Genomic DNA, 46896 nt, shown 5'->3' on the forward strand with positions numbered 1-46896 from the left:
GAGTAATAAAGTGAATGGTTTTTGAAAAATGATATATACTTTTATTAATTTAAATAAATAACCAACATGTGTAATCATTTTAAATAAACATGATATAATTCAGAAATTATACATCTTTATTTTCACTGCACCTAAATCAAATTGAATAATATACAACGTAATTATCTGTAAAACATTCAAACAGCAAAAATCGATATGCTTTATACATTTCATGAATTAAATATAAGTTAATATTAATTATACAACCATGAGTTTTTACTTGTTTATTTTATAAATCATCTATACTTGACTCAGATAATAAACATTAAAGGTATATACTCATGGTAACAAAAAAAGCACTTATAATAACTCTGGCAATGCCCTTCTTTATATATGGTTCATTAGCCAAGGCTGATACTCAGACTTTCGGCATAGGATATTCAAATAGTCAAATATCAACGCCCGCTAATACCTATCTTGATGGGGTGAATATTCATTATCGTTATGAATGGGACTCGCCAGTCAGTATTATAGGTACTTTCACTCACATGAGGGGTAACACAAACCAAGTCGTAAAATATACAAACCCTACATCTGAAGCTCATCAAAACACACTATTTGAGCAACCCGTAGCGTTTAAGTCAAAATACTTTTCCCTAATGGTAGGCCCTGCCTATCGCATCAATGATTATCTGAGTATTTATAGCCTAATTGGTATTGCTCATGTAACAAATAGCGCACATAAAATCTCCGTAGATACTAATGATGGGTCTGTGGGTACTGGTGGAGCTAATCCAGCTGCTTCTGGTGGTTTTGATATTTTACCGACCTCTGATGAAACGCTGAAGACTAATGAGCTTGCTTATGGTGCAGGGATTGAAATTAATCCAGTGAAAAACTTTAGTGTTTATCTTGCCTATGAAGTTACTAGGTCAAAACATGCTCCCAGAGGATCGCGTAACGAGGGAGTAAACAACTTTATCAATGGATTTAATGTCGGTGTAGGGTATCGGTTTTAAGAAAAAATGAGTGCTAGTGCTTTAGCCTTTATTCACTTTTGTAGAAACAAAGCGCTATTCAGAGCTAAATATCATTTAATCCTGAATAGCGCCTTATTACTTTATGACTTAATAAGTACTTTCGTTCTGCTGGTCTCTATCTTGTTGAGTCAGATAATTTTTTAAAGACCGTTATCCCTTAAAGGTATTGGCTTATATTATAATGAAGGAAGCTCAGATAAAGGCCAGCGCGCTTTCACAGTAACGCCTAAATTGTTCTTTGTTCCACTTGCCAAACGGATCATTCCAGCAAATGCGATCATTGCCCCGTTATCAGTACAAAATTCAGGACGGGCGTAAAAAACTTCACCGTGCAATTTTTCCGCTATATTTTGCATTCTGATACGCAATGTCCGGTTTGCACTCACTCCTCCCGCCATAACCAGCCGTTTGAAGCCAGTCTGTTCCAATGCCCGTTTACATTTTATTACCAGAGTATCAACAACAGCCTCTTCAAATGCGTGAGCAATATCTGCTCTGGTCTGTTCATCCTGTTCAACATCACAGCCCGCGATATGATTGCGAATCGTATTCGCTGCAAATGTTTTCAAACCAGAAAAGCTGAAATCTAACCCCGGACGATCAGTCATTGGACGAGGGAAAACAAAACGCCCTGCTTTACCTTGCTGTGCTATACGAGAAAGAACAGGGCCTCCAGGGTAATCCAGACCCAGTAATTTTGCTGTCTTATCGAAAGCTTCACCAGCCGCATCATCAATCGACTCACCAAGCAGAGTATACTTGCCAATACCTGTCACGCTAATAAGCTGAGTATGACCACCGGAAACCAGTAAAGCGACAAAAGGAAATTCAGGTTTATTCTCTTCCAGCATGGGCGCTAATAAATGCCCTTCCATATGGTGAACAGGAATAGCGGGGACATCCCATGCAAAAGCCAGTGAACGACCAATAGTCGCTCCAACCATCAACGCTCCCACTAAACCGGGGCCTGCGGTGTAAGCAACAGCATCAATATCTTTACTTGTCAGACCCGCTTCTTTCAACGCCGCCTGAATAAGAGGAACTGTTTTACGGATATGATCACGGGATGCCAGCTCAGGCACAACTCCACCATAATCGGCATGTAGTTTTACCTGACTGTACAATTGATTGGCTAGCAGGCCGGATTTGTCATCATAAATTGCGATTCCAGTTTCATCGCAGGACGTTTCTATACCTAAAACTCGCATTGTACTTGTTATCTCGTCACGGTAGTTAAAGCAAAGGCCAGTGTATCACTATCTATTTATTACCACATCTGTTTACAACCAATATTCAGAAGACCCTATAGTTTTCGGCTATACATGTTTAACTCAATGACAGACAATAGATTCCATTTACATGCTGACTCTTTGCTCTGTTTAGTCTATAATCAGTCCCCTACTTGAATATCCAGTGTGGTTAAGTTAATAACGTCGGCTCAGATTGCTTGTTTTGCGTACAAAAAGGCAACCTATAACCCGCGACGTTGTGTGTTTCAATTTTCCACGGCCCTTTACAAAGCCGTGTTCATTGAAGTAAAATTCCGCACCATTTTAAAGACGGCTGGCACTATCACGCCAGCGACAAACCCGATTTCTATTGAGGTGAGAGGCACATGCCAGTAATTAAAGTACGTGAAAACGAGCCATTTGACGTAGCTCTGCGTCGCTTCAAGCGTTCTTGCGAAAAAGCAGGCGTATTAGCAGAAGTTCGTCGTCGTGAGTTCTATGAAAAACCAACGACTGAACGCAAACGCGCTAAAGCATCTGCGGTTAAGCGCCATGCTAAAAAGCTGGCTCGTGAAAACGCACGTCGCACTCGTTTGTACTAATCTTTGCGGCCTGCCCGCAAAGTGTTTGTTTTAACAAACTACTGCAGTTAAAGGCCGTGCTTTCTCTGAGAAAGCGCGGCTTATTCTCGTTCATCAACAGGCGTAAAAGGGCTTATGGCTGGACGAATTCCACGCGCATTTATCAATGACTTGTTAGCAAGAACCGATATCATTGATCTAATTGATGTCAGAGTGCCTCTCAAAAAGAAAGGTAAAAACCATCAGGCGTGTTGTCCTTTTCATAATGAGAAAACCCCTTCATTTACTGTTAATGGCGACAAACAGTTTTATCATTGCTTCGGTTGTGGAGCCCACGGTAACGCCATCGATTTCTTAATGAATTATGACAGGTTAGATTTTGTCGAATCCATTGAAGAACTGGCTACAATGCACGGGCTGGAAGTCCCTTACGAAGCAGGCTCAGGCGGCGGGCACATCGAACGTCACCAACGGCAAAATCTTTATCAGTTGATGGATAAGCTAAACAGTTTCTATCAACGTTCACTGACGACACCAAACGGACAGGCAGCCCGGCAATATCTGAACAGACGTGGGCTCAGTGAAGAAGTTATTCAGCGTTTTGCGATCGGCTTCGCCCCTGCGGGGTGGGATAATGTCCTGAAGCAGTTTGCCCATAATAGCGAAGACCGCAATCAGTTAAGCGACGCGGGGATGCTGGTCACGAATGATAACGGCCGCACTTATGACCGTTTCCGTGAACGTATTATGTTCCCTATTCGTGATCGCAGGAGCCGTGTCATTGCATTTGGTGGCAGAGTATTGGGGGATGCACTTCCCAAGTATCTGAACTCACCGGAAACGGAAATTTTCCATAAAGGCCGCCAGTTGTATGGTCTTTATGAGGCACAGCAAAGCCACAATACCCTTTCTCGGTTATTGGTGGTTGAAGGTTATATGGATGTCGTCGCACTGGCTCAGTTTGGCATTGATTATGCTGTAGCCTCGTTAGGGACATCTACGACAGCCGAACACGTTCAGCTACTTTTCCGGACAACCGATAGTGTAATCTGTTGTTACGATGGAGACCGTGCAGGCCGTACTGCCGCATGGAGGACGCTGGAAACAGCATTGCCTTATCTGAATGATGGCCGGCAATTACGTTTTATGTTCTTGCCTGATGGCGAAGATCCAGATTCACTAGTACGCAAAGAAGGGCGAGAAGTATTTGAACAGAGAATGGAAAAGGCACTGACTCTGTCTGAATTTCTGTTTGATTCACTATTGTTACAGGTTGATTTAAGTACTCCGGAAGGGGCAACTAAGCTTAATTCACTTGCGATGCCACTGATTAGCCAGATTCCGGGCGAAGCATTGCGGCTTTACCTGCTAAAGGAGCTTGGAAAACTGCTGGGCATACCTGATACTACACAATTGGAACGATCTCTGGCAAAACTTGTCAAAAAAGATACCAATACATATCAGGCGCTAAAACTGAAACCAACGACAATGCGCATACTCATCGCATTACTGGTGCAGAACCCGCATTTAGCGACATTAGTCCCTTCATTACAGGGAATGTTTTCTGCTCAGGTAGCGGGATTACCGCTATTTATGGAGCTTGTCGACACATGCCTTGCTCAGCCGGGGTTAACAACCGGTCAACTTTTGGAGCAATATCGCGATAATAAGTACGCAAAACAGCTTGAAAAACTCGCCGCATGGAACGATATACAAGTAGAAGAAATTGCTGAAAAAACGTTTAGTGATGCATTAAATCATCTTTTTGCATCAGCGTTGGAAGAACGTTTTAACTTTTTGGTAGCTAAAGAAAGAACTGAAGGTCTGACACCGGAAGAACGTAAAGAAGTCTGGCTGATTTCTGAATCCAGCGCTAAAAAATGAATCCAGAATTTACGGCTTAAGTGCCGAATGAGGTAGGGAGATAGCCCTACAATTGCCGCTATTGAGGGCAGTGGCAATACAACGAAATGCCCCCTGAATGTTATTGTTGGCATATTTGTTTCGCCGACTGACACCAACCAATACTCTGAAGTGTGGATACTGTCTTATGGAGCAAAACCCGCAGTCACAGCTGAAGCTACTTGTCACCCGAGGTAAGGAGCAAGGCTATCTGACCTATGCTGAGGTCAATGACCATCTGCCGGAAGATATCGTCGATTCTGATCAGATAGAAGATATCATCCAAATGATCAATGACATGGGCATCCAGGTAATGGAAGAGGCACCTGATGCCGATGACCTCATGTTGGCAGAAAACACGAACGACACCGATGAAGATGCGGCAGAAGCAGCTGCGCAAGTGTTATCCAGTGTCGAGTCAGAAATCGGTCGTACTACCGACCCGGTTCGCATGTACATGCGTGAAATGGGTACAGTTGAACTACTGACTCGTGAAGGTGAAATTGACATTGCGAAACGCATTGAAGATGGCATCAACCAAGTACAGTGCTCCGTTGCCGAATATCCTGAAGCTATTACCTATCTGCTAGAACAGTATGACCATGTTGAAGCAGGTGAAAGCCGCCTGTCTGATCTGATTACAGGATTTGTTGATCCTAACGCAGAAGAAGATCTTGCACCGACAGCTACTCACATTGGCTCTGAACTTCCTCAGGAAGAGCTTGACGATGACGATGATGAAGATGAAGACGGTGAAGATGATACTGACAGTGACGATGATAACAGCATCGATCCGGAGCTGGCTCGCCAAAAATTCATGGAATTGCGTGAGCAATATGAAGTTACCCGTCAGTCAATAAAAAGCCACGGTCGCAGCCATCCAAGCACTGCCGCTGAAATTTTGATGCTGTCCGAGGTATTCAAACAGTTCCGTCTGGTGCCAAAGCAGTTTGATTATCTGGTCAACAACATGCGTTCCATGATGGATCGTGTACGTCTTCAAGAGCGTCAAATCATGAAGATGTGTGTTGAGCAGTGCAAAATGCCGAAGAAAAACTTCATCACTCTGTTTTCCGGTAACGAAACAACTGAGACATGGTTCACGGCTGCAAAAGCAATGAACAAGCCTTGGTCTGATAAACTGCCGGAAGTTGAAGAAGAAATCATGCGCAGTCTGCAAAAACTGCGTCAGATTGAAGAAGAAACTGGCCTGACAATTGATCAAGTTAAAGATATCAACCGTCGCATGTCAATTGGTGAAGCAAAAGCCCGCCGTGCGAAGAAGGAAATGGTTGAAGCTAACTTACGTCTGGTTATTTCAATTGCCAAGAAATATACCAACCGTGGTCTGCAATTCCTTGATTTAATTCAGGAAGGTAATATCGGCCTGATGAAAGCGGTTGATAAATTCGAATATCGCCGTGGTTATAAGTTCTCAACTTATGCAACTTGGTGGATCCGTCAGGCGATTACCCGTTCTATCGCCGATCAGGCGCGCACTATCCGTATTCCTGTACATATGATTGAAACGATTAACAAACTTAATCGTATTTCTCGTCAGATGCTACAGGAAATGGGGCGTGAGCCATCACCGGAAGAGCTGGCAGAACGCATGCTGATGCCGGAAGACAAAATCCGCAAGGTGCTGAAAATCGCCAAAGAGCCAATTTCCATGGAAACGCCAGTTGGTGATGATGAAGATTCGCATCTGGGTGATTTCATTGAAGATACTACGCTGGAACTGCCGCTGGATTCTGCAACTTCAGAAAGCCTGCGTTCAGCAACCCACGATGTGCTGGCAGGATTAACGGCGCGTGAAGCGAAAGTCCTGCGTATGCGTTTTGGTATCGATATGAACACCGACCACACACTGGAAGAAGTTGGTAAACAGTTTGACGTAACCCGCGAGCGTATCCGTCAGATCGAGGCGAAAGCTCTGCGCAAACTGCGTCATCCAAGCCGTTCGGAAGTATTACGTAGCTTCCTTGATGACTAATCAAAATATTTACTGTTAAGTCTGAAAAGCGCCTGTTTCGACAGGCGCTTTTTTATTGCTCACGAGCTTTTTAGCTTTCACGAACAAAGGCCTGACATTCAAATAGCGACTTAAAACCAATGCGACGATACACACTATTTCCCTTACGGGAAGCTTCCAGATAGCAAGCTGTTGCGTTTTTTTTCCTAGCTTCACTCAGTACATAGTTAATCAATGCTGAAGCATATCCTCGCCCCATTTTTTCCCTTACTGTACTGATATCATCAAGACGGACAATATTATCAAGCCTTGATAGGGTTAAAGCACAAACTGGCTGTTCATCGACATAGAGGGCGTAATGTTGCAAGCATTTCCCGGCAATTAACGCAGCCTGATGGCATTTCATATACTGCCCGGAGATAGCATCACCAGTCTCAAATGCACTTTTAACCGGAAGAATCCAATCAGACAAACGATGATCAACACACCTGATTTCATACTCAGTGCAATACTCATTCTTCATCTGCCAGTTGATTAAATCAAGCTTCATAACCGTTGTGATACTATCAGGATCAAACACAAACCCGGCCTGTTCAATAACCGCTAAAACCTGATGACTGGGCTGTACAGCAACAATCAGAAAAGGTACATCAGATTGCTCGTTCATTAACTGAATCCCTGCTTTCAGCTCCTCTGCTATCTGATCATTTTCATCAACCACCTGTAAAAAATTTAATGAATCAGTTGCAACACCAGTTACATAGATACTGATACCAGGTCCAATATGCCGATATATTTGGCTGATTGATGAAAAAAAGTAATCTTCCAGTTTACGATGGGACAAAACCGAATTTGATAAGTTATATAGGCTCATATTGTTGAGTCACAAAAATATTTTTATAGGGAAATACCGATATGTTCTGAAATTACAGAAAACACAGAACATGACCGATAAAATTTCATGTTCAAACAATAATCAAAAGTCAGTAAATGACCAGAGAAATTAATCAAAAAGACTGTCGATATCACTAAAAAATAGTTGATGGCGCTTAAAAATAGTTTAAATCAGTTAAAAGATACTTATTTCTGTATATAAAACGCGCATATGAATTTTCGGGGCTAGACCTAATGCCACACAGTACCGTATAATCTCCCCACTTCACTGGCCCCTTAGCTCAGTGGTTAGAGCAGGCGACTCATAATCGCTTGGTCGCTGGTTCAAGTCCAGCAGGGGCCACCAAATTTAAGCTGTGAAATAAGCAAGATAGACCACTCAAACACGAGTGGTTTTTTTATGCGTATCAGTCGATGTCCCTTTTTTGTCCCCTGAGAAAAATTTAGTGTCCCTGCGCCACGTTCGCTGACATATAAAGCAAGATTATTTTTCAACCAAGCAAACCAAACCGGAAAAAATTTCTACCACGGAAAATATCTTTACCGATTCAATTGATTTCAGTTTCCTTATCAGCACAAAACCGCATGGCTACTCTATTCTAAAATGTTCGCTAGCTTGCCACCGTGATCTAACCTCCCACGTAAAATACAATTTTCTCTTTAATATCATTGTATTGAATTCTTCTCCGCGATCCATCTTTGATCCAAAAACTGAAATTTCCTGAAAATCTTTTCAATTCTTTCAGTTTGGGATTTCTTCCACACCGCCAGTTATGGTGCGCTCTGGCGATTCCCTTTGTAGGATTTTAAAACTGAAATAATTTTTTGATCCAAAACGTGCAGGCGGGTGCGGTGTAGTGCGTTTTACGTCAGGTTGACGTTTATTTCGTGGGAATTATGCGACATGGGAGCAGCATAGGAACGCAGATCCAAATGAACCCTAGCGAGGAGTAAATTGAGAAGTGAACGGCGCTGTATGCATCTGGTGGTGTTTTATTGAGAGTGCGCTAGAAATGTTAAAGGCCACCGGGTGGTTAACCCGATGGCCTTATCTACGTTTCCGTTATTCTATTTTAGAAATGTACGGATCAGCTCTAAAAGCGCAATTATCGCTTTGAGAACGATGATAGTGGTGTTAATAACCTCTTTCATCCGTTCGCTCCTATGAGCAGGAGCACGACTAAACCAGCCATTGCCTTTACGCTGCCTGTCCGGTTGGTTTCCGTCACGTCAGTTGTGGAATGCCGCGCTCTGACCGAGGCACTGAAGCAGTACCACCTGTTTCAGCCAGGGCTTTGATACATTCCGTAAAACCTACGAAACGCTGAATTCCTTTTCCATATCAGATGCTTTTTAGCGGCGGTCATTGCGCAAACTCAACTAACAATTATGAATTATAAATTCATTTTCAAATGATTCAATCAATTCAAGTGATAAGTAGATAAAACAAAAAAGCCAACTGGTGAGGTTGGCTTTTTTGTTTTATCCATACATGATGGAGTATGTTTGTGCTATTACTGAAGTTGGTAGCCTCAGTCACAGCGCGGCATTCCACAACTGACGTAACCAGTCTAATACCTATAGCATAAAATATCAACCTATGGTATGGCGTAGAGGATCTCACACAAATAAACGCTATTCACCCAATCACGGGCGAATACTTCTGTTTCAGTCCATCCGATTTATGAGCGGTGCCCCTGATGGCGCTGGCGTTCTGCGGGGTGCCTGTATTGTGATGGGTATGCGCAGCGGTCAGTTCCGCCAGTTCTTTCACCACATCCAGTGTCTCTAACATCAACGTCATGACGTTAATTTGTGGGCTACCTACCCAGACCACCGGTGCGACGATTTCCTGTTTAACGCCTGCGATGCTCTGTTTCAACAAGCCGATTTTCTCTATCAGTGTTTGGCCCACGTCGATACTGGCATTTTTTCCCACACTGGCAAGATAGTGACTGGATGTGGCCAGACTGTAATCCCCCTCAGCCACCTGCTGCACTGCACCCGCCAATAAGGTGGATGTGCCTAACACCAGCGTTTTATCTGTGGCCTGAATGGTGGTATCACGGGCCACCACGGTGCGGGTTTCGGTGTCGGCCTTAATTTCACGGTGCATGGACGATTCGTTAATGGTCTGGTCAGTCTGGCGTATCCAGCTCCCTTCCTGTGTCACGCGCTGCGAGACTTCCGCCCGCTGCTGCTGCAACTGCTCACCGGGCTTGATATCCGGCAGGGTATTGCCCTGACTTAAGGTCTGGCGGATAAAGGGCTTATCGGGTCGCCCGCCTTCAAACGCGATTTCAACCACGGTGCCAATAGGTGGATACTGAAACATCCCCGATTCACTGCCCGCCATCGGCAACGGCAGTGGAACGGCACGATAAACCGGGGCAGCCGCATCTTTGCCGTCAGCATCCAGTAATTGCACATCGACGGCATAACGCGGGCGGAACGGGTCAGATATATCACCGCTGATGGTGTTTTCGGTGTGGGCTTCAATCCGGGCCAGTTTGGGTAAGTGTAATCCGGCGGAGAGTTCAGGGTAAGCCGCATCAATCTGGCGCTGGGCGGGGGTTTTATTCTCCGTCTGGCCTTTCGGCTGCCATGTGATGCTCATGTTCTCATTCAACAGATTGACCTTGGTCAGCCGCTGCTGATTGACCACAAAACCGGGGCGCAGGGATTGGATCATCGGAATGGTCATGGCATTGCCTGCCGACTGGCTCTGGCTGAATTCATTCGGAATGTCGACAGGCTTTTGGGCAAACATCGAATGCGCCCAACTGCCCAGATACACCGAACCATCCGGCAGCTGGTGCCAGAGATAATCGTCAATAGCAAAAAGCTGCCCCAGACTGCCCAGTAGCTGGTAGCCGGTGCCGTTATGGGTATAGTGCGGGATGGGTTCATCCGTATAAGGGGCATCCGGTAGGGTGAACGTTAGGCCACTGTGTTCTTGCAACCAGTCGACTATCTGGCGTAACGTCGGGTGCTGAAACGAACATGGCCACGCTTTATCAAACACGCCGACCAGTTCACGCACAAACAGGCGCTGATAGCCGTTCTGGGCAGGCTGTGAGCGTTCCACATAGCCCGTAAACCAGCGCAGCACCAAATCTGGATAACCCACATCAAGGCGCACCAGTTTCCCGGTGTAATCGGTGGTGGTTTCGGCCGTGATAAAGCCCCGGCCACAGGATGACAGTTCCAGCATCAGATTGGCATCCACCACATGCACCTCATCGCCGGATAAGTAGAGTCGCTGGATGGGTTTCATTCGCTTGCGCCTCCGATGCCGTCATTAATCGGTTTTAAGACCTCGCGTTCAAACCAGCTTAATTTGTCGGGGTCTTCCCCGGCTTTCGCGCCGCCCTGTCCGGTCTGTTTTTTCGCCTGAATGGAACCGGTGGCACGGGAATCGCGTTTCTCCGCGACCGATAAATGCTCGCGCAAGGTAAACGTGACCTGCCAGGCCTGTTTACCGTCCACTTTGCTGGCATCAATCGTACCCGTAAACGTACCAATACGAAAATTAATAGCCTGTGCCGTCAAATTGGCAACCCGGTAGCGTTTCAGGTTGCCATTATCTTTGGCTTCCGCCAGCGCAAACAGGCGTGACAGGGTTTTCTGCTCGGTAAAGGGAATAATACCCGTAATACGCAGCTCTTTCGGCTTGATGCCCTGTTCAGCCACGGCGGTACTGGAAGACTGGCCGCTCTGGTCTTGATCCTGAAACATCACCGAGGGCGTGACGGTCAGGCTTTTTAACGGTATGGCCTCGCCATCAAGGGCGAAGGTGATAATTTGGCTCATGGTGTAGCATCCTTTCTAATGAGCGAAGATCGTTTCCGGCAAACAACACGGCCAGTGTGTACACGGCGTCCGGTTCGGGGATATTTTTACGTAATTTTTCTGCCACATGTGCACCGTTCCCTTTCCCGGCGAACGCCCAGACCGTGGCGGATTTTCCCGCCAGTCCGCTCATGGCCTCGGTGACGTGCTGCAGTGCAGATTGCCGGGCGGCGGTCAACGCCGTTAGCTGGGATTTCAATCCGGCAATACTGCTGCCCGTGCTGGCCTGTGCTTTGGCTTGAGCTATCAATTGTGCATTGACTGCCTGACGGCTGGTTGCGGTGGATAGCGGTTGCGGCAGCGGTAACCCGCCACCCAGCTTGCCCGGCAATTGCATTTTGGTTGTTGCCAGACTTTCCGCCGTCTTTGCCATCCGTGTGACCTGCGCAAAGGCAGGCAGCGGCAACACGGCTGAAAACTGCGTGAGGTGCTGCATAAATTCCGCGTGGGTTTTGGCGCAGACCATCAGTATCAGGCTGTTGATATGGCCTGCGCCCGTGAGTTTAGTCGCCAGTGTGTCAATGGCATTGGTCGGGCTTAAGTAACTGCCACTGTCGGTCTGTTGCCCGATACCGTAAATAAACGGATGAACGGGCACAATGGCAGCCGACAGCCCCGATAAGTCCGGGGACAGTTGCAGGGATTTACGCTGCCAGTGCATTATTCGGGTTGCTCCGGCCAGTGAATATCGGGGGCCGCTGAACAATCAATCCGATTGAGTAATACCCTGTAAAATCGCCACTGCGTCAGTGCGGCTTGCTCTTTCTCTGTCGCAATCCCCAAATCAAACGCGTCTTGACAGATACCAATACGCTCAGCCGCTTTCTTTAACAATCGCCGCTTTTCAAACTCGGCTTGTTTTTGTAATTCATCCGAGGTTGGAGACGGAATATCTTTCAATGTGGGTAATCCATCAACACCCGCCACAATTAATTTTCCGTTCTTCTGCCCAGTAAACATTTTCTGATATAACGCATCACTGATGGGTTTAAAATCATCAGGATAATTATCGAATTCATCGTAAGATTTGTAGACAAATCCATTTTTAGAGGCACTATAAAACCAGCCATTATCTGATTTTTTATTTTTTTTCATAACGCTATCATCAATCATAATTATCTCCCAATAGCCAGCCAGCTGATCGGAAAGCCGTTAATCACGCCATCTTCCCGTTTTGTGGCCGCGAAGAACTGCGAATTATTGATGGGATGACCAAACGCATTATCTATACGTTCCCCCTGTGAAGTTGAATTAGTGACTAATACAACAAAGCAGGCTTCAGAAAACATATGAGGGAAATTGAAGTTCCTGTTACTTTCTGGTTCAGTTCCCCACTGTATAATCAGTCCCGTAGACTCATCTTTAAACCAACCGTTTCCATTGAATACCCCAGAATTCTTTCGGGCAAACGTGGCGTTCAACCAATGACTGAGCCAGCCATTACCCCACGTAGAACCATAAATATCGCCCCACGGGGTCAGGGATGTCGTTCCGGCAGCAAATCCATCATCAGCACGTATCACTCCCTTTGCTGAGATGTTTTTTTGAACAGAAAGATTTCCCTGAGATGTAATATCGCCCTGACTCGAAATACTCCCTTGAGTAGCAATATCGCCATTGCGGGTATTGAAATAAATTGAGGTGACATCGTTTTTGTTATCACATGTCGTTTTAAAACCCACGCCAAACCATGAACGAATCTCAATATTATTCCCCTCGAAGCTGGCGGCATCTCGCGAGCCGGCTACTAGGCTACCGCTTCCTAACGCTACTGATGATGCAGTCAATTGCTTCACAGTTACATTGCCATTAATGCCGCCCCCCGTCCGCGTATCCAGTGAATGATGCGCCCTGTCCACCGTATCCCGCAGCCCAAGATTGTCAATAAACGCATTTTTATCAAAAATATCGGCCCCGTTCAGGTGCATCGCTAAACGGCGATTAGCATTATCATTCACGGCATTGAGTGCAGGATTAGTCGCATAATCGCCTTTTGGCTGCTTCTCGTTTAAACCGTCTTTTAATGCTTGTTTAGTAGCATAATCCTGCTTAACTCTGCTCAGCTCACCATTTAAGGACGCAATATGACGGTCATTCAATGACCCTTTATTCCGCAAATCAGTGACATTCCCATCACCATCAACCCACGCCACCGCAAACACATAGTGCGGATAGCCCGCCCCATCCAGATAGTTTTTCAGCTCATTTTCAGCAGTCATTTTCACTACCGTTTGCCATTGACTCACCAGATTGCCCTGATAGCTAAAATCCGCATACACACGGGTATTGCGCAGGCTATTAAGTGTCTGGTCAAATTCCAGCACGCCACGCAACCCACCAACATAGGCCAGCCCTTTTTTCACCAAATATTGTTCGCCCTGACGCACCACCGCAAAGCCATCATCGAAGAATGCGGCTTCACCGTAACTGTCGGTATTAATCAGGCGTTGCATTTCATCCATACCCGTCAAACGGGCAGTAAAATCAATCTGCCATGTTTCCGCTGTGGTGGTGATCGCGGTTTCTGTCGCAGCACCTTCAAACTCCAGCAAGAAAGAGCGGGTTAACACATTGCCCTGCAAGCCATTGGCGGTTTTGATTTTCTTCTGCGTAGGAGCATGGGTGATCATCCCAATGACACCGGAAGCCTTATTTATCAGGCCAATCCAGTTAAAATCAAAATTGCCCACTTCCGTACCCAGTGTGACGCTGTAAGCCACGGCGTTCTGACTGGCGAGTCCCGTTTTATTGACGGCCTGACGGTGGACGATTTGACTTTCCGCAGGCAATTTCTCATCGCGGCTGATAGCTTGAGCCGGATCTAACCCCGGCACATAGGCGAAGATAAATTCATCCAAAACAACCGGCTGGCTTGCGGCCACTTGCTGAGCCTTCCATTTTTCAAAGTCTGTCGTTATCACTGAAGACATACAATTTCCTTATAATGATGCACCGTAGGTCACGTTCGGTGCACTGCTTTCCTTGAGGCGGGCACTGTCACAGACGGCAACGCCTGCGATATGCCCTACTTTTATTAATAATGGCTGAGTCGGAATAGCCGCGGCATACGTGCAATAATCTGCCCCGATATTGCCCACCCGCATCAGCAACGGGTTTTTCGCGATCACTTCAAAGCGATAACGGCGGCAGGTGCGACCATACTGACGGATAATATTCATCAGCAAATCGGGATTGGCCGCTATCTGCCCGTCACTGAGGCGCAGAATAATCACATCCCAGTCAATGTCCGGCTGGCGCTCCAGCAATTCCACATAACCCACGCCGAGGCGTTCAAAGATGGCAATAAACCCGGCGATGCTGCCCGCATCTTTTGCATTGATAAACGCATACTTCACGCGCTTTCGGAACAGCGGCAACGGTTCACCGTTAAAACGCTGGATATCCCGCTGATAGGCCAGCACCGATAACAGCGACTCAGTACAGGTTTCCGCGTCCAGTTGGGCCAGTGGCCATGTCAGCCAGCCGTAAACCTGTGACCAGAATACCCGCGCTGCGCCCAGTAATTTGGCAGGTTCGCCCTTATCCATCCATGAGGGCAGGGCCAGCCGCTTAAGGCGTTCCGTAAACTCAGACATTTTTCACCTCCACGGAGAGTGTTTTCAGCCGGGGCACACTTAACTCACTGAGAATATCCCCCAGTGAAAACGTCAGGGATTCAATCTCACTGAATTCACGGTGGATTTCCCGCCCTAAGTTGGAAAAAGAAAAACGCGAGTAGGGCCATGTTTTTTTCACCGGATACTGGCTGTTTTCCCGAAAGGCACAGCGGATCAGGTTCTCGACATCCCGTTTCAGGGTGGCTATCTGTTCGTTGCTGTAGTTCGCCAGACTGACCACAAACAGCGTGACCGCTAAATCATGCTGGGTTTCCGGCATGGGCAGGCACTGCATATCATCACCATGCCCGTGATGGCCCTGATTGGTGATGTAATCGTTCACCGCCTCAATAAACGGCTGACTGGTGACGCCCGAATCCAGCAACAGATACGCATTGGCGGTGCCTGCCCCACGGGGCGCATCATGCAGAAAGAAGATGCGATCAATACTTAACCCCGCTACCGCGGCAATCATGCCTCGGTAAACGGCATCGGTATGATAGTTACCGACGAGGTTATATTGGTTGCGGCAACGGTCGCGCAAATCGTCATCGGATTCGGCATCCGCGCCGGGGGTTAACAGCCAGCCCTCTTCATTTTGTACCCGTGCAATGCCGGACACGGTCACAGGCAGAATGCGAAAATAACCGGGGGCCAGATTGAATGCCCCGCCTGCTACTTCGGCTGTGACAGGCAGTAAAGCACTGCTGACCCCTTCAGCAATCGCCACACTTTCCGTGGTGCTGACCCGGTAAATTTCACCGTTAAGGCGCTCAGTCTGGATAACCGTTCCGGCGGGCACGGTCACGGCAGAGGCCCCTGCTGCTTTATAAAAACGAATAACACCTTGTGCAGCCGAAGCAGGTTTGCGTTTCAGGTTCACGCCCCAGGCGAACATATCCAGCCATGAACCGGATGCGCTCGCCAGATACATATTTTTCAGCGTGACATTGATTAAGGCGTCTTTCAGCCACAGCACCGGGCGCGTGACAATCGTGTTAATCAGCCGCCAGAACGGGGACATACGCGAGGTGTTAGTGACCAGCCCGGCTTCATCCACCACACTGGCAAAGGTTTTGCTGATGTCGGCTTCCGTGGTCGGCATCCCGCTGTCACGCAGCACCTTTTCATAATCAATGGTTGGTTTAGTTTCCATGTCCCACACTCACATTAATACGGCCAAAATCGTAGGTTTCTGCTGTTATCCATAATTTGGTCGGTGATTCTTCATTAATGCTGACGGTGCCCGGAATAATCCGTTCATCATTCTCAATCAGAATAACTATCTGAGTATGAATATCCGCTCGCAATGTCGGGCTGCGTTCAGCAATTAATTGGGTTGCCAAGCCACTTTCAATAATTGCGTGAATACAGTCCTGCCCAATGGAAACTCGGTTATTACAAAAATACGGTTCGTTTCCTGAATTAAGTGTAAAATCTCGCTCATTAATTAATAAATCGATATATTTAGGCTCATCCATATACCACTTGTTCCCATTCCGTAAATTGATCTGGTGTCATGCTGTTGGCGACATTAAATGTCACACTCTCAATACGGCGGCTATTATCATTAACAGTCTGTGAATTATTCGCGACTTCACTCATCAGGCCATTTCTATTGATGCCTAGTTTTTTCCCGCCTGTTAATACAGTTTGCGAATCATTACCTATATTAGGCATTACTGTTGTTGACTCAGTTACACTCTTTTCAATAGGAATAGTTTCAATATTCACGAAAGGAATATGGTTAAGCGTATTGATAACCGAGTTTATCTCCTCACCAAAAGTTTCACTTAACCAATCAAAAAACCCGCTAAAAATATTTTTTATACCATCGATCATATCTAAGAAGGCTTTTACAAAGGTAAACTCTTTAAAAAGATCTCCCAGACTATTCCAATCACCAGTAATTAACTTACACACGAAACTAAATAATTCAGCTAAACCACCAATGGCATAACTTATTAAATTAATAGGCAACATGATCAAACCAATAGCACCGGCAACAACTCGACCAAAAGCACTTCCTGCCTCTGTTACATTTTTAAGCTCTTCATCGGTATATTGAATCGGTGCTAATAATTTAGCAAACCAGCCAAATAGCCCTTTAATTCCATTCCAGAGCAAACTAATCAATCCACCAAAAACACTAAATAAAACCTTCACCGCATTCCAGACAGAACCAATTGCCCTACCAATTGCACCAAATAAAAATGATAAAGGTGAGAGTGAATCACTGGCTTCGCTAAATCCCTGTATAAAACCACTAATAAATGCCTTGATCGGCTGCCAAAACTTAATAACAGCAAACACCAATCCAGCGATAACCGCAATAAGCAATAGTATCGGCCAGCTCATAAAGCTAAATGCCAGTCCGGTCAAAATAGCTGCGCCACGAATAACCAGTAATGTGCCCTGTAATACTCTCAGCGCGATATTCCATGCAAAGATAGATGCTCTATAAAGCCATACTGCCACTGTTCCCAGTTGCATTAGCAAAGTAAAACCCGCCATGACACCTCGCAGGCCAATCAGAATAAGCTTGGATACTCCCATTACTATGTTGGCCATCGCCCCAATAGCAGCAAAGTTCATAATGGCAAGCGTTATATAGCCAACCCAGCGTGCAATATTGGGAAACAGTTGCATCCAACGAACCAGTACCTGACTGGTATCAGCGAGCCAATTAACTAGCGGTTTGATAACAGGTAACAATGCAGAACCAATCAGGATATGCAGATTCTGCCAGATTTGCTGTAACCGCTCCCACGGGTCAGCCATCTGTGCTGCCATTTCGCGGGTACGATCCATACCATCATTTGCACCCAGTGCCGCCATATTTTTGTTTAGCGCATCGACATCATTGAAAAGTGCTTTGACTACCACCGCAGAGTCACCAAATGCGGCTTCAATTTCGGCTTGCGCTTTCAGATTACCTTCAATACTGCTGCCATATTTAGCCTGTAACTGTGCCAGTATCTCCGGCATGGAAAGCATCTGACCGGATGCGTTAACAAAACTTAATCCCAGACTTTTTCCACCATCCGTGGCAACCGATAAAAATGCCTCATAAGCACGGCTGGCATCGCCTCCCAATGTTTCCTGTAATTGTCCCAACACAGCCAATTGCTCATCAATCCCTACGCCGAAGTTTGTTCCGGCTTTGCGGGCATCTTCCAACAATTTCGTCATTTCCGGCATACTGGTGCCGAAAGTTTGCGCCATAAAAACCGCTTTACCCGACAGCTCTTCAGCAAACTGAAGATTGCCTACCGATTGAGCATGGTCAGAAAAAAGCGCAAACATTTTCCCCATATAATTCGCTGCATCGGTTGAACTGGCTTTCAGGGCAACAGCAGTGGTGTTAGCAATTTTGGTCATCTGGGGCAATTCCGTTTGCTCCAGCCCCTGCACTGCCTTGTTAATTTCTGCCGCCGAATTCACAAAATCGATGGCTGATTTACCATACTGAGAACTAAAGGTGACAGAATCGTTGGCAATTTTCGCCATAACGCTGCTATCGATTCCCTGTAATGAAGCTGTTTTTAGCGCCTCATCCATTTGTATAGCAGGTTCAAGGAAGCTATGAGTTGACCAAAAAGAGTCAGCTATTGTCTGCCCACCTGCGGAAATCTTCCCAAATGCTTTTTGTGATTCTTCAGCAACGCCAGAGATAGTATTTTTTAAATTATCAAGTGGCTCTGTAATCCTATTGATGAGACTTAATATAAAATCGAGCTGACTCATGGCTCACCTTTTAGTGCCAATGCAATTCCATTTGCAGTTGCAATTCGTGTATATTCCCAATATCGATTATCTAACCAAATTGCACGGGCTAAACTTTCCGTATTATCATTTTCATTTGGTAAGTAATGACGACGCAAAGTTAAGGCCTGTTCAAATAAGCTATTATCAATAGCCTTAACTCGCGCATTTAGTTTTTTATTTCGATTTCCAGTTTTGGTGCATATTCAGAGTTTACTTTTTCCACCAGCTGCATTGCTGCGCCCGGAATTTGCAAAAATTCATCAAGTACAGATTTAAAAGCAGGCTGAACAATACGACGCAAATAAGTGACAATAGGTACAATTTTATTGTCCATTGTCATATCATTAATCATGTGATTATAAGCCACAATATTTGGCTCAAATTTAATTTCACTTCCACCAACCATCAAAGTAATGATTTTATTTTCCTTACTCATTTTTTAATTCCTTATTTATTTTATCGATTCATAAAATTATTAAAAAAACATCGTCGCTGATGTAATGAGTCTTCTTATTACATTAATGTAATAAAAATTCCCCATGTCCTTCCGTGAATTTTTTTAACCGATCAGATTACGGGTTAGCTCTGCTTCCAGATATGGAATACCATTAATACGTACAAAGTCCGGTGAAGTGACAACAAATTTAATTTTATGTGTCATTACGCTGCCGCCTTTGGGGTCAACGTCCAGAATATCGCTCACAATCAGTTTGCAACCGTAAGCTTCAACCTTCATTTCCTCATGGCCCGCTTTGGCATACCACATCAGGTCAACAGGCTGAATTCCCCGCCATGAACCGGCAGCACGCGCTTTGGCAGTCACGATATCCAAATACTTAGTACTGAGTTCAATCTCACCCTCAGCCGTGACATCACCCGAAATATAACCATCCGGTACGCCCTGAGTCTGAGCTGCTGCAGTATTGTCAGTGATAGACAGGTTGACCTTTTCCGCATGAACCAGATCACCATCCATATTAAAATCGACCGACTGGCCGGAAATACGCTGGCTCATTTAGTTTCCTCCCAAATCCAGCAACAAACTCGCCGAGATCCCTTTCGGACATTCATAAGTGCGAATAGTGATATAAATTTCAACCGTGTTTCTATTGCGCCATGTGATAACAATGTCACCATCCTGAGGTGATTTAACTTCACCCGGGAATGTCACACCGTTAATTTCCGTACTACGGGACATTTCACGTAAAGTACGGGCGAAATACGCCTGATGTGTCGCGATGCTGCCCGGTGTACTGTTCAGGCTGCGATCAGCAATTTTAGCGATAGCCTGCAAACGTACACGACGCGCAACTTTATCCACAACCCGCAGATTTTCGATGCTCTGATAGTCACCGCCTTCCACATCCAATGTGCGGCCATCTGACCAATACATGCCATCGTAATCGGGATACCACATCGGCACACTGAAACGCAGCTTTTCCAATGCTTGTAGTGTTGCCAAATCAATCGGTTTTCCTGTTCCATCAAGCGGAAAATCGGTTGTTCCCAAATCCATCAATGGCCCTGTCTGAACTCGTGCCGGGCTGTCTGCCACAGTAACAGCGCGGTTACACAAACGGCCAGCCAATACTCCCGCTTCATTTCCCCACAAAGACGGTACTAATTGGATTGATGATACAGCTTCCCCCTTTTGCAGTTCCGCCAGACGCGCAACATAATCCGGCCAGACTTCTTTCGACTGTGTTCCCTCAACAGCCAGAATAGCCCACTGCCAGCGACCAAACTTAGCGATGGTGTTTGCACGCAACGTTTGAGCCGCCTTGATAATGGCTTTGTTCGCCCCGATTGTCAGTACATATCCTTCTATACTGGCAACACGTTGTGATGCTGTCACGGCTTCAACAAAAGCCAGCTCATCTGCCGATTCCGGCAAAATATGAACGTATCCGGACCAGTTTTGCCCTGCGTTTGCCATCGCTGCCAGTACATTACGTTTCAGGGCAGAATCTGCCATACCCAATACGGAATCAAAATCCGTTTGAGTGTTTACTGCGATAGTTTTGCCTGTGTTAGTTTTTCCCGTACCAACAAAGAGCAATACTCGTTCGATTTCCTTGGTTTCGCCCTGCAATTGGTTAACCTGGTTAACCTGCACATGTGGCCACATAATTTATTCCTTTATTTATGTTTTAGTCGCTTAATGTCGGTGTATGAACAACACCGTTTTCAGCAAACCAGATTTCAGGGGTTGTCAGCAGCCAGCGTTTGCCATCAAAGGGGACAATACCGTTTTTATCCTCACGTATAATCACAGGCTCTGACAGTGATAACGACACAACAATAATCGCTGTTTCGCCGTTCACTTTGACAGTCATGGTCGGATATTCCTGTTCCTGATTGTTCTCCCTGAATTCACCATGTTGCTCTGTCAGCCAGATATTGATTAGCAGTGATATGTAACCGGGGTCATATTCCCTGTGAGGAAAGCTTTCCCACTTAATCACTGCCTTATACTTTTGGATAAACATCTGGTATTGCCCCAACCCCAAATCCCGTTGAGCCTGAATAAAGCGGATTTCTCCCATTTCACTGGTAAATTCCGTTTTACCTGTGAGTTCTGGCAAATTTTCCCGTAAAAATGTCGTTAATTGCTGTAATTTATTCATTTCATGCATACCGCTATCAGTTTCAATCCTTTCATTCTTTACGGGTAAAAAAACAATGGGCAGTAAAGCCGCTTCTATTCGTAAACGGGTGGCAATCCCTTGCCGATGTGTTTGTACACATACTCTCTTCCGTTTGAGCACAGGCATTATTACGAATTTATTGAAGTGCTGCGAATGGTTTAGTTCGGCTACATTCGGCTATCACTGAGTAACCGAATAAAATAGAAATATAATTTAAATCAAATAATTAAAAACCCCATAAAAACAAAAAGCCATCTGTCAGATAATCTAACAGATGGCTCTTATTGGCTTATTGATTTGTAAATTATGAGATAAGAATAACCAATCTCGGTAAAAAAGCTCTCAGCAACTTTCTTTCAAAAATGCCAGCGCAGCTAAGCGTTGCTGTGGATTGAGGTTGTTAATAATTGTTTGCAATAGCTTATCACCGGTTTTGGCACTAGGGCTTAAGGTATGCGAAAAGGTCAGGTTCATGACGAACCGGTGACCGCATTCAATATCAGAACACGCACAGTAAAGATCGGCAATTTCAGGGTGCTTCCGATTGGTTTTGCTGATGGCGGCTTTAGCACCACATTCAGGGCAGATAATCTTTAATACGCGCATTTGTTTATTCCCAACGAATTTATTTTCATAGCTTTTAACTTGCGGCGTATTTTACCCTCAGACGAGGGTATTATTATTTATTACGGCTATGTGATATCACTGATACATCAGCTATCTCCCGCTCCCAGCCACAACAACGCATCTCCGGGGCTAATGGCACTTCCCGGCTGACAGCTAATCTTTGTAACCCGGCCCGCCTGTGGCGCATGAATCGCCAGCTCCATCTTCATGGCTTCTACAATAATCAGCGACTGGCCTTCTTCCACGTCATCGCCTGATTTGACCAGTACTTTCCAGATATTCCCGCTCATATCCGCACTAATCTGCAAACCATGCTCATTAAGATCCGCTTCTTCTTGTGGCTGTTCCTCCCCATCCTGAACAGAACGCTCTTCTTCCGGCTGTTCCTGTTGCCAGCGCATGACCTCGGTTTCAAAAGCCACTGCCTGTCTTAGTTTGAAATAGGCAATATCTTCGGCATTTTCTTTCAGAAAGTGCAGGTGTTCGGCAAAATCAAATTGCGTATTTTCAATATGGATAGCAGTACGCCCCTCCTGAAAATCCTCCCGTAACTGTTCTAACTCTGCTTCAGTAACAGGATAAAAACGGATTTGATCAAAAAATCGCAACAGCCACGGCTTATCTTCCTCGAACTGTTCATTTTTCAGAAATTTGTTCCAAATCGGCAGGGTTCGTCCCACCAGCTGATAACCTCCGGGGGAATCCATGCCATAGATACACATATACGTACCGCCAATACCGACAGTCCCTTCTGCGGTAAAAGTACGTGCCGGGTTGTATTTTGAGCTTAAAAGGCGATGGCGAGGGTCAATTGGAACAGCGCACGGAGCACCCAGATACACATCTCCCAGACCGAGGATCAGGTAACTGGCATCAAATAGGATACGGCGCACGGCTTCACGATCAGCCAGCCCGTTAATACGCTGAATAAAATCGACGTTATTCGGCAACCACGGAGCGCTGGATCTTACCGTGCTCTGATAACGGTTCACGGCTCCCAGCGTTGCACTGTCTTCAAATGCCATCGGCAGATGGATAATGCGTGATGGCACTTTCATGGTGCTGACATTGCCAAGCTGTTTCTCCAAAGAGAGCAGCAAAGAGATGAGTTTCTGTTGTTCGATTTGCCGGTTGTCATAGCGGATTTGCAAAGAACGTACACCCGGAGCAATTTCTTTAATTCCCGGTTCAGCTAAAGCATGTAGTTTTTCCATCAACAGATGTACCCGCAGGCGCAGCGCCAAATCCAGAATATTTTCACCATATTCGATCAGAATATAGTTATCTCCCGCCTGACGATAAACAACCGCCGGAGCAGAATGCGTGGCGGAAACCGCTGCCAGCACGGCACCAGAATGTTCTTCTTCTGCTATCTGTAATGTTCGCTCTAGTTTTAATGGTGCTTCCGACGTTGATCTCAATGTGGCAATAAGACGATTTTGCTGCTCTTCCAGAGTAATCGCTTCTTCCATACTGACGGGATGAAAACGAATACGATCTCCCGGCTTGACCTGACCGACTTTCCACAGTTCAGCTTTGGCAATGGTAACAGGGCAAACAAAGCCACCAAGGCTAGGCCCGTCACGGGTGAGGATGACAGGAAAGTCGCCTGTAAAATTGATAGAACCAATGGCGTACTCACAGTCATGAATATTTGAAGGATGTAAACCTGCTTCACCGCCATCAGGGCGCGCCCAGACAGGTTTTGGACCTATCAACCGTACACCCAGACGGTTTGAATTGTAATGCACCTGCCATTCGGCAGAGAAAAATTCATCTATATAATCCTGAGCGAAAAAATCAGGCGCACCATGCGGCCCATAAAGTACGCCAATCTCCCATATATCACCATAAACAGGGATCGCGGCAGGTTCAGGTGCCTTTGGTAGGCTGATTGGTGCGGGAGTTGTACAGGCGGGTAAGGCTGGTTGTGAGATGGGAAGCATATCGGCAATTTTTAAGATACGGCCAGCATGTCCGCCAAATTGTCCGAGAGCAAAGGTAGAACGGCTTCCAAGGTAACAGGGAACATCAATGCCATTTCTGACTGCAAGGTATGTACGGCAACCGGATTGTGCCCGTCCTATCTCAAGTATTTGCCCCGCTTTGATATTCAGTGGTTGCCAATAAGGTACGCTTGTTCCGTCTAGTAATGCGCTACTCTCTGCGCCGGTCAGCGCAATCAATGCGTCACAATGAAACTGTAAGGTTGGCCCCTCCAGCGTAAACTCCAGTCCGGCGGACGATTCATGATTACCGACAATCCGGTTCGCTATCCGAAAAGCCAGATCATCCATCGGGCCGGATGGCGGAACACCGATATCCCAATACCCCGATCGACCGGGATAATCCTGAACACTGCTCCATGTTCCCGCTTTCAGAACCTCAATAGCATTTGCCTGAGGTTCAAAACTATCAAGCATTCGGGTCCAGACTTGTCCTTTTTGGAATGGCTCACTGGCTGTGATTTGGCGCAGGTATTCCAGATTAGTTGTAATGCCGTGTAATTGGCAGGAATCCAGCGCTTCACGCAGTTTGATCAGCGCTTTTTCTCGATTTTCTGCATGAACAATCATTTTAGCGATCATCGGATCATAAAATGCAGAAACCTCACTGCCCGTGCGCACACCACTATCGACACGTATACCTTCAGGGAATTTAACTTCTGTCAGGACTCCGGGAGCAGGCTGAAAGTTTTTCAGTGGGTTTTCTGCATACAGGCGCACTTCAATCGCGGCTCCGACCGGTGTCCGCTTTAAATCCGCCCAGTCAATGGGTAGCCCAGCCGCAACCCGCAGCATATATTCCACTAAATCAAGCCCGGTCACGCATTCCGTCACGGGATGTTCGACTTGCAGACGGGTATTAACCTCAAGAAAGTAAAACTCATCCTGTTCGACATCGTAAATGTACTCCACCGTACCTGCGCTGCGATAATTCACCAGCCGGCCCAATTGTACTGCGGAATCCAGCAATGCCGTTCGGGTCTGTTCCGGTAAATTAGGCGCCGGAGCTTCTTCTACAACTTTTTGATTCCGGCGCTGCAAAGAGCAATCACGCTCTCCCAGCGCCACAACATGACCCTTACCGTCGCCGAAAATCTGTACTTCAAGATGGCGGGCCTGCCTGATACACCGCTCCAGAAAAACACCGGTATCACTGAAAAACTGTTCACCAAGATGGCGCACACTCTCCCATGCCTCACTCAGTGCATTTGCGTCATAACAACAACTGAGGCCAATTCCACCACCACCGGCAGTGCTTTTCAGCATAACGGGATAACCGATAGTCTCAGCGGCACTAAGTGCTTCATCCAGTGAATTGAGCAACCCTGTTCCCGGTGTCATCGGTACACCTGCTTCTGCGGCCAGTTCCCGGGCCCGGTGCTTCAGGCCAAATTCACCAATCTGGTGTGATGTGGGGCCAACAAAGACAATACCCGCTTTTTCACACGCTTGTGCAAACGGTAGGCATTCAGACAAAAATCCATATCCCGGCCAGATGGCCTCTGCATGGCTCTGTTGTGCTGCGCTTATAATTTTATCGATACACAGGTAACTCTCACTGGCTTTTTCCCCGTTTATCGGTAATGCAATATCAGCATCTTTAACATGTTGTGAATTTTTATCTGCGTCTGAATACACAGCCACACTGACAATTCCGAGCCGTTTCAGTGTACGGATAGCACGGCAGGCAATTTCTCCGCGGTTAGCAATCAATACCGTTTTAAACATTGTCTTTCTCCTGATTGATAACCCAATTACGCCAGCCACCGAACTCGGTAATATCCGTTGCACCGTTCAGTGCAACCGGTTCGCAGATAAAACCTTTTATCCAGCGACCATCGGCTAATTCCAGTGAACCAATGCCTAGCGGAGGCGGAATTTCAGCAACGAATGCACCAAAATAGGCCAGTGGAATATCCCAAAGCTCAATACTGATGGATGCACCTGTATCATCCCTCACTAATCCGGGCTTAGGAGGCTGAGTGTTGGCTAGTTCGTAGAGTCGATAACAGCGCGCGGTCTGTGTGGCCTCAACAAATACGGCGTTACGTTCGGTTAATTGGTCGTTCAGAGGCATGCCCCGAAGATGGGCTCCGACAACCGCCAAACGAATATGCTGCCCGGATGGTGGTAACACCATCGCTTCCCCATCAAGTAATTGGCCTGTAGCACCAAGTGGTAATGCGAGGTGCTGCTGCCAGCGTAGACCAAATGATGCGAGTGCCCGGTCGTGCCAGGCTGGTGCAAGTAAGGTAATACCTGCGGGTAATCCGTCAGTTCGGAACGGTGCAGGCAAAGCAAGTGCGGAAAGATTGGCAAGGTTGGTGAAATTGGTATAAATGCCAAGTTCAGAATTATAGTGAATCGGCGTCCTTTTAATTTCTTCAATCGTTCTGATTGTCGGTGTCGTGGGAACAATAAGAGCATCAAAGCCGGCTAATATGTGCTGGATCTTCCTCGCCAGTTCTGCCCGAAGGTATTCGGCATTAAACGCATCGACGGCACTGTAATTTTTACCACCGTCAATAATCTGGCGCACTTCTGGATCCATCATTGCAGGAAAACTGAGCATGCCATTCACAACAGTGGTGCGCTCAGCAACCCATGCTCCCTGATAAAGTTGCTCACCCAGTTGGTTGAATACCAAGAAATCAATTGGCTGAAGAGTTGCCCCCATATTTTGCAACTCGAGCAGAGCCTCCTGCCATGCGGATTCGGCAATCGTGTCATGACAAAATACAGGATTTGCAGGAATAGCAAATAGAGGGTGATCCGGCAATATTGCGAGTGTAGATGCCGGATTTATGCAAGAATAAGCATCATTTTCGTCGAATCCTCCGGCAATCTCCGCAACACTGAAAGCATCTTCAACCGTCAGGGCAAAAACAGATAGAGTATCGTTGAGTCGACAGGCAGGAACAACACCTTTGGCGGAAAGCCAGCCTTTTGTTGGTTTCAAACCCACAATATTATTGAAGCCAGCAGGCACCCGTCCGGAACCTGCGGTATCCGTCCCAAGTGCGAATGGCGCTAATCCTCGGGCAACGACAGAAGCAGAGCCAGAGCTGGAGCCGCCGCTAATATAACGATCATTGAAACTGTTTTTAACGACGCCATAAGGTGAACGAGTGCCGACTAATCCGGTAGCAAACTGATCCATATTCGTTTTTCCAACGACTATGGCTCCCGCCGCTTTTAGTCTGGCAACCGCTGTCGCATCTTCATCTGCGATATATTCAAACGCCGGGCAAGCCGCGGTTGTCGGCCAGTCAGCAACATCAATATTATCCTTAACTGCAAAAGGAATACCGAACAAAGGAAATGCGTCGGGATTACGCTGATAAGCCGGTAAAAGTAAACCAATCTGAGCCTGTAACTGCTCCGGTGTTGCAAGATAAATCCAGGCATTATCATCAGGTAAAAAGGAATCTAGATGCTGTTGCAGTAAAGCAAAAACGGACTCCACATCGTGTTGTATCCGCTCATGCCAGTATTTTAAGGTATAGCCAGTCATTGTTGTCATGCTGTGATACTCCAGTGGATATAGTTGGATTTACACAGCAATACGCATGCCAAAATAATAATATGCTTTTTTTCAACTGATTAAGGTTGGGGAAAATATCAGAGATAATGGTTTGCACTATTATGGTTCATTAGCTGAACAATAATGGTGCTTGTTTTTAACTTAGTCGATTAGCGATAAGAAAATGGGCGGCAATAATAAGAATAAATATGGTGATTATTATTCACCTGATGAATGAATCATAAATTACTTGAGTAAAAACAGAGAATAAATATGAGTGATCATTATTAGAAATAGAATAAGTCACGTCCAAATTTTTTATTAAAATATCAGTATATTTTTTATATTTTACTTAACCTGTCAAACTACAAAATTATAGGTAAATATAAACAATTTCATTTCACAAACAAACTTTTATAACGAACTATCTATAAATGATAGCAATAACAACGAGTCAATTAATGTTCAATAAGTCACTGTTCCGTTAAGGATGGGTAGTAAGTGTAGCGATATCATCATTATTTATTTAATATATCATCGGAAATAGACATATTGCTTGTGATCCATCCCGACCCCAAAAGAGAAAAATGATGAAAACAACATCCAAGATATTAGTTAGTCTGGCCTGTGTCGTTATGCTCGCCGGCTGTGCCCGCACAACCCCAATAAATACTCAACAAACAACAATCGTGACAAAAAATTCACTACCTACAGTGAAAAAAGCGATCCTTGAGGCAGGGCAAAAACGTAAATGGATAATGAATGAAATTTCTCCGGGTGTTATCGACGGATTACTGAATACTCGTGGGCACGAAGTTAAGATACGTATTACCTACACGAATAAAAATTATTCTATTCACTATATCAGCAGCAAAGGACTAAAGGCTAAAAACGGAAAGATCCACCGTAAATATAATATGTGGACTAATACATTGAATAATGACATTCAAGTACGTTTAGCTACTATGGCCAACCAATAATTTCTTCATGTTACTGGCGTATTTCACGCGAACGTAGCCCTATTATTACATTAACCCTAATTTCATTAGGGTTTAACTATTCCATTGGATATACGGATATATGACCACTCCCCATAATTACGACCAAGATGATTTAAGTGCGTTTGAAGCAATTACTGAAGCTCAGCGCATTGCTTTTGCACCAATGCTATTTCAGACGGCAATTTGCCTGCGTGATTTTGGTATCTTATCTTTTCTGGATAAACACCATAAAGAGGGAGCAACAAAAGATGAAATCTGTAGTGGTTCAAAATCAGACAGCTATGGAGTAGGTGTTTTATTGGATATGGGGTTAAGTGGCAGAATTATTCTTAAGCGAGATGATCGTTATTTCCTCAGTAAAATTGGTCATTATTTGTTGCATGATAAAATGACTCGCGTCAATATGGATTTTACTCAGGACGTATGTTACCAGGGCTTATTTCATCTGAAAGAATCGCTGCAAGAAAATAAGCCTGCCGGTTTAAAAGTATTTGGTGAATGGTCAACAATTTACCCGGCTCTCAGCCAACTACCAGAACCAGCCAAAACAAGCTGGTTTTCATTTGACCATTTTTACTCTGATTCTGCTTTCAATGCAGCATTAAAAGCCATTTTTTCTCTTAACCCCAAATTGATTTATGACGTTGGTGGAAATACAGGAAAATGGGCATTGCGCTGCTGCCAATATGACAGTAAAGTCAGCGTCACTATTCTGGATTTACCCCAGCAAATTGAACTGGCTGAAAAAAATATCCTCAGTCAGGGAATGGCTGAACGTATTTCAGGCCACCCTGTTGATATGTTGTCGGATTGTGAATTACCTAAAGATGCCGATATTTGGTGGATGAGTCAGTTCCTCGACTGTTTTTCCGAAACACAGATTGTTGATATTTTACGTAAGATCGCTGCATCAATGAAACCAGATGCCAGAGTATGCATCATGGAATTATTCTGGGACTGTCAACCATTTGAAGCGGCTGCGTATAGCCTCAATGCAACTTCGCTTTATTTTACCTGCATGGCAAATGGCAATAGCCGTTTTTATAGTATGGACAACTTTAATCAATTCCTCGATAAAGCCGGATTTGAAGTAGAAAACAAAATTGATCAGTTAGGGCTTGGGCATACGCTACTGGTTTGCAAGAAAAAATAATTGACGGTATTTCATGAAATTGACATTGGATATTACAGATTGGCAAGCCGTAGCTCCGGGCCTTTCTGTTCCTGAAGAATGGGTAAAATGGTCTGCCATTTCACCAGCTGCCATAGATGGCTCACACTCTCTAGCAAAATGCTCTCAGCTCCCGATGATGACAGCTCGCCGTCTCAATTCAGGCAGCCGCCTAGCTGTAGATTGCGGTTTAAGCATTTTACGCCGAAATAAAGTGGATGCCATTGTCTATACCAGCCGTCATGGTGAACTGGAGCGCAATTATCAGATACTGATGAATCTGGCACAAACCGAACCTATTTCCCCAACTAACTTCGCCATGTCAGTTCATAATTCGTCTGTGGGGAATCTCACTATTGTAGCCAAGGCACCGCTGGTTTCTTCTTCAGTTTCTGCCGGAATTGACAGTTTTCAGCAGGGATTATTTGAAGTTGCGACCCTGCATCATGCTGGTTACAGCAAAGTGTTACTTGTCGATTTTGACGGCAAGATCCCCGATTTCTACCACAATGAAATAGATGAAAATACACCCATCTTTCCATTCGCAGTTGCGTTTCTTTTTGAGCAAGGAAAGAGTTTACATTGTGAAAAGCACCCGTCACCGGAGACAGACCCTGCCCTTCCCCAGAGCCTTCAGTTTCTACACGGCTGGTTAAACGGAAAACAGCGCTTTACCGTAGCTGGCGATCATTGTGCATGGCACTGGAGCAAATAGCATGGAAGAAAAGATAATAAACCGCATCACTGAACAGGCTAACTGGCTCTGGCGTCTACTGATGACAGGGTTCTGTTTTGCTCTGTTTGGTATTGGTGGGTTATTACTTTCTCTGATCTGGTTTAATTTACTATTGGTTTTTCAGCGAAACGCTGAGAAACGGCTCCGTATCGCACGGCGTAGTATCTCAACCTGTTTTCGCCTGTTCCTATTTTTGACCAGAAAACTGGGAGTATTGAATTATCACTTTAATGGTGCAGATAAACTGCGTACAGATAAAGGCTGTCTAATCGTCGCCAATCACCCTACTTTGTTGGATTACGTCATCTTTGCATCGAATCTGCCGGATGTGGATTGTATCGTCAAATCTGCACTGCTACGTAACCCTTTTCTCAGTGGTGTGGTTCGCTCTGCTCGCTATCTCATCAACAGTGATGCCGAGACCTTGCTGCCTGCCTGCCGCGAAAGACTGGCTACCGGTGGCAATATCTTGATTTTTCCGGAAGGAACGCGTACAACGCCCGGTCATCCTATTTCACTCCAGCGCGGTGCTGCCAATATTGCGGTCCGCTGTGAATGTGATATCCGGGTTGTACACATTACATGCAGCCAAAAGATGCTGGATAAAAAAAGTAAGTGGTATCAAATCCCGCCCAGAAAACCGATTTATACCATTACCGTTGGTGAGCAACTCGCCAATGAGGATTTTTCTGCCGATACAGAGAACGGATACGCTATTGCTGCCCGCCAGCTCAATCGCCAACTTACACAGTTATTAACACCATCAAATTACTAGATGTTGGATACAATAATGCAAGAATCAAACATGCAAGAACTAAACCAAAACTTACAGATCGAAATAAAACAACTAATTATAGATACCCTGAATCTGGAAGATATCACACCTGCTGATATTGAAACTGAAGCGCCTCTGTTCGGTGACGGGCTGGGATTAGACTCCATTGATGCGCTGGAATTAGGTCTGGCGATTAAAACCCGCTATGGCATTGTGCTATCCGCCGAAAGCGAAGATATGCGTCAGCACTTTTCTTCTGTTGCTACATTGTCATCTTATATCCAGTCACAACAAGGATAACAGCAGAGGAACTCATGGAAAAACAACAAATTTATCAGGAAGTTTCACAACTTTTAGTCAAACTGTTTGAGCTTTCCCCCGAAGATATCACGCCTGATTCACGCCTCTATGAAGATCTGGAACTCGACAGCATTGATGCAGTTGATATGGTTGTTCATTTGCAGAAAAAGACAGGGCGTAAAATTAAACCCGAAGCATTCAAATCTGTCCGCACCGTTCAGGATGTGGTGGATGCAGTCGAACAGCTGTTGCAGGAAGAATAATTTCTCCCACCCATAACATTTTGAAATATAGGAACACGCTGGGTAGCTAATTGAACTCGTTGATTTTATTGTTTCGTATTGCCAATACCGTGATGTTAATCGCTTGGCCATTTTTGGTATGGGCGATGGTCAGCTATGGGCAATTTAATATCGTATTGCCCATTATCATCCTGTTTTTCGTTTTGCGCTTATTACTAAGCCGTACAAAAATAAGTCGTAAAAACATAGGCAGAAAAAAAACGGATAAACAGCAAAACATAAATTGGAATACGGGCTGGATACTGTCAATTGCCGGAATTTTACTGGGTTTGGCAAGTTTTATCCTGCGTGATCACCAACTTTTGATGTACTACCCAGTCGTCGTTAATATCGTTTTACTGACCCTTTTTGGCGGTTCACTGTACTACGGGCCTCCTGTTGTGGAAAGGCTGGCCCGGCTCAAAGAGCCGGATTTGCCGCCTGAGGGTATCACCTATACGCGCAGAGTGACTTACATCTGGTGCCTATTTTTTATTTTAAACGGCACAGCCGCTCTCGGTACTTGCCTGTATAACGATATGACACTTTGGACACTATGGAATGGAATGATCAGTTACCTGTTAATCGGGCTACTTATCGTTATTGAATGGCTGGTACGCCAACGTGTGAAAAAGAGATGAAAACCTTCCCTGTATCCCAATGGTTATCAGCAGGTAATGCCTCTGACAGGGTCATTACCTGGGGCAATCACTGTATCCGACTGAGTACGCTCCGGCAGGATGTCGCGATACTCTGTCACCGCCTGAAAAACCATACTGCCTCCCACTGGGCTTTATGCTTTGATGACAGTTATCATTTCTGTGTTGCCTTATTAGCTACTCTGCATGCCGGAAAAACGCCGGTTATTCCGGGACACTGCCGTGAAGCACAGTTACAGGAACAACAATCCAGCTTTGATGGGGTTCTGACCGATCTGCCCCTAAAATTATCTTGTTCATGCTGGCACATTTTTTCGCCTCAACAAGACAATATTATCCCTGAAACAACACTGCCTGATATATCCCGGAATGCAGTACTGGTCATGTTCACTTCTGGCTCCAGCGGAATACCTAAACAGGTCATCAAACCTGTGGCTGTAATGGATCTCGAAACCCAGTGGCTGGCTTCTTTATGGCAGGATAGACTGCAATCTTGTGTTATCCGTGCATCAGTCAGCCACCAGCATTTGTACGGCTTAACTTTCCGAATCTGGCTGCCGATGTCTCTTGCTTTGCCATTTGAGCGTAAAATGGTGGAGTTTCCTGAACAGTTAACCCAATATCCACAGGCCTCTTTGACACGTTACGCTCTGATCAGCAGTCCGGCATTTCTCCAACGATTAGATGATACTCTTTCTGCCCCAAGTTGCTCTTTCGTAGTTTCAGCCGGAGGGCCATTAAGTTTTGCTGATGCAGAGCGGGTCACACAGTGGCTCAAGACCATCCCAAATGAAATTTATGGCAGTACCGAAACAGGCATTATAGCCTGGCGAGCTCGCCGGGAAGATAATGCAGTCTGGAAGACATTCGCTGGTGTTTCTTTCCGGCAGGATAAAGAAAATAACTTACGCGTCTACTCTCCTCTACTTTCTGTCACAGATGGGATGGTTCTGGATGATCGACTGTTATTTGATGAAAAGGGGAACTTCTCACTTCAGGGGCGTCGTGACCGCTTAGTTAAGATCGAAGAAAAGCGTATTTCTCTGTCTGAAATTGAACGTCGTTTATGTGCAATCGATGGGGTTGTCGATGCCGCAGCACTGATCATCAATCGAGGGAAACGCAGCTATATTGGAGCTGTCCTTGTTTTAGATGATGAAGCATTTCAGTACTATCGCCAACAAGGTAGTGGGAAGTGTTCACAGAATTGGCGCCGTCAGCTCATGCCCTGGCTGGAACCTGTTGCGCTACCTCGCTACTGGCGAGTAACCACTGCTATTCCCCTGAATGCCCAAAGTAAACGCTCATGGCCTGAGTTACAGGAACTATTTAATGAAACCCACTGAAACCCATATTGAGCAACCAGCTCCAAACGAGGCCATTATTCGCCTGTATTTAGATACTGACCTGAATTGGTTTCGCGGTCACTTTTCCGTTCAGCCACTTTTACCCGGTGTCGCTCAGATCGATTGGGTTATGCATTATGCACAGACCCTGCTGGCTCCGGGCTGGGATTGCGCTTCTGTTGAGATGGTGAAATTTCAGTTGCCTCTGCAACCCGAAGATAATCTGCGCTTAAAAATTCACTGGGAAGAAACCAAGCATCGGCTTACTTTTCAGTATGATGTGGAATCTTCTGATAGTGGCGAGTACAAAACGGCAAGTCAGGGAAAAATCAAATTATGTCGTTGAGCACAAACACGATTACACCATGCGTGGTTATACCCTGCTATAACCATGGGGCAACGATGTCCGCTGTCTTGGCACAGCTATCCCACTATCAGCTTCACTGCTTTATCGTTGATGATGGCAGCAACATGACTACACAGCATTGCCTCGAAAATCTGGCCACGGTAACACCCAATGTTACTCTAATCCGCCTTGAACAAAATCAGGGAAAAGGTGGTGCTGTGATGGCTGGAATGCGGGCAGCAGCAAACGCTGGCTATAGTCACGCTCTACAAGTTGACGCAGATGGTCAGCACTGCCTTGAGGATATTCCGCTTTTTTTATCCAAAGCTCAGCAATATCCGGATCGTATGATTTCCGGCCTGCCACAATATGACGCCTCAGTGCCCAAATCTCGGCTTTACGGGCGTTATATAACACATTTCTGGGTCTGGATAGAAACCCTTTCTCTTTCCATTAAAGACAGCATGTGCGGCTTTCGGATTTATCCATTGGTTCCCACACTTAATTTGCTGACAAAAAAGAGTATCGGACGCAGGATGGACTTTGATATTGAAATTATGGTCCGCCTGTACTGGCAGGGTACGGAAAGTGAATTTGTCCCGACACAAGTGACTTATCCCGAAAATGGGCTATCCCATTTTCATGCTTTACGCGACAACCTCAGTATTTCTTGGATGCATACCCGTCTGTTTTTTGCCATGTTGCCACGATTTCCTGCTTTATTATGGCGTAAGCGTTCTTTATTTAGCCACTGGTGGGGTAATCGACGTCATTGGTCTGCTATTAAAGAGCGTAAGGGTTTAGCTGGCATGAAGTTTATGCTGGCAGTTTACCGCAGCCTCGGACGCAAGCCATTTGAATGGTTACTTTATCCAGTCGTCGGTTATTTCTGGGCAACCGGCGGAGTACAACGTCAGGCATCACAGCAATACCTTATCCGTCTGAAACAGACCATGCAGCACAAAAAGATTGCTATTCCTTCCGGGCTTAACAGCTACCGCCATTATTTGCGCTTTGGTGGTGCCATGTTGGATAAAATAGCAAGCTGGCGCGGTGATCTGAGATGGGGCAAAGATATCGAATTTGCCGACGGTGCGGAGGATATTCTTTTAGGTGGCGACTCTCGCGGAAAACTGTTGCTGGTTTCTCATCTGGGCGATATCGAAGTTTGCCGGGCACTGGCTCAGCATGCCGGACAGCGGACAATTAATGCTCTGGTGTTTACTGAACATGCCCAGCGTTTTAAGCAAATTATTGAAGAAGTCTCGCCACAAGCGGGCATTAATTTATTGCCAGTGACGGATGTAGGCGCAGATACCGCTATCCTGCTGAAAGAAAAAATTGATGCCGGGGAATGGGTAGCCATTGTCGGTGATCGCATCGCCGTTAATCCATCACGTATCAGCACGCATAGAGTCGTCTGGAGTCAGTTTCTTGGTGATTCAGCTCCTTTTCCCCAAGGGCCGTTTATTCTGGCATCCGTATTACGCTGTCCGGTTTTGCTGATGTTTGCTCTTAAGCAAAATCATCGGTTCAGAATTTATTGTGAGCCTTTCGCAGATCCATTGGAACTTCCCCGTAAACAGAGAGAGCAGGCATTACAGCAAGCGGTTGATCACTATGCTTCTCGCCTCGAGCATTATGCTCTGCTATCTCCGCTTGATTGGTTTAACTTTTTCGATTTTTGGCAATTACCTACAAATAAAGCCAAGGAGTAAGGAATGCTGACAGCGCCCCGTTTTAGCAGCGAGGTTGAATTAACCGTACCCTTCCATGACACTGACCCAATGGGCGTAGTCTGGCACGGTAATTATTTCCGTTATTTTGAAATTGCTCGTGAAGCACTGATGGAACAGCTCAATTATGGTTACCGAGAAATGATCGCATCAGGCTATGTCTGGCCGGTTGTTGATGCAAAAATTAAATATCGTCGTCCAATAGAATTCGGTCAGAAAATACGTGTACAAGCCACCATCAAAGAGTTTGAAAACCGGCTGAAGCTGGTTTATCAAATTTTTGATGCTGAGAGCGGCAATAAAACAACGACGGGTTACACCATTCAGGTAGCTGTTGCAGAGAAAACGCAGGAAATGTCCTTTGTCAGCCCAGATATTCTGTTTGAGCGTATGGGAGTCAAACCATGAGAAAGTTCTGGTTGGCAATACTTCTATTATCTATTAATAACTATGCTCATGCCGTCACGCTTGAAAAACTGCAACAACGCTTCTCTACACAACCTGTAGTTCGGGCGGAGTTCACCCAAGAGCGCCATATTCAGGGGATGCCGCAGCCACTACATTCCAGCGGTGAGATGCTGGTTACTCAACATAAAGGACTTTGGTGGCATCAGCAAAAACCTTTTCCTCTCACTTTAGTGCTGGATGACAACCGGCTGGTTCAGGCTATCGCAGGGCAAGCACCTCAGGTTATTACTGCGGATTCAAATCCTCAGATGTTTCAGTTCAATCACCTGATGCGCGCGCTATTTCAAGCAGATCGCGCTGTACTGGAAGAAAATTTTAAAATTGAGTTCAAAGAACTAGAACAGGAAACATGGCAACTGGAACTCACGCCAAAAACTTCCCCTTTGGACAAACTGTTCACCATCATTACCCTAAAAGGCAAAGACAATCTCAATTCGATTCTGTTGCTCGATAAACAAGGTGATCGCACTGAACTCTTTTTTACCAAACACCGTTTAACACCAGAGATGCTGAGCAATGAAGAAGAACAACACTTCAAATTTTAATCCGCGTCTGCTGGCACTATTTTGGCTGTTGATATGCACTCTTCTCGTGGTTTCATCAGCGATCCTACTACCACAATCGCGTCTGTCCACCAGCGTGCTGGCACTCCTACCTGCACAAAGCGCCGGAGATATACCGCCGGCATTAAAAGATGAATTTATGCAGCGGCTTGATCGCCAGTTGGTGTGGATGGTCAGCCCTGGAACGGAAGATAATTCAGCACCAGCTGAGTATTGGCAGGAACAGCTGGAAAAAAAACCGTTTTTGGCTCATGTCAAAGGACCGATAAATGCAGAGCAACAACAAGAATGGGGTACTTTTTACTACAAGCACCGTAATGCCATGCTTGATCCTACGACCCGTGACCGGCTGAAATCAGAGGGGATTCAACAGGCAAACTGGATTTTGTCTCAGGTCTATTCAACTTTCTCAGGTGTCAGTGGGCAAGAACTCAGCAATGACCCACTGATGTTGGTCAGGGGATCACAGTTGGCTCTTCAGCAGACATCCAGTCGGTTACGGCTACAGCATGGCTGGCTAACAGCCAAAGACGGTACAGGAAGGATCTGGTATCTGCTCCATGCTGAACTGAATGGCTCTTCGTTTGATATGCAGCAGACACATCAGGCTGTCACTGAACTGGGTAAGCTGGAGCAATCATTGGAAGCTCGTTTCCCTGATGCAAAAGTGATCTCAAGGGGAACTCTGTTTTACAGTGATTATGCCAGTCAGCAGGCAAAACATGATATTTCCACACTGGGCAGTGCAACCGTACTGGGTGTGCTACTGCTGATTTACGGTGTGTTTCGTTCCCTTAAGCCGCTGCTGTTATGTATTCTTTCCATCAGTATGGGGGCATTGGCTGGCACAGTTGTGACACTGGGTATATTCGGTGAACTTCACTTTATGACGCTGGTTATGAGCATCAGTATCATCGGTATTTCTGCTGATTATGCGATTTATTATCTGACTGAGCGTATGGTTCACGGGCAGGAAGTTAATCCGTGGCAAAGTATGCGCAAAGTATTGGTTGCTCTGCTGATGGCACTGGCAACAACCGTCATTGCTTATTTAATCATGATGTTTGCTCCCTTCCCCGGTTTACGTCAGCTCGCTGTATTTGCTGCTGCGGGCTTAACCGCTTCTTGCCTGACAGTGATCTGCTGGTATCCCATATTGGCTAAGAATCTGCCCGTTCGCCCAATCCCGGCGATGATTATGCTAATGCGCTGGCTGGCATTGTGGCGACGTAACAAATTGTTTTACATCGGGCTGCCTGTCACTCTGACTCTATTTGCTCTAATCGGTATTTCTCGTTTACACATCAATGATGATATCGCTCAGCTACAAGCGCTACCTCAGGATATTCACCAACAGGAAAAACGTATCGCCGAACTAACCGGACAGAGGAGTGATCAGAAGTGGTTTGTCGTTTATGGCGATAACGCAGAACAGACACTGCAACGTCTGGAAAATTTTATCCCCCTACTGGAGTTGGAAAAACAGCGAGGTACGTTCGAAAACTATCAACGGCTGCCGTTATCTTCTCTTGCTCAACAGCAGAAAGATCTGAAGCTACTCAAAGCTGCTGTTCCGAATATCATGGTACGTCTTACAGAAACAGGGCTGCCGGCTAAACAGCCGGATTTAAACCCAATGACTGTTATGCCTGACGACTGGCTCAACAGCGTAGTCAGCGAAGGCTGGCGCCTGATGTGGATCACATTGCCAAATGGCCAGAGTGGGATTCTGCTTCCGGTAACAGGTGTGAAAGACAGTATCCTTATGCGTCAGTTAGCCGAGAAACAAACCGGTATCAGTTGGGTCGATCGCAAACTGGCATTCGATGAGATGTTCCAGTTTTATCGCACCATACTCGGCTGGCTGCTGGTGGGTTCTATTATCTTAATCGAAGTCAGTTACATGATCAGGCTTGGCCTGCGTCGTGGCGCGGTCAGTATCCTGCCATCTCTGTTATCACTCGGCTGCGCACTGGCTGTTCTCGGCTTCAGCGGCTACAGTCTCAATCTATTCTCAATACTGGCACTGGTGCTAGTTCTGGGGATCGGTATTAACTATACCCTGTTTTTCAGCAATCCTCGTGGTACACCACTGACTTCGCTACTGGCAATCACCGTTGCAATGTGCACGTCACTGCTCACTCTGGGCATGCTTGTATTCAGCAGTACTCAAGCAATCAGTAGTTTTGGTATTGTATTATGTAGCGGAATTTTCACGGCGTTTCTACTTTCACCACTGGCAATGCCTGAACGTCCCAAAAGGAACAAAAAAGCATGATGCGATTATTTATCCTGCCACTGGTATGTCTGCTGGCAGCCTGTACTAATTTGCCGGAAAATGGCTCTCCCAGAGCATGGCTGAAACCGGGTGTGCGTGTCTCACTTCCTGCACCGGGTATCACACCAGCCATCAATGAACAGCAATTATTGACCGCAACAGTGAAAGGCAAACAGCAGTCATTAATTGTTCTGCTAAACGCTAGTGAAGACCAGTTATCACTAGCTGGCTTATCATCACTGGGTATTCGTCTGTTCAAACTGACTTATGACCATAATGGCATCCATGCGGAACAATCTCTGGTACTACCGGAAATTCCGCCTGCCAGTCAGGTTTTGGCCGATATCATGCTCAGTTACTGGCCGGTTTCTTCATGGCTTCCACTCCTGCCCGAAGGATGGACACTACAGGACACGGATAACATCAGGCAATTACATGATAATAAAGGTCATTTAATTACTGAAATTCAATATGACACCCAAAATGGCAGACGGTATCCGGTACACGTCCGGCAGTTTATTTTTGGTTATGACATCGCCATTCAGCATTTAGAAGAGTAAAACATGATTTATATTTCTGCCGTAGGCATGCTTAATGCCTTGGGTAATAATGTAGATGACATTGCACAGAATCTGGTTTCCGGGCACGCTCCCGGCATGTATGCGCGCTCAGGCTGGTTACAGCCTGATAAAACCTGCTGTCTGGGAGGCGTTGATACTGAATTGCCTGCTATTCCCTCGTATTTGCACCAGCATAATAGCCGCAACAACCAGCTGTTACTGGCAGCCTTAATGCAGATAAAACCCCAAGTGGATAAAGCCATAGCGCAATATGGACGGGAGCGGATCGCCGTCATTATGGGAACCAGTACTTCCGGCCTTAACGAAGGTGATACTCATGTTAACCGAGCAGTTAATCAACAATCCGATGAATCCTATCACTATTATCAGCAGGAGCTGGGAGATCCTTCCCGATTTATTGCCAATTACCTTGAACTAACAGGGCCGGCTTTTACCATTTCCACCGCCTGCTCATCCAGTTCACGGGCGATTATCAGTGGTCAACGTCTCATTGAGATGGGAATGGCAGATGTGGCTATTGTGGGAGGTGCCGATACCCTTAGCCGTATGCCGATCAACGGCTTCAATAGCCTTGAGGCTCTCTCGGAAACATTATGCGAACCATTTTGCCAAGATCGTCAGGGCATCACTATCGGCGAAGCGTCTACCCTATTACTGCTGACACGGGAACCTCACTCTGTGGCACTACTTGGTGCTGGGGAATCTAGTGATGCATGGCATATGTCAGCCCCTCATCCTGAAGGAAAGGGTGCCGCTGAAGCTATCAATATGGCATTGAGTAATGCAGGACTCTCCACACAAGAGATTGGCTATATCAACCTGCACGGAACGGGAACAAAACTCAATGACCAGATGGAATCACTGATCATCAATCAGCTCTTTGGCGAACGTACCCCATGCAGTTCAACCAAGCATTTGACAGGCCATACTCTCGGTGCCGCAGGAGCCTGTGAAGCTGGTTTGTGCTGGTTGTTGCTAAGCCGGAAATTACCATTACCAGCACAGGATTTCTCCCGTTCGGGAGTAGATACTTCGTTGGCAAGCTGCGGCCTTCTGACACAACCTGTGCTGTTAGAAAAACCGGTTGTCATGTCCAACTCCTTTGCTTTTGGCGGAAATAACACCAGTCTGATTCTGGGAGCTGTATAATGTCTGACTACTCACCCGCTCACTCTTATTTACCTGTCCATCACTATATCCCCCACGAAACTCCGATGGTGCTATTGGAAAAGGTTATTAGTGTCTCCAGTGAAAGCGTGCATTGTCAGGTAACAGTTAACCATGAAGGTGTACTGGCACCTTTCCTTAACACAGAAAAGAACCTGCCAAACTGGTTTGCTATTGAAATGATGGCACAAACTGTCGGAGTTTGGTCTGGCTGGCATCGCAAAGAACGGCAGGAAGAAGATTCATCTCTGGGTATGCTGCTTGGCGGTAGGGCAGTGCGCAGTCAGGTTCCTGCGTTCATATACGGCAGTATTTTGGATATTCGAATGAATCTGTTATTGCAGGATGAAAAATTCGGTAGTTTTGAAGGTGAAGTCAGCTGTAACGGTACCGTACTGGTAACAGGCCGACTGAATACCTATCAACCAGAAAAAGAAGAACTTAAACAACTATTTAAACGGGATGGAGCAGTATAATGCGTTCAGTTTTAATCACTGGTGCCAGCAAAGGGATCGGCAGGGCAATCGCCTGCCAATTAGCAGCAGATGGATTCACCACTATTGTTCATTATCATCGTGATACGAAAGGTGCGGAAGCAACGCTGGAACAGATCCAGGCTAACGGTGGTAACGGGCGGATATTAAGTTTTGATATCTCAGATCGCGATGCCTGCCGTACCACATTAGAAAAAGATATCGAAGTACACGGTGCTTACTACGGCATTGTTTGTAATGCTGGTATTGCTAAAGATGGCGCATTCCCAGCGCTTGACGGAAGTGACTGGGATAGTGTCATTCATACTAATCTGGATGGTTTTTACAATGTGATACATCCCTGCGTAATGCCAATGATTGGACTACGTCAGGGTGGTCGTATTATCACGTTGTCATCCGTCTCTGGTTTGATGGGTAACCGTGGACAAGTCAACTATAGTGCGGCTAAGGCCGGTATTATCGGCGCAACTAAAGCGCTTGCAATCGAACTGGCAAAACGAAAAATCACCGTGAACTGTATTGCACCAGGATTAATCGATACCGATATGACCCAAATTGAAGAAATCGCTTTAAAAGAAGCTATGAATATGATCCCTATGAGACGCATGGGACAGGCAGATGAAGTTGCCGGGCTTGCCAGCTATTTAATGTCTGATATTGCAGGTTACGTCACCCGTCAGGTAATTTCGGTCAACGGAGGAATGCTATGACACGCAAAGTCGTCATCACCGGAATGGGTGGGATCACCGCTTTGGGGCACGACTGGCAATCGGTCTCCTCTGGGTTAAAATCCGGCGTGAATGCAGTACAACAAATGCCAGAATGGGCAGAATATGATGGGCTTAATACTCATCTTGGGGCCCCCGTTACTGATTTTACTTTGCCTGATCACTATACCCGCAAGCGTATCCGCTCTATGGGACGTGTTTCACTGATGTCTACTCGGGCAACTGAGCTGGCGCTTGAAATGGCAGGGCTGATTGGCGATCCCATCCTGACAAATGGTGAAACCGGTATTGCTTATGGTTCCTCAACAGGCAGTACTAAACCCGTCAGTGAATTCGCTACCATGCTGACCGAAAAACACACCAATAATATTACCGGTACAACTTATGTGCAGATGATGCCTCATACTACTGCGGTCAACACCGGTCTGTTTTTCGGACTGCGTGGCCGAGTCATTCCAACCTCAAGCGCCTGTACCTCTGGCAGTCAGGCCATCGGTTATGCATGGGAAGCCATTCGTAATGGTTATCAGACTGTAATGGTTGCTGGTGGTGCAGAAGAACTGTGTCCATCAGAAGCCGCTGTATTTGATACTCTATTCGCCACCAGCCAGAAAAACAACGAACCAAAAACAACACCTTCCCCATTTGATGCTAATCGTGACGGCCTGGTGATTGGCGAAGGTGCAGGAACTCTTATTCTCGAAGATCTGGAACATGCTAAAGCACGTGGTGCCAAAATTTACGGTGAAATTATCGGGTTTGCCACTAACTGTGATGCCTCCCATATCACCCAGCCAAAATCAGAAACGATGCAAATCTGTATGGAAATGGCGCTGAAATCAGCCGGGCTTCAACCTGAGAATATTGGTTATATCAGCGCTCACGGTACAGCAACCGAGCGTGGAGATGTCGCGGAAAGTCAGGCCACTGCCAACATCTTTGGTAACAGAACGCCGATCTCCTCACTGAAAAGCTATTTCGGTCACACATTGGGTGCCTGCGGTGCTCTGGAAGCATGGCTTAGTATTGAAATGATGAATGAAGGCTGGTTCGCGCCGACCATCAACTTGAATGAAGTTGATCCGGCTTGCGGTGAACTGGATTACATTATACACCAGCCGCGTTCAATCCAAACTGAGTTTATCCAAAGCAATAACTTTGCTTTCGGCGGGATTAATACGTCACTGATGATCAAGCGTTGGTGATGATTTAAATGGAAAAAACAAGAAGTCGAATTGAAGTTAAAATGATACTTCTTGTTTTTATCCTACACAGACTAAACACAAAATATAGAGCACAATACTACAGCTCAATAACTCTTTGACGAAGGAATTCCTTATCTTTATCCTCATCAACAACATGCATCTTCTTATGACAATTTGGACACAATGCAACCGTGTTCTCTATCGTATCTAACCCTCCTTTTGAAAGCCATTCAATATGATGAGTTTCTAAATAGGGCTCTCCTTGTAAATTACAAAACGGTGCGGAAACTAAACAAAGCTGACAGACACCTTTGGCTATGCGTTTCGCGTATTCAGCAACATATTCATTACGTTCATATCGAATAGAAACTTGAGTAGAACTTCCCGGAAGCTTACGTGCGTATTTAGCCCGTTGTTTAAGCTCATCCAAACTAAGTTTTTTTGCCTTACGTATTTTATGCTCATAGATAGAGCAAATATCATCTTTTGAGACAATACGCTTTCCTGTCACTAATTTAACCGGGAACACATAAACTAAGCGCTCATTTCCTTCGATATCTGGTTGTTTCTCGGTGTAGGTCTCATCCGCTAACTCAACTTCCCCGACATAAGTGTATTTTTTGTCTTTAAACACCTCGAACAAGTGAATTTTTACACCATTAGATTTAGACTCAAAAAGAGTCTTATTCTGGCTAAATGTTAAGCTTTGATCACCCTTAGAACCCATGCCTGTATAATGGAGAATATTCCCATCCCACCTATCGTCATAAATAGATTTTATGTGATTAGAAACAAGTAGTAAGGTGTTTTTTCCATGTGATCGACGCATTCCACCTTGTGGACTACAACCAAAAATCTCACAAATTTGTTTATTATTGAATTCATCACCTGACTTAAGTGTGTTGATTTCTTTCATTGGGTTATCCCATAACATTTTCAACCGAATTTAAGAGCTATAAAACCGGGATAGCATATGCCACATAGTAATTTTAATGATCTCTTATAATAATTAGACTATTAACTTTAATACTAAATTTATGGTTATCCAAACCCAATTAATTCATTTAAAAAACAATAAATTAACCTTTTATTCATTTAAAAACTGATATGAGCTGTTAGATTTCAACTACAATAAATGCTAATAATTGCCCTTTCATTATCTTCCCTGTCTTCATAAATCTTTTCATTCATCAGTATCAGTTTTTCTCATTGTATCTATTTAATAGAAACGGCTATAGTCCGCACAACTCAAGACTCTTGAGCAAAATATCACTGCTTGAATCACTACGACATATCCCTGTCCTTGGTATATGTCGTTATTGCCATTCGGCAAGATCCTGATGAGAAGCAGCGCATACCTGACTGATTTTTTATGTGGAGACGACAGTAGTGAAACTGCTGCGCAAGAATGACAGTGCATTTGTACCTGTTGCGGGCTTGACTGTGTTTGCGATTGCTTCTGGTTACCTGATGAGCTTAATTCCGTTATCAATGGCGGGGTTCAGCATCGATACAGGCTACGCAAGCTGGTTAGCCAGTTCTTATTACGTTGGTTTATTAATAGGCTCACTTATGATTGAACCTGTTATTGCCAAAATAGGGCACCGTTTTTCATTTGTAAGTTTTTTGCTGCTCTTAGCAGCAACAGTTATGGTATTGCCTTTTTTTCCCAATAAGGAAATGTGGTTGCTTATTCGCTGCATAGCTGGAGTAGCTGTTGCCGGTGTTTTTGTGGTAGTTGAATCCTGGTTATTGATTGGCGACAGCCCTAAAGAGCGTGCAAAACGTCTGGGTCTTTACATGACGTCGCTATATGGTGGTACAACACTCGGTCAACTGGGCATTGGCTTTATAGGCACTCAGGGCGTGATTCCTTTTGCAGTTATTTTAGCGTTATTACTGCTTGCGACTCTGCCGCCATTATTTTTACGTCAGGGTCAGCCTCCTGCATTACAGCATCAGCGCCTGTCACTGAAAAAAATCACTCGTTTCAGTAAACCGGCAATTGTCGGCTGTCTGACTTCAGGGATTGTGATGGGGACCATCTATGGCCTGATGCCTTTATCATTGAGTCAAAGTAAGTTTAATACCGAACAGGTCGGTGTATTAATGGCTGCAATTATTCTGGGTGGAATGGCCATTCAGCCTATTATCAGCAAGCTGTCCATTATAGTCAGTAAAACCCTGTTATTGGCAATGGCTTCACTGTTAGGTGTATTTGCTGTCGGTATGACCTACCTTTCTGAAAGTTATATCGTCATGATCGTGGCGCTGGCGCTGTTAGGCATGTCATCTTTTGCCCTCTATCCACTCGCCATCACACTTGCCTGTGACAAACTGGATTCATCTTATATTGTCGCCGCAACTCAGGTTATGCTGCTAAGTTATAGTATCGGTTCTGCCATGGGTCCATTAGGAGCAGGGAACTTCATGTTTCAACATCATACGGTTCAGCATACCGGAGCGATGCAGAATAATGGATTAATGGACTTCTTCTTCCTGGTCTTACTGACGACTGCGGTTTATATGCTATTAGCAGCTATTTGTCGCAAAGATCGTGTACTGGCAAATTAAAAATACGGAGATATTTTAATGCAGATACAGCAAGCTACCGAACATGATTTCCCGACACTGCTCCAAATTTGGGAAGCCTCAGTGCGCGCTACTCATGATTTTTTACCTCTGGGAATGATCGATGAGTTGCGTCCATTGGTAAATGAGTACTTACCCAATCTGAACGTTTATAAGATAGTGAACGATCAGAATAACGTGGCAGGTTTTTTGAGTGTCGAACAAAATCGGGTGGAAATGCTATTTGTATCACCAGAGATGCGTGGAAAAGGTGTTGGCAAAATGTTGTTAGAGTTTGCAATCAGTGAATTGAAAATTAATGAGCTGGATGTGAATGAGCAGAATCAACAAGGTGTCGGTTTCTACCAGTATATGGGGTTTAAAACTTTTTCCCGTTCAGAAACTGACGGGCAAGGGAATCCATTCCCGTTACTTCATATGAAACTTGCATAATATTTGCCTGCCTACAAAAAATATATTTATCACCCGGAATAAAAATTAAATAGTTTGTCATAATGATGAGACTCTTATTTTTCTCATTTCTTTCCAATTCGTTAACGAGGCCCTTTTCAAAAAAATTTTCACATTACGAATAAGCTGCCACATAAATTGGCAACAATGATTGCGTGTCACCGTTTCATGGAGTGATTGCCATAACCGTTCTATTTTGTTTAACCAAGGCGAGTAGACCGGAAGAAATAGCAGCGTCACGGTGGGATTATTCAACAGCCATTCTTTGACCTTCTTACTTTTATGGATACCGTAGTTATCTAAAATCACGCTCAGCGTTTCTGCATCACGATAGGTTCGCTTTAATACTTCTAACATATTGATAAATAAATTCGAGTC

General features: G+C 45.4%; 46 protein-coding genes and 1 tRNA gene. 25 read left to right on the forward strand and 22 right to left on the reverse strand.

The window, feature by feature from the left end:
* Positions 1 to 320 precede the first annotated feature (320 nt).
* Complete coding sequence (locus AACX68_RS08020) at positions 321 to 998, forward strand: Ail/Lom family outer membrane beta-barrel protein (protein WP_228858773.1); 678 nt, start codon at positions 321 to 323, stop codon at positions 996 to 998.
* A 197-nt stretch (positions 999 to 1195) separates the two neighbouring features.
* Here AACX68_RS08020 and tsaD read toward each other — a convergent pair whose 3' ends face one another.
* Positions 1196 to 2227, reverse strand: a complete 1032-nt coding sequence (gene tsaD / locus AACX68_RS08025; RefSeq protein WP_228858774.1) for a tRNA (adenosine(37)-N6)-threonylcarbamoyltransferase complex transferase subunit TsaD — start codon at positions 2225 to 2227, stop codon at positions 1196 to 1198.
* Positions 2228 to 2634: 407 nt separating this feature from the next.
* Between tsaD and rpsU the strand changes: the two genes are divergently transcribed.
* From rpsU to rpoD, 3 genes are all read left to right on the forward strand, one after another.
* Positions 2635 to 2850 carry a 30S ribosomal protein S21 gene (gene rpsU / locus AACX68_RS08030; protein WP_001144069.1) on the forward strand — a complete coding sequence of 72 codons (216 nt, stop codon included), beginning with the start codon at positions 2635 to 2637 and terminating at the stop codon, positions 2848 to 2850.
* A gap of 114 nt (positions 2851 to 2964) precedes the next feature.
* Positions 2965 to 4713 (forward strand): DNA primase, encoded by a 1749-nt coding sequence (gene dnaG, locus AACX68_RS08035; protein ID WP_228858775.1) that lies wholly within the window; start codon positions 2965 to 2967, stop codon positions 4711 to 4713.
* Positions 4714 to 4879: 166 nt separating this feature from the next.
* Entirely contained in the window at positions 4880 to 6727 is a 1848-nt protein-coding gene (gene rpoD / locus AACX68_RS08040; protein WP_099123224.1) for an RNA polymerase sigma factor RpoD, read from the forward strand.
* A 70-nt stretch (positions 6728 to 6797) separates the two neighbouring features.
* Here the strand turns inward: rpoD and AACX68_RS08045 are convergent, their stop codons facing one another.
* Positions 6798 to 7580, reverse strand: coding sequence for a GNAT family N-acetyltransferase (locus tag AACX68_RS08045; protein WP_228858776.1), 783 nt, complete (start codon positions 7578 to 7580; stop codon positions 6798 to 6800).
* A 290-nt stretch (positions 7581 to 7870) separates the two neighbouring features.
* On the opposite strand from AACX68_RS08045, the gene AACX68_RS08050 reads away from it, so the two are divergent.
* Positions 7871 to 7946: transfer RNA gene (locus AACX68_RS08050), tRNA-Ile, on the forward strand.
* Positions 7947 to 8668: 722 nt separating this feature from the next.
* On the opposite strand, the gene dinQ is transcribed toward AACX68_RS08050, so the two are convergent.
* The 18 genes from dinQ to atzF form a co-directional block, all read right to left on the reverse strand.
* Positions 8669 to 8752, reverse strand: coding sequence for a damage-inducible type I toxin DinQ (gene dinQ / locus AACX68_RS20165; RefSeq protein WP_370630284.1), 84 nt, complete (start codon positions 8750 to 8752; stop codon positions 8669 to 8671).
* Between the two features lie 487 nt (positions 8753 to 9239).
* A complete protein-coding gene (locus AACX68_RS08055; RefSeq protein WP_228858777.1) occupies positions 9240 to 10877 on the reverse strand; it encodes a phage baseplate assembly protein V in 1638 nt (545 codons plus the stop codon).
* Complete coding sequence (locus AACX68_RS08060) at positions 10874 to 11413, reverse strand: baseplate complex protein (RefSeq protein ID WP_228858778.1); 540 nt, start codon at positions 11411 to 11413, stop codon at positions 10874 to 10876. Before AACX68_RS08060 ends, AACX68_RS08055 begins: the two co-directional genes overlap by 4 nt.
* The gene (locus tag AACX68_RS08065) at positions 11385 to 12113 is read right to left on the reverse strand and encodes a hypothetical protein (protein ID WP_228858779.1); all 729 of its coding nucleotides are present in this window, start codon (positions 12111 to 12113) and stop codon (positions 11385 to 11387) included. The genes AACX68_RS08060 and AACX68_RS08065 overlap by 29 nt, the downstream gene beginning before the upstream one ends.
* The gene (locus AACX68_RS08070; protein ID WP_228858780.1) at positions 12113 to 12565 is read right to left on the reverse strand and encodes a tail fiber assembly protein; all 453 of its coding nucleotides are present in this window, start codon (positions 12563 to 12565) and stop codon (positions 12113 to 12115) included. Before AACX68_RS08070 ends, AACX68_RS08065 begins: the two co-directional genes overlap by 1 nt.
* Before the next feature lie 2 nt (positions 12566 to 12567).
* Positions 12568 to 14382, reverse strand: a complete 1815-nt coding sequence (locus tag AACX68_RS08075; RefSeq protein WP_228858781.1) for a phage tail-collar fiber domain-containing protein — start codon at positions 14380 to 14382, stop codon at positions 12568 to 12570.
* Positions 14383 to 14391: 9 nt separating this feature from the next.
* Complete coding sequence (locus tag AACX68_RS08080; protein ID WP_228858782.1) at positions 14392 to 15048, reverse strand: phage tail protein; 657 nt, start codon at positions 15046 to 15048, stop codon at positions 14392 to 14394.
* Complete coding sequence (locus AACX68_RS08085; protein WP_228858783.1) at positions 15041 to 16225, reverse strand: baseplate J/gp47 family protein; 1185 nt, start codon at positions 16223 to 16225, stop codon at positions 15041 to 15043. The genes AACX68_RS08080 and AACX68_RS08085 overlap by 8 nt, the downstream gene beginning before the upstream one ends.
* The gene (locus AACX68_RS08090; RefSeq protein ID WP_228858784.1) at positions 16215 to 16550 is read right to left on the reverse strand and encodes a DUF2590 family protein; all 336 of its coding nucleotides are present in this window, start codon (positions 16548 to 16550) and stop codon (positions 16215 to 16217) included. Before AACX68_RS08090 ends, AACX68_RS08085 begins: the two co-directional genes overlap by 11 nt.
* Positions 16543 to 18816: a phage tail tape measure protein gene (locus AACX68_RS08095; protein ID WP_228858785.1), complete on the reverse strand. Its 2274-nt coding sequence runs from the start codon at positions 18814 to 18816 to the stop codon at positions 16543 to 16545. Before AACX68_RS08095 ends, AACX68_RS08090 begins: the two co-directional genes overlap by 8 nt.
* On the reverse strand, positions 18813 to 18953 hold the full coding sequence (locus AACX68_RS20170; protein WP_426577977.1) for a DUF6890 family protein: 141 nt from the start codon (positions 18951 to 18953) through the stop codon (positions 18813 to 18815). The genes AACX68_RS08095 and AACX68_RS20170 overlap by 4 nt, the downstream gene beginning before the upstream one ends.
* A 50-nt stretch (positions 18954 to 19003) precedes the next feature.
* A complete protein-coding gene (locus tag AACX68_RS08100; protein ID WP_228858786.1) occupies positions 19004 to 19273 on the reverse strand; it encodes a putative phage tail assembly chaperone in 270 nt (89 codons plus the stop codon).
* A 123-nt stretch (positions 19274 to 19396) separates the two neighbouring features.
* Positions 19397 to 19852, reverse strand: coding sequence for a DUF2597 family protein (locus AACX68_RS08105; RefSeq protein ID WP_099125687.1), 456 nt, complete (start codon positions 19850 to 19852; stop codon positions 19397 to 19399).
* Complete coding sequence (locus AACX68_RS08110; protein ID WP_228858808.1) at positions 19853 to 20968, reverse strand: DUF2586 domain-containing protein; 1116 nt, start codon at positions 20966 to 20968, stop codon at positions 19853 to 19855.
* Positions 20969 to 20987: 19 nt separating this feature from the next.
* The gene (locus AACX68_RS08115) at positions 20988 to 21464 is read right to left on the reverse strand and encodes a phage tail protein (protein ID WP_339389310.1); all 477 of its coding nucleotides are present in this window, start codon (positions 21462 to 21464) and stop codon (positions 20988 to 20990) included.
* Between the two features lie 363 nt (positions 21465 to 21827).
* Positions 21828 to 22091 (reverse strand): ogr/Delta-like zinc finger family protein, encoded by a 264-nt coding sequence (locus AACX68_RS08120; protein ID WP_228858788.1) that lies wholly within the window; start codon positions 22089 to 22091, stop codon positions 21828 to 21830.
* A gap of 107 nt (positions 22092 to 22198) precedes the next feature.
* Positions 22199 to 25846 (reverse strand): urea carboxylase, encoded by a 3648-nt coding sequence (gene uca, locus AACX68_RS08125; RefSeq protein WP_228858789.1) that lies wholly within the window; start codon positions 25844 to 25846, stop codon positions 22199 to 22201.
* Positions 25839 to 27641, reverse strand: a complete 1803-nt coding sequence (atzF, locus tag AACX68_RS08130) for an allophanate hydrolase (protein ID WP_228858790.1) — start codon at positions 27639 to 27641, stop codon at positions 25839 to 25841. The genes uca and atzF overlap by 8 nt, the downstream gene beginning before the upstream one ends.
* 587 nt (positions 27642 to 28228) lie before the next feature.
* Between atzF and AACX68_RS08135 the strand changes: the two genes are divergently transcribed.
* The 18 genes from AACX68_RS08135 (at position 28229) to AACX68_RS08220 (ending at position 43476) form a co-directional block, all read left to right on the forward strand.
* The gene (locus tag AACX68_RS08135) at positions 28229 to 28621 is read left to right on the forward strand and encodes a hypothetical protein (RefSeq protein WP_339389311.1); all 393 of its coding nucleotides are present in this window, start codon (positions 28229 to 28231) and stop codon (positions 28619 to 28621) included.
* A gap of 100 nt (positions 28622 to 28721) precedes the next feature.
* Entirely contained in the window at positions 28722 to 29795 is a 1074-nt protein-coding gene (locus tag AACX68_RS08140; protein WP_228858792.1) for a methyltransferase, read from the forward strand.
* A gap of 13 nt (positions 29796 to 29808) precedes the next feature.
* Positions 29809 to 30528, forward strand: a complete 720-nt coding sequence (locus AACX68_RS08145; RefSeq protein ID WP_228858793.1) for a beta-ketoacyl synthase chain length factor — start codon at positions 29809 to 29811, stop codon at positions 30526 to 30528.
* Between the two features lies 1 nt (position 30529).
* Complete coding sequence (locus AACX68_RS08150) at positions 30530 to 31324, forward strand: lysophospholipid acyltransferase family protein (RefSeq protein WP_228858794.1); 795 nt, start codon at positions 30530 to 30532, stop codon at positions 31322 to 31324.
* Positions 31325 to 31354: 30 nt separating this feature from the next.
* The gene (locus AACX68_RS08155; RefSeq protein ID WP_099109721.1) at positions 31355 to 31624 is read left to right on the forward strand and encodes a phosphopantetheine-binding protein; all 270 of its coding nucleotides are present in this window, start codon (positions 31355 to 31357) and stop codon (positions 31622 to 31624) included.
* 14 nt (positions 31625 to 31638) lie between these two features.
* On the forward strand, positions 31639 to 31887 hold the full coding sequence (locus AACX68_RS08160) for an acyl carrier protein (RefSeq protein WP_099122344.1): 249 nt from the start codon (positions 31639 to 31641) through the stop codon (positions 31885 to 31887).
* Positions 31888 to 31979: 92 nt separating this feature from the next.
* On the forward strand, positions 31980 to 32546 hold the full coding sequence (locus AACX68_RS08165) for a hypothetical protein (protein ID WP_228858809.1): 567 nt from the start codon (positions 31980 to 31982) through the stop codon (positions 32544 to 32546).
* The gene (locus AACX68_RS08170; protein WP_228858795.1) at positions 32543 to 33910 is read left to right on the forward strand and encodes an AMP-binding protein; all 1368 of its coding nucleotides are present in this window, start codon (positions 32543 to 32545) and stop codon (positions 33908 to 33910) included. Before AACX68_RS08165 ends, AACX68_RS08170 begins: the two co-directional genes overlap by 4 nt.
* Positions 33897 to 34256 (forward strand): ApeI family dehydratase, encoded by a 360-nt coding sequence (locus tag AACX68_RS08175; RefSeq protein WP_228858796.1) that lies wholly within the window; start codon positions 33897 to 33899, stop codon positions 34254 to 34256. The genes AACX68_RS08170 and AACX68_RS08175 overlap by 14 nt, the downstream gene beginning before the upstream one ends.
* Positions 34247 to 35974, forward strand: coding sequence for a glycosyltransferase family 2 protein (locus tag AACX68_RS08180; protein ID WP_228858797.1), 1728 nt, complete (start codon positions 34247 to 34249; stop codon positions 35972 to 35974). Before AACX68_RS08175 ends, AACX68_RS08180 begins: the two co-directional genes overlap by 10 nt.
* 3 nt (positions 35975 to 35977) lie before the next feature.
* Positions 35978 to 36400 (forward strand): acyl-CoA thioesterase, encoded by a 423-nt coding sequence (locus AACX68_RS08185; RefSeq protein WP_099109692.1) that lies wholly within the window; start codon positions 35978 to 35980, stop codon positions 36398 to 36400.
* On the forward strand, positions 36397 to 37005 hold the full coding sequence (locus AACX68_RS08190; RefSeq protein ID WP_228858798.1) for a LolA family protein: 609 nt from the start codon (positions 36397 to 36399) through the stop codon (positions 37003 to 37005). Before AACX68_RS08185 ends, AACX68_RS08190 begins: the two co-directional genes overlap by 4 nt.
* Positions 36977 to 39301, forward strand: coding sequence for an MMPL family transporter (locus AACX68_RS08195; protein WP_228858799.1), 2325 nt, complete (start codon positions 36977 to 36979; stop codon positions 39299 to 39301). The genes AACX68_RS08190 and AACX68_RS08195 overlap by 29 nt, the downstream gene beginning before the upstream one ends.
* Positions 39298 to 39861, forward strand: coding sequence for a DUF3261 domain-containing protein (locus tag AACX68_RS08200; RefSeq protein ID WP_228858800.1), 564 nt, complete (start codon positions 39298 to 39300; stop codon positions 39859 to 39861). Before AACX68_RS08195 ends, AACX68_RS08200 begins: the two co-directional genes overlap by 4 nt.
* A gap of 3 nt (positions 39862 to 39864) precedes the next feature.
* A complete protein-coding gene (locus AACX68_RS08205; RefSeq protein ID WP_228858801.1) occupies positions 39865 to 41031 on the forward strand; it encodes a beta-ketoacyl-[acyl-carrier-protein] synthase family protein in 1167 nt (388 codons plus the stop codon).
* Positions 41031 to 41525, forward strand: a complete 495-nt coding sequence (locus AACX68_RS08210) for a hotdog family protein (RefSeq protein WP_228858802.1) — start codon at positions 41031 to 41033, stop codon at positions 41523 to 41525. Before AACX68_RS08205 ends, AACX68_RS08210 begins: the two co-directional genes overlap by 1 nt.
* Positions 41522 to 42253: a 3-ketoacyl-ACP reductase FabG2 gene (locus AACX68_RS08215; RefSeq protein ID WP_228858810.1), complete on the forward strand. Its 732-nt coding sequence runs from the start codon at positions 41522 to 41524 to the stop codon at positions 42251 to 42253. The genes AACX68_RS08210 and AACX68_RS08215 overlap by 4 nt, the downstream gene beginning before the upstream one ends.
* On the forward strand, positions 42250 to 43476 hold the full coding sequence (locus AACX68_RS08220; protein WP_228858803.1) for a beta-ketoacyl-ACP synthase: 1227 nt from the start codon (positions 42250 to 42252) through the stop codon (positions 43474 to 43476). Before AACX68_RS08215 ends, AACX68_RS08220 begins: the two co-directional genes overlap by 4 nt.
* Positions 43477 to 43573: 97 nt before the next feature.
* Here the strand turns inward: AACX68_RS08220 and AACX68_RS08225 are convergent, their stop codons facing one another.
* Positions 43574 to 44392 (reverse strand): HNH endonuclease, encoded by an 819-nt coding sequence (locus tag AACX68_RS08225; protein ID WP_228858804.1) that lies wholly within the window; start codon positions 44390 to 44392, stop codon positions 43574 to 43576.
* Between the two features lie 473 nt (positions 44393 to 44865).
* On the opposite strand from AACX68_RS08225, the gene AACX68_RS08230 reads away from it, so the two are divergent.
* Together AACX68_RS08230 and AACX68_RS08235 are read left to right on the forward strand one after the other, a co-directional pair.
* Positions 44866 to 46050 (forward strand): MFS transporter, encoded by a 1185-nt coding sequence (locus tag AACX68_RS08230; protein WP_228858805.1) that lies wholly within the window; start codon positions 44866 to 44868, stop codon positions 46048 to 46050.
* Positions 46051 to 46068: 18 nt separating this feature from the next.
* Positions 46069 to 46500, forward strand: coding sequence for an acetyltransferase (locus tag AACX68_RS08235; protein ID WP_228858806.1), 432 nt, complete (start codon positions 46069 to 46071; stop codon positions 46498 to 46500).
* Between the two features lie 57 nt (positions 46501 to 46557).
* On the opposite strand, the gene AACX68_RS08240 is transcribed toward AACX68_RS08235, so the two are convergent.
* Positions 46558 to 46896: transposase (locus tag AACX68_RS08240; protein ID WP_228858807.1), on the reverse strand; the 339-nt coding region annotated here is incomplete at its 5' end.

This window comes from Xenorhabdus sp. PB61.4, from assembly GCF_963894935.1.
GTDB lineage: Bacteria > Pseudomonadota > Gammaproteobacteria > Enterobacterales > Enterobacteriaceae > Xenorhabdus > Xenorhabdus stockiae.

Excerpts from the sequence above, each read along its gene's own strand:
- AACX68_RS08020 (WP_228858773.1), top strand. The coding sequence starts at position 321 with ATGGTAACAAAAAAAGCACTTATAATAACTCTGGCAATGCCCTTCTTT.
- tsaD (WP_228858774.1), bottom strand. The coding sequence starts at position 2,227 with ATGCGAGTTTTAGGTATAGAAACGTCCTGCGATGAAACTGGAATCGCA.
- rpsU (WP_001144069.1), top strand. The coding sequence starts at position 2,635 with ATGCCAGTAATTAAAGTACGTGAAAACGAGCCATTTGACGTAGCTCTG.
- dnaG (WP_228858775.1), top strand. The coding sequence starts at position 2,965 with ATGGCTGGACGAATTCCACGCGCATTTATCAATGACTTGTTAGCAAGA.
- rpoD (WP_099123224.1), top strand. The coding sequence starts at position 4,880 with ATGGAGCAAAACCCGCAGTCACAGCTGAAGCTACTTGTCACCCGAGGT.
- AACX68_RS08045 (WP_228858776.1), bottom strand. The coding sequence starts at position 7,580 with ATGAGCCTATATAACTTATCAAATTCGGTTTTGTCCCATCGTAAACTG.
- dinQ (WP_370630284.1), bottom strand. The coding sequence starts at position 8,752 with ATGAAAGAGGTTATTAACACCACTATCATCGTTCTCAAAGCGATAATT.
- AACX68_RS08055 (WP_228858777.1), bottom strand. The coding sequence starts at position 10,877 with ATGAAACCCATCCAGCGACTCTACTTATCCGGCGATGAGGTGCATGTG.
- AACX68_RS08060 (WP_228858778.1), bottom strand. The coding sequence starts at position 11,413 with ATGAGCCAAATTATCACCTTCGCCCTTGATGGCGAGGCCATACCGTTA.
- AACX68_RS08065 (WP_228858779.1), bottom strand. The coding sequence starts at position 12,113 with ATGCACTGGCAGCGTAAATCCCTGCAACTGTCCCCGGACTTATCGGGG.
- AACX68_RS08070 (WP_228858780.1), bottom strand. The coding sequence starts at position 12,565 with ATGATTGATGATAGCGTTATGAAAAAAAATAAAAAATCAGATAATGGC.
- AACX68_RS08075 (WP_228858781.1), bottom strand. The coding sequence starts at position 14,382 with ATGTCTTCAGTGATAACGACAGACTTTGAAAAATGGAAGGCTCAGCAA.
- AACX68_RS08080 (WP_228858782.1), bottom strand. The coding sequence starts at position 15,048 with ATGTCTGAGTTTACGGAACGCCTTAAGCGGCTGGCCCTGCCCTCATGG.
- AACX68_RS08085 (WP_228858783.1), bottom strand. The coding sequence starts at position 16,225 with ATGGAAACTAAACCAACCATTGATTATGAAAAGGTGCTGCGTGACAGC.
- AACX68_RS08090 (WP_228858784.1), bottom strand. The coding sequence starts at position 16,550 with ATGGATGAGCCTAAATATATCGATTTATTAATTAATGAGCGAGATTTT.
- AACX68_RS08095 (WP_228858785.1), bottom strand. The coding sequence starts at position 18,816 with ATGAGTCAGCTCGATTTTATATTAAGTCTCATCAATAGGATTACAGAG.
- AACX68_RS08100 (WP_228858786.1), bottom strand. The coding sequence starts at position 19,273 with ATGAGTAAGGAAAATAAAATCATTACTTTGATGGTTGGTGGAAGTGAA.
- AACX68_RS08105 (WP_099125687.1), bottom strand. The coding sequence starts at position 19,852 with ATGAGCCAGCGTATTTCCGGCCAGTCGGTCGATTTTAATATGGATGGT.
- AACX68_RS08115 (WP_339389310.1), bottom strand. The coding sequence starts at position 21,464 with ATGAATAAATTACAGCAATTAACGACATTTTTACGGGAAAATTTGCCA.
- AACX68_RS08120 (WP_228858788.1), bottom strand. The coding sequence starts at position 22,091 with ATGCGCGTATTAAAGATTATCTGCCCTGAATGTGGTGCTAAAGCCGCC.
- uca (WP_228858789.1), bottom strand. The coding sequence starts at position 25,846 with ATGTTTAAAACGGTATTGATTGCTAACCGCGGAGAAATTGCCTGCCGT.
- atzF (WP_228858790.1), bottom strand. The coding sequence starts at position 27,641 with ATGACAACAATGACTGGCTATACCTTAAAATACTGGCATGAGCGGATA.
- AACX68_RS08135 (WP_339389311.1), top strand. The coding sequence starts at position 28,229 with ATGATGAAAACAACATCCAAGATATTAGTTAGTCTGGCCTGTGTCGTT.
- AACX68_RS08140 (WP_228858792.1), top strand. The coding sequence starts at position 28,722 with ATGACCACTCCCCATAATTACGACCAAGATGATTTAAGTGCGTTTGAA.
- AACX68_RS08145 (WP_228858793.1), top strand. The coding sequence starts at position 29,809 with ATGAAATTGACATTGGATATTACAGATTGGCAAGCCGTAGCTCCGGGC.
- AACX68_RS08150 (WP_228858794.1), top strand. The coding sequence starts at position 30,530 with ATGGAAGAAAAGATAATAAACCGCATCACTGAACAGGCTAACTGGCTC.
- AACX68_RS08155 (WP_099109721.1), top strand. The coding sequence starts at position 31,355 with ATGCAAGAACTAAACCAAAACTTACAGATCGAAATAAAACAACTAATT.
- AACX68_RS08160 (WP_099122344.1), top strand. The coding sequence starts at position 31,639 with ATGGAAAAACAACAAATTTATCAGGAAGTTTCACAACTTTTAGTCAAA.
- AACX68_RS08165 (WP_228858809.1), top strand. The coding sequence starts at position 31,980 with ATGTTAATCGCTTGGCCATTTTTGGTATGGGCGATGGTCAGCTATGGG.
- AACX68_RS08170 (WP_228858795.1), top strand. The coding sequence starts at position 32,543 with ATGAAAACCTTCCCTGTATCCCAATGGTTATCAGCAGGTAATGCCTCT.
- AACX68_RS08175 (WP_228858796.1), top strand. The coding sequence starts at position 33,897 with ATGAAACCCACTGAAACCCATATTGAGCAACCAGCTCCAAACGAGGCC.
- AACX68_RS08180 (WP_228858797.1), top strand. The coding sequence starts at position 34,247 with ATGTCGTTGAGCACAAACACGATTACACCATGCGTGGTTATACCCTGC.
- AACX68_RS08185 (WP_099109692.1), top strand. The coding sequence starts at position 35,978 with ATGCTGACAGCGCCCCGTTTTAGCAGCGAGGTTGAATTAACCGTACCC.
- AACX68_RS08190 (WP_228858798.1), top strand. The coding sequence starts at position 36,397 with ATGAGAAAGTTCTGGTTGGCAATACTTCTATTATCTATTAATAACTAT.
- AACX68_RS08195 (WP_228858799.1), top strand. The coding sequence starts at position 36,977 with ATGAAGAAGAACAACACTTCAAATTTTAATCCGCGTCTGCTGGCACTA.
- AACX68_RS08200 (WP_228858800.1), top strand. The coding sequence starts at position 39,298 with ATGATGCGATTATTTATCCTGCCACTGGTATGTCTGCTGGCAGCCTGT.
- AACX68_RS08205 (WP_228858801.1), top strand. The coding sequence starts at position 39,865 with ATGATTTATATTTCTGCCGTAGGCATGCTTAATGCCTTGGGTAATAAT.
- AACX68_RS08210 (WP_228858802.1), top strand. The coding sequence starts at position 41,031 with ATGTCTGACTACTCACCCGCTCACTCTTATTTACCTGTCCATCACTAT.
- AACX68_RS08220 (WP_228858803.1), top strand. The coding sequence starts at position 42,250 with ATGACACGCAAAGTCGTCATCACCGGAATGGGTGGGATCACCGCTTTG.
- AACX68_RS08225 (WP_228858804.1), bottom strand. The coding sequence starts at position 44,392 with ATGAAAGAAATCAACACACTTAAGTCAGGTGATGAATTCAATAATAAA.
- AACX68_RS08235 (WP_228858806.1), top strand. The coding sequence starts at position 46,069 with ATGCAGATACAGCAAGCTACCGAACATGATTTCCCGACACTGCTCCAA.